The following is a 57,515-nucleotide window of genomic DNA, read 5'->3' on the forward strand; positions in this document are numbered from 1 at the left end:
ACTCTTCTGAGTACACCAGCCGCATTCTTATACTACCTTTTCTAAGAGCGACCGCCGCCTTCTTATACTATCTCTTCCAAGAGCGACAGCCACCTTCTTATACTACCTCTTCTAAGAGCACCAGCCGCCTTCTTATACTATTTCCTCTGAGAGCGACAACCGCATTCTTATACTACCTCCTCTAGAGCGACAGCCACCTTTTCTTATACTATCTCTTATGAGAGCGACAGCCGCCTTTCTTATACTACCTTTTCCGAGAGCGACAGCCGCCTTTTATACTATCACACCAGAGAACAATAGCCAGTCTCTTCTTATACTATCGCATCAGAGAAACCAGGGGAGGCCGTAGGAGGCAGGGGAGGGAGAGGGATTGGGGGGAGCGGCGTTTCACGGAGCGTCTGGGAGATCCACCTGCCCCAGTCACTTAATGAAGAAGCCACTGCTGATGAATTTAGTGAATGGGAGCAGGTTAGCTCCCTGACAAGCGCAGTGCGCCGCTCCCCCCAATCCCTCTCCCTCCCCTGCCTCCTACGGCCTCCCCGTCCGCCCTATACCCAAAAAACGTTCTCCCCGCCCACCCTATACCCCCAAAAACGTTCTCCCCATCCGCCCTAAATACAAAAAAGCAGAGACACGCCTCCCATCAGAAGCCCGCATCTCCACTCCAATTCCAATTCCGAAACTATTCCTACTTGTCTCTCCAGATAATCCTGCCCTTACTCAGATCATACGGTGACATCTCAATCGTAACCTTATCACCCGGAAGAATCCTAATAAAATTCATCCTCAGCTTCCCACTGATATGCGCCAAAATCACATGCTTATTCTCCAATTCCACCTTAAACATAGCATTCGGCAACTTTTCCAGCACTGTTCCTTCTACTTCAATTACATCTGCCTTTGACATAAATCAAACCTCCTGTTTACTCCTATATTCTTTGATCACTCTCTTGATAATTTCATTCTTCAACTCCCCAGTCTCACTGAGATTCCTCTCAATTTCCGGGGAAATCCTGCGGTTAATCCGGACATGCCTCAATTTCTTCTTCTTGGGATGCTCACAAGTCCTAAGCGTTCCGTCAGCCAGATAGACATATCCGTCCTCCGCCCTGACGATGATATAATATCTGCCGGTATCATGGCCAGCCATGGAAACGGCTGCCATTCCTGTTCTTACCTCGCTCATAGGGTCACCTACTCACTCAAGGTCAGTATTTCCGGCTCGCCGTCTGTGATGAGAATGGTATTTTCATAATGGGCTGACAGGGAACCATCCTCTGTCACCACAGTCCAGTCATCATCCAGCCAAACCACATCGGCTCTGCCTTCATTAATCATCGGTTCGATCGCAAGAGTCATACCTGCCTGAAGTCTCAGCCCTCTGCGCTTCTGACGGAAATTCGGTATCTGCGGGTCCTCGTGCAGGCTTGTGCCGATTCCATGTCCGACCAAATCCCTGACTACACCGTAACCGAATTTCTCCGCATATGCGCCGATGGCTGCGGAGATTTCATATAAATGCTGTCCTGCCCTGGCATACTTGATTCCTTCAAAGAAACTCTGTCTGGTCACATCTATGAGCTTCTGTGCCTCCGGTGCGATTTCACCCACCGCATGCGTACGCGCCGCATCTGAGTGATATCCTTTGTAGATCAATCCGGCGTCAAGGCTCACAATATCCCCATCCTGGAGAATATGGTCCTTGCGCGGGATCCCATGTACTACCTCATCATTGACAGAGACACAGATAGAAGCCGGATATCCGTTATAGTTGAGGAAATTCGGTATACAGCCCATCTCACGGATAAGCTTTTCTCCATACTGGTCAATGTCGAGTGTGGAAATACCCGGACGGATAAAATCCCTCAGCTCGTCGTGTACCTTTTCCAGAAGCCTTCCGGCCTCTCTCATAAGTTCAATTTCGTTGGCAGTTTTTATCGATACTGACATTTTTTACGCTCCTAATATTTTGACGATCGCCTGGAACACATCTTCCATATCAACGGTTCCGTCAACCTGTTTTAATACACCGGACTTGGTATAGTAGTCAATCAGGGGCTGTGTCTGGTCATGATATACTGTGAGACGTTTTAAAACAGTCTCCGGTTTATCATCATCCCTCAGGATCAGCTTCTCACCGCAGATATCACATACATCCTCTGTTTTCGGGGGATTGTACTTGATGTGGTAAGTAGCGCCGCATCCTACACACGCTCTTCTGCCTGACATACGGTTCACAATATTCTCATCCGGAACATCCACATCAATGGCATAATCCACCTTCTGGCCTACTTTAGCCAGTGCTGCGTCCAGACTCTCTGCCTGGGGAATGGTTCTGGGGAATCCATCCAGCACATAACCATTCTCACAGTCATCCTGTGCCACTCTGTCCACTACCAGGTCCACAACCAGTTCATCCGGAACCAGCAGTCCCTGATCCATAAAGGTTTTTGCCTTTTTACCCAGCTCTGTTCCGTTCTTGATATTTGCACGGAAGATATCTCCCGTGGAGATGTGCGGAACCTGGTATTTCTCGGCAATCTTTTTGGCCTGTGTTCCTTTTCCTGCGCCCGGCGCGCCTAACATAATAATCTTCATACTTTTTCCCCTTTCGTAAATACCCTGTATCCTTAAGAGTATACCGAAGAATCCCCGCACTGCTAAATCTGTACCACAGGCAAGATCTCCGGCATTTCTCTAAAAGGCTGGAATTTTACTGCTTTAAAAACCAGTCTGTCATAAACAAGCCCGTATTACAATGCCCCTGCCGCTCTGCGGCATATGCCCATGAGACACTGTGCAGACCCCCCGAAGGGTGATGTCCTTATATAGCATTTTAGTGCACCCACAAAAGTGGGTACACTTAAATCATATATGCTTATTCACTTAAAAATCCCTTGTAGTTACGAACCAGCATACGGGACTCAACCTGCTTGATCGTCTCCAGGACAACGCCCACCACAATGATGATGGATGTACCGCCGAAGGAAACATTTGCACCGAACACACCATTAAAGAAGAATGGGATGACGGCTACAATTACCAGGCCTGTGGCACCGATGAAGATAATGTAACTTAAAATCTTCTCCAGATACTCCTGTGTCGGCTTACCGGGACGGATACCCGGAATAAAACCGCCCTGTTTTTTCATGTTATCCGCAACTTCCATCGGGTTGAAGGTGATGGATGTATAGAAATAAGCAAAGAAAATAACAAGAACGATATAAACTACCAGACCAACGGAATAAACCGGCTCCTCTGGCTTGAACCAGTTGCTTGAAGTCAGACCTTTTAAAATCTTGCTTCCGATTCCCGTACCGCCGCCCTTACCCAGGAAGCTTGCGATGACTACCGGGAAAGACATAAGGGAGGATGCAAAGATAATGGGGATAACGCCGGCAGTGTTTACCTTTAAAGGAATCGCACTGGACTGTCCGCCCATCATTTTTCTTCCTACCATCTTCTTGGAATACTGGACCGGAATCTTCCGCTCTCCACCGTTCAGGATAAGTACCAGTACCACTACCACTACAATGATGGCCATGATAATGATAGCTGCCAGACCGCCTCTGGCGATGGTTTTCCCTTTTACGAACTTCTCGAACAGGGATGCCAGATCGCTGGGAATTCTGGATACAATGTTGATCATCAGGACAATAGAGATACCGTTGCCCACACCTTTTTCAGTGATCTGCTCACCAATCCACATCAGCATTGCGGAACCGCCGGTTAATGTTACCACTGCAACTACAATACTGGTGAAATTCATCTCTGTCAGCCAGCCGCGGTTACCGAATCCGATTACCATAGCAACAGACTGGAACAGAGCCAGACCTACAGTCAGATAACGGGTGATGGCAGTCATTTTCTTCCTACCCTCTTCTCCGTCACGCTGCATTTCTTCCAATTTCGGAATGGCAATTGTCAGAAGCTGAATAATGATAGATGATGTGATATATGGCGTAATACTCAACGCAAAGATAGACATCTGTTCAAATGAACCGCCTGTAAATGCATTGAAGAAATTGAACGCATCATTAGACTGGCTGGCAAACAGGTTCTTAAAAAAGTCCCTGTCTACGCCCGGAATTGGCAGCTGAGAGCCAATCCGGACAATAACCAGCATTAACAATACATAATAAATTCGACGTCTTACATCTTTTATTTTAAAAGCGTTCCTAAGAGTCTCAAGCATTAAATCACCTCGACTGTTCCACCTGCAGCTTCGATTTTAGTTTTAGCGGTTTCGCTTACAGCATTAACCTTTAAATTGATCTTCTTTGTGATCTCACCGTTTCCGAGAATCTTAACGCCGTCACCAAGACGGGAAATAGCTCCGGATGCCAGTAAAGCTGCCGGTGTTACTTCTGCTCCATCCTCGAATCTGTTTAACTCGCTGACATTGATCGCTACGATGTCTTTGGAGTTTCTGCATTTGAAGCCTCTCTTAGGAAGTCTTCTGTATAAAGGCATCTGACCGCCTTCAAATCCCGGTCTCTTAGCTCCGGAACGGGCTTTCTGTCCTTTATGGCCTTTACCTGCGGTCTTACCGTTTCCTGAACCGTGACCACGGCCTCTTCTGAAGTTGTCGCTCTGTCTGGAGCCTTCAGCTGGTTTTAAATTTGATAAATCCATGACTGCACCTCCTTCTTCAATGATTAGATCTCTTCTACTTTCACTAAGTGTCTTACCTGGCGAACCATACCGCGAACGGCTTCATTGTCAGGCATTTCCACTGTCTTGTTCAGTTTTCTTAAGCCTAAAGCTTCTACTGTTTTTCTGTTTTTCGGAACAGCACCGATTGTAGATTTCACCAGAGTGATTCTTAATTTATCTGCCATTTTTCAATCCTCCTACGCAAAAATCTCGTCAACAGATTTTCCACGAAGTTTTGCTACTTCTTCCGGAGTCTTTAACTGACTTAAACCTGCGATGGTAGCCAGAACTACGTTCTGTTTATTACGGGAACCCATACATTTGGTACGGATGTTTTTGATGCCTGCAAGCTCGATCACCGCACGGGCCGGGCCGCCGGCGATAACACCGGTACCTTCCGGAGCTTTCTTCAGCAGCATCTCAGCACTTCCGAATTTTCCGATGAAGTCATGTGTGATACTTCCGTTTTCGTCTCTTGCTACTGTTACAAGTTTCTTCATAGCATCCTCTTTTCCCTTGCGGATTGCTTCGGGAATTTCAGTTGCCTTACCTAAACCAGCGCCTACGTGACCATTACCGTCACCTACAACAACTAAAGCTGTGAATCGGAAGTTACGACCACCTTTAACAACCTTTGTTACACGCTTGATTGACACTACTTTTTCTTCTAATTCTAACTGACTAGCATCAATGATAGAACGTTTCATGTGTTCATTTCCTCCCTTATTAGAATTCTAACCCAGCTTCACGTGCTGCGTCTGCTAATGCCTGAATTTTTCCGTGATATATAAAGCCGCCTCTGTCAAAGACAACCTCTTTGATGCCTGCTTCGATAGCTTTCTTACCGATCACAGTTCCTAAATATGCTGCAGCATCAACGTTATTGGTTTTTTCCAATTCTGCTTTTACCTCTTTCTGAGTGGTAGAAGCGGAAACCAGAGTTTTTCCAACGGTATCGTCAATAATTTGAGCATACATATGATTATTGCTGCGGAAAACTGCTAAACGTGGAGTTGTAGCGGTGCCGCTCAGATGATTACGTAATCTTCTATGTTTTTTTGCGCGAACTTTCGCTCTTGATACTTTACTAACCATTTTTACACTCTCCTTAATTATTTCTTACCAGTTTTACCAACTTTACGTCTGATAACTTCATCAGCATACTTAATACCTTTACCTTTGTATGGCTCCGGTCTTCTCTTATCTCTGATTTCAGCAGCGTACTGGCCAACTTTTTCTTTATCAATTCCTTTTACGACGATCTTATTGCCGTCTACAGAAGATTCCAGTCCTTCTGGATCTTCCATCTCTACCGGATGTGAATATCCTAAGGAGAGAACCAGTTTTTTACCCTGTTTTGCAGCTTTATAACCTACACCGTTAACCTCCAGAGTTTTTTCATATCCCTGGCTTACACCGATCACCATGTTCTGGATCAGTGTTCTTGTTAAACCGTGTAAAGATTTCATTTTCTTTAAATCGTTTGGTCTTGTAACAACTACCTGACCATCCTCTAATTTGATTGACATCTCTGTTGGTAACGCTTTTTCAAGTGTTCCTTTTGCGCCTTTTACGGTCACAAAATTGTTCTCAGCAATTTTAACTTCTACGCCTGCCGGAACAGCTACTGGCTGTCTTCCAATACGTGACATACCTGTTGTCCTCCTTACTTAAATTTTCGGAAAGGCCTATTATGGTTCCTTTCTGTTTTCAGTATCTCTATCTACACAGTATCCCCGTTCCGTAAAGAAGGGGTATGTTCGCTCATCTAAACTCATCTGTCGCCTGCGGCTTGGATTCGTTAAGGTTCGCGAACGGCTTCGCACTAAGTTCAGTTTTCACCTGACGGCTCGACTTCACTAAGCTGCTTTCAGCCTACCATACGAATGCTAATACCTCGCCGCCAACGTGCAGCTTTCTTGCTTCTCTATCTGTGATAACACCCTGGTTTGTGGACAGGATCGCAATACCCAGTCCGCCCAGAACTCTCGGAATCTCCTGGCTGCCTGCGTATACACGTAAGCCCGGTTTGGAAATCCTTTTCAGACCTGTGATGATTTTTTCGCTCTTGTCCGCACCGTATTTTAAGGTGATACGGATTGTTTTGAATGCGCCGTCTTCCAGAACGTCGTATTTTGCAATATATCCCTCTTTAACCAGGATATCTGCAATAGCAAGTTTCATTTTAGATGCCGGAACATCTACTGTATCATGTTTTGCAGTATTAGCGTTACGGATTCTTGTAAGCATATCTGCAATTGGATCACTCATTGTCATTAGAGTTTCCTCCTTCTATTCTTTATCCCATATCCGCAATGGCGGATGAACTGATTAGATTCACTGCGCACAAAATAATGTGCGGGCTTTTTACCAGGATGCTTTCTTAACTCCCGGAATCTGGCCTTTGTATGCTAATTCACGGAAGCAGATTCTGCAGATTCCGTATTTTCTTAAGTAAGCATGTGGACGGCCACAAATTCTGCAACGATTATATTCTCTTGAAGAGAATTTCTGTTTGCGCTGCTGTTTTAATTTCATTGCTGTTTTAGCCATGAATTTTCCCTCCTATAATTACTTTGCAAATGGCATGTTAAATAATGTCAATAATTCGCGGGCTTCTTCGTCTGTCTTAGCAGTTGTAACGAAAATGATGTCCATACCTCTTACTTTATCGACTTTATCGTATTCCACTTCAGGGAAAATTAACTGCTCTTTGATACCGAGTGCATAGTTGCCTCTTCCATCGAATGCGTTAGGGTTAACGCCGCGGAAGTCACGTACTCGGGGCAGTGCTAAGTTGATAAGGCGATCAGCAAATTCATACATTTTTTCGCCTCTTAAGGTTACTTTACAACCGATCGGCATGCCTTCACGGAGTTTGAAGTTAGCAATGGAGTTTTTCGCTTTCGTTGTTACAGCTTTCTGACCTGTGACTAATTCCATGTCAGCAACAGCTGCATCTAACAGTTTTGCGTTTTCCTTTGCTTCGCCTACACCCATATTCACAACGATTTTGTCGAGTTTCGGCACTTCCATGATATTTTTATAACCAAACTTTTTGATCATACCATCTACGATCTCATTTTTGTATACTTCTCTCAGTCTGCTCACTTTAAAATGGCCTCCTCTCTTATTAATCGATTACTTTGCCTGTAGCTTTGGCGAAACGCACTTTCTTGTCGCCTTCCATCTTGAAGCCGACTCTGGTAGCTTTGCCTTCATGTACTAACATAACGTTAGATACATCCAGCCATGCTTCCTTCTCTACAATACCGCCCTGCTGATTAGCCATGGAAGGTTTTGTGTGCTTTGTTACCATATTTGCGCCTTCAACCAGAACAGCACCTTTTTTCGGATTAACAGAGATTACTTTTCCTTCTTTGTCTTTATCTTTACCGGCGATCACTTTAACAGTATCACCTTTTTTAATCTTAAATGTTGACATCAGGTTACCTCCTATAATACTTCGGGAGCTAAGGAAACAATTTTCATGAACTGTTTCTCACGAAGCTCTCTGGCTACTGGTCCAAAAATACGGGTTCCTCTCGGAGTCTTATCATCCTTGATGATGACTGCAGCGTTCTCATCGAATTTGATGTAGGAACCGTCTTTACGACGAGCGCCTTTTCTAGTACGAACAACAACGGCTTTCACAACATCACCTTTTTTAACAACACCACCTGGTGTTGCATCTTTAACAGTAGCAACGATTATATCACCGATGTTAGCATATCTTCTCGTAGAACCACCCATAACACGGATGCAGAGGATTTCTTTTGCACCTGTATTGTCAGCGACTCTAAGTCTACTTTCCTGTTGAATCATGCTTGGATTCCTCCTTACGAATTATTTGGCTCTTTCAACTACTTCAACAAGTCTCCATCTCTTGTCTTTTGACAGAGGTCTTGTTTCCATAACTTTTACAGTGTCACCGATATTGCATGTGTTTTCTTCATCATGCGCTTTTAATTTATATGTTCTCTTCACAATTTTTTTGTAAAGAGGATGTTTAACGTGATCTTCGATAGCTACAACGATGGTTTTGTCCATCTTATTACTTGTAACTTTACCAACACGTGTTTTTCTAAGATTTCTTTCCACGGTTATGCCTCCCTTATTACTCTGCTGCTTTTGCCTTGTTCTGGGCAATCAGTGTCTGAATTCTGGCAATATTTTTACGAACCTCTTTGATTCTGCTTGTATTGTCCAATTGATTGGTTGCATTCTGAAATCTCAAATTGAAGAGTTCCTTTTTAGCAGCTACTAATTCTTCCTGTAATTCTGCAGCTGATTTTGTTTTTAAATCTTCTACATAATTTTTAATTTTCACTGTTATCACCGCCTTCTAAGTCTGCACGAGAAACGATTTTACATTTACATGGTAACTTGTGCATAGCAAGACGCAGCGCTTCGCGTGCTGTCTCTTCTGGCACACCTGCGATTTCAAACATTACTCTGCCTGGCTTTACAACTGCTACCCAGTATTCTAAGGCACCTTTACCGGAACCCATACGTGTTTCTGCTGGTTTTGCTGTTACTGGTTTATCCGGGAAAATCTTGATCCAAACTTTACCACCACGTTTGATGTAACGGGTCATAGCAACACGGGCTGCCTCGATCTGGTTGGATTTGATCCAGCACGGCTCAGTTGATACTAAACCGTACTCACCATAATTGATCTTATTTCCTCTTAATGCTTTTCCTTTCATGGATCCGCGGAATTGTTTACGACGTTTAACTCTTTTAGGCATTAACATAATTATTTATCGCTCCCTTCCTTAGTTCCTTTAGTTGGAAGTACTTCGCCATTGTAGATCCATGCCTTAACGCCAACTTTGCCGTAGGTGGTATCTGCTTCAGCGAAACCGTAATCGATATCTGCTCTAAGTGTCTGCAGCGGAATATTTCCCTCGCTGTAGAATTCTGTACGTGCCATATCTGCACCGCCAAGACGTCCTGATACAGCAGTCTTGATTCCTTTTGCTCCGGCTCTCATGGTTCTCTGCATTGTAGATTTCATGGCGCGGCGGAAGGAAATACGGTTCTCTAACTGTAATGCGATGTTTTCAGCTACTAACTGAGCATCTTTGTCCGGTCTTTTTACTTCTTTGATATCAACGATCAGTTTTTTGTTTGTGTAGTTCTGTAATTCAGCTTTCACTTTTTCGATCTCGGAACCGCCTTTACCGATAACAACGCCCGGTTTTGCAGTATAGATGATCACTTTTACTCTGTCAGATGCTCTCTCGATCTCAATCTTAGAAACACCTGCACTATATAATTTCTTTTTCAGGAATGTCCTGATATTATAATCTTCCACTAAGTTATCAGCGAAGTCGCCTTCAGCGTACCATTTGGAATCCCAATCTTTGATAACGCCGACTCTCAGTCCATGTGGGTTAACTTTCTGTCCCATGATTGTCCTCCTTATCTCTCATCCAACACAACGGTAACATGGCAGTTTCTCTTTTCGATCCTGTAAGCTCTGCCCTGTGCTCTCGGTTTGATTCTCTTCATAGTCGGAGCTTTGTTTGCGTAGCACTCTGCGATATAAAGGTTTTCCGGGTTCATACCATTGTTGTTTTCAGCATTTGCGATTGCTGATTCCAGTAATTTTTTGATCACGCTTGAAGCGTATCTTGGGTTATATGTCAGGATACCAAGAGCAGTCTGAACGTCTTTCCCACGGATCACATCCAGTACATAGCATGCTTTCTGTACGGACATTCTAGCGTAGGATATCTTCGCAGACGGTCTTGTATCTTTATTAGCATTTCTTGCTCTTTTAATCTGACTTCTATGTCCTTTAGCCATGATAAAAGCCTCCTTCTAAAATATTAACGAACACCTGATTTTTTCTCGTCTTTGCCATGTCCTCTGTAGGTTCTGGTAGCAACGAACTCACCGAGTTTGTGTCCTACCATATCCTCTGTTACATATACCGGCACATGTTTTCTTCCGTCATGGACAGCGAATGTGTGTCCTACGAAGGACGGGAAGATTGTTGAACGACGTGACCAGGTTTTGATAACTGTTTTATTTCCAGCCGCATTCAGAGCGTCTACTTTTTTCAGTAAGCTTTCATCTGCGAACGGTCCTTTTTTTAATGAACGAGCCATTTAGCCTTACCTCCTTATTTCGCTAATGTTTTACCATCTCTTCTTCTTACGATATACTTGTTAGACTGTTTGTTTTTCTTTCTTGTCTTCAAGCCAAGAGCCGGTTTGCCCCATGGTGTACACGGACCCGGACGGCCGATACCGGTCTTACCTTCACCACCACCGTGCGGATGGTCATTCGGGTTCATAACAGAACCACGAACTGTAGGTCTGATACCCATGTGACGTTTACGTCCTGCTTTACCAATATTGATAAGGCTGTGCTCGCCGTTACCTACTACGCCGATAGAAGCGCGGCAGTTAATCGGAACCATTCTCATTTCACCTGACGGCAGACGAAGGGTTGCGTATTTGCCTTCTTTTGCCATTAACTGTGCACCGTTTCCAGCGGAACGAACTAACTGGCCGCCTTTGCCCGGGTACAGCTCAATGTTGTGGATCATAGTACCAACCGGGATCTCTGACAGAGGCAGGCAGTTGCCTACACGAACCTCGGCGTTTGCGCCGTTCTGAATCTTCATGCCAACCTTTAATCCTTCCGGAGCAAGGATGTATGCTTTTTCACCGTCTGCATATGCGATCAGCGCAATGTTTGCAGTTCTATTCGGATCGTACTCGATCGTTTTTACTGTTGCCGGAACATCATCTTTTCTTCTCTTGAAGTCGATGATCCTGTATTTTCTTCTGCTTCCGCCGCCGCGGTGCCTAACTGTAATTTTACCTTGGTTATTACGTCCAGCGTTTTTATTTAAGGACACTACCAGAGACTTCTCAGGTGTTGCAGTAGTGATCTCAGAGAAATCAGAACCTGTCATGTGTCTTCTGGAAGGTGTATATGGACTATAGGATTTAATTCCCATTTCTGTCTCTCCTTTCATTCTCCACGCCGCAAGCGTTGTGTTCACAACGCATCCTGGCGTTTTCATGCCGGCAGTCAAATATCGGATTAATTTTTCTTGACTGCGCTTAGTTACTATTGGTTAAGGGCTGATTAAAGTCCCTCGAAGATTTCGATATCTTTGCTGTCCTCAGTTAAAGTAACAACAGCTTTTTTGGTCTTTGCTGTTTTGCCGAAGGTCATTCCGCGTCTTTTTGTCTTGCCATCTAAATTCATGGTGTTGACGGTTTTCACTTTTGCTCCCTCGAACATTTTCTCAACAGCTTCTTTGATCATGGTCTTATTTGCTTCCGGATGAACTAAGAAAGTATATTTCTTCTCGCCCATAGCAGCCATGCTCTTCTCGGTAATAACCGGTTTCAGGATTACATCATAATACTGTACGTTTGCCATTATGCGTATACCTCCTCAATTGAAGCTACAGCAGATTTTGTCAGGATCACCGTATTGTATTTCAGAACATCATATACATTAATGGTGTTCGGTAATGCTGTGATCACATCCGGGATGTTTCTTGCGGATAATACTACATTCTGATCATTGTCAGCCAGCACTACCATTGCTTTGGAAACATTCAGATTCTTTAAAACTGCCTGCATTGCCTTGGTTTTTACTTCATCTAATTTCAGGTCATCAAGAACGATGAGCTTGTTCTCCTGTACTCTGCTTGTCAGAGCGGACTTAAGAGCAAGTCTTCTTTCTTTCTTGTTCATTTTGATCTCATAATCTCTTGGAACCGGAGCGAATACAACACCGCCGCCTGTCCACTGCGGAGATCTTGTTGAACCCTGTCTTGCATGACCGGTTCCTTTCTGTCTCCACGGTTTTCTTCCGCCGCCGCTTACTTCAGAACGGGTTTTTGCCTTCTGAGTTCCCTGACGTTTATTTGCAAGCTGACGAACAACAGCCAGGTGCACTAAATGGTCGTTGATCTCAACGCCAAACACTGCATCGTTTAATTCCATTGTTCCAACTTCTTTGCCTTCCATATTATAAACAGATACGTTTGCCATCTGTGTGGTCCTCCTTTCCCAGAAAAACTTTATTTCACGGTTTTAACAGATTCTTTAATTGTCACTAAGGATTTCTTCGGTCCCGGAACGCTGCCTTTTACTAAGAGCAGGTTGTTGTCAGTATCAACTTTAACAACTTCCAGGTTCTGAACTGTTACTTTTACATGTCCCATCTGGCCTGGCATCTTTTTGCCTTTGAATACCTTGCTCGGATCAGATGCTGCACCGTTGGAACCTGCATGACGATGGAATTTGGAACCGTGAGCCATAGGTCCTCTGGACTGTCCGTGTCTCTTGATCGCGCCCTGGAATCCTTTACCTTTGCTGATCGCAGTAGCGTCAATCTTATCGCCTGCTTCAAAAACATCGCATTTGATCTCCTGGCCCAGTGCCATTTCTTCTGCACTGTCTAATTTGAATTCTCTTACAAATCTCTTGCAGGAAACACCAGCTTTGTCAAAGTGTCCTTTCAGTGGTTTGTTGACAAGGCTTTCTCTCTTGTCTGCGAAACCAACCTGTACTGCACTGTAGCCGTCGTTATCCTGTGTCTTAACCTGTGTTACTACACAAGGACCAGCCTGCAGCACTGTTACGGGAGTTAAAACTCCGTCTTCATTGAAGATTTGAGTCATTCCGACTTTGGTAGCTAAAATCGCTTTCTTCATTTTTTCTTTACCTCCTGTGAATCTACAGCGGATTACACTGCGTTGTGCAATCATCCTAGACAGACAGTCAATATAGACTATATATCAACCTTGTAAGGATAATCTCATCTCTTACCGGGAAGCCCCCGTTAAGTAAGACTTATTTCTGTTTCATTTTGATATCAATGTAAACACCGGCCGGCATCTCTAAACGAGACAGGGCATCAACTGTTTTCTGAGTTGGTGTGATGATATCAATGAGTCTCTTATGAGTTCTCTGCTCGAACTGCTCTCTGGAGTCTTTGTATTTGTGTACCGCACGCAGGATAGTTACTACTTCCTTCTTAGTGGGAAGCGGCACCGGTCCGCTAACAGTTGCTCCATTCTTCTTTACAGTCTCGATGATCTTGCTTGCGGAAGCATCTACCAACTGATGATCGTAAGCTTTTAATGTGATTCTCATTACCTGACTTGCCATAAAAAAAGTCTCCTCCTTTTCGCACTTATAAGTAGTACGACAAGCGGCGACTGTACACATTCCCGTGTGTGTCATCTAACGTTTCACACACTCCCACATTCCCGTGGTAAGTCTTCAAGATTTTGTACAGTGACTTGTCGTCAGTTTCCTAACTTGACATTCGCTCCACGGAAAACCTGCCATTTCGGCAGCAACCTCACGCTTCACAGCTATCAATGTCACAGCACTAGTTAGTATACAGGATGTTTTTCCAGAATGCAAGGTATTTTTTTCTTTTTTTGAAAAAAGTTTGCATTTTTTCCCGTACACGTTTTTTTTCTCCTATAAATACCGGAATCAGCGGCACATTTCCGCTTTTTGGGAGAATGTGCCGCCATATTGCTGTCTGTCTTTACCGATATCTCTTACTTTTCCGCCGCTCCTGACGTTCTGGCCGCCTCTGTCACGGCTGCGGCAACTGCTTTTGCCACCCTGCTGTCAAAAGGGTTGGGGATAATATAATCAGGATTCAGATCCTTCCTGGCAAGGTCAGGCATGATTTCCGGCACCGGATTCGCCATGGGAAAGAGGATGGGGTAATTTCTTAATAGGAAAGTTCTCTGTCCTCTGCGATCTTCAGGCAGGGCTCTTCCACCCCGGGAGTCTAGGCAATTGATAAATCCTCCGGTGTCTCCAGCTTTGCCCTGCTCATCACTTCGATCTTTCCGTGCCATTCCTCATGCTGCCGCAGTGCCTGTTCTTTCTTATCCATTTCCCCGCCTCGCTTCTATCCGATCACCTGCTCCGTAAATTCTCTCAGAATGCCTACGGATTTATCCATGTCTGTCTTCTCTTTCTCGTTCATGGGAATACGCAGCGTCTGTTCGATCCCTTCCCATCCAATCCTGCACGGAAGAGAAACAGCCACTCCAGACCACGCGTCAAAGCTCTCATCCAGTACATGGGCAACCGGAAGTATGGCATCATCATTCTTCATAATAGTCTCCACAATGTTGGAAACCGCCATGGCGATCCCATAGAAAGTGGCACCCTTCAGCTTGATCACCTCCGCACCGCCGTCCTTTGTCCTGCGGGCGATCTCCTCCTCATCCAGAGTGATGCCCACCTGCTGTGCGTAATCATAAAGCGGAAATCCGCCAATATTGGCAGAACTGAAGATCGGCACCTGGCTGTCACCATGTTCTCCCAAAATATAGGCATTGATATCCTCAACATTAACATGCAGCTTCTCACTTAAAATATGGCGGAACCGTGCCGTATCCAGGGACGTACCGCTGCCGATCACCCGCCCGGAGGGAAGCCCCGACTCTTTATACACTGCCGCGGTTGTCACATCCGCAGGATTAGACACTACCAGGATCAGCGGATTCTTGGCATATTTCATAATATTCTGCGTAATACTCTTTACAATTGAAACATTTGTCTTTGCAAGGTCCAGCCGTGTCTGCCCCGGCTTCCTGGCAATTCCCGCTGTAATAATAATGATCTTCGCATCAGCGCACTCCTCATATCCGCCCTTTCTGACCCAAACCTGCTTAAAAAAGCTGGTTCCATGGGCAATATCAAGAGCCGCCCCCTGTGCCCGTTCCTCATTCAAGTCCACCAGCACAATATCATTTGCCTGCACACGCACCATCAAAGTATACGCAATAGCCTCACCTACATTACCTGCACCTATCACTACAATTTTGTCTCTATGGGATTCTTTCATCTTATTCTCCTGTCTGAAATGTTATATTCCGTATATGTTTTTTATGTTCTCTTAAAATTTCAGACAGACAACGGAGGCCCCCGCCTCTTCCAAAGGGCATATCTCCTCTCACAGCCATCCGCAGCTTCCCTGCAGACACTTTCCCTCTTAAAGTACAGCCCAAAAGCCACACAAACTGCAGACACAGGAAGCCCCCAGGACAACAACGATACCTTTCTTTTTTCCTGCCTGTGAAGGCTATCCCGGGAAGGTTCTTTCGTAATACAGTCATTTTTATAATGAAAAACCTGATGTTCAACAGAAACCCCAGTCTTCTCCTCCAGTGGATCCCACCGCACTTCCTGCTCTGCATATGTCCCCAGAATCCCAGAAAGGACCACAGCCAGAATCAGAAGCAGTTTCAGAACGGCACCTGTCTTCTTTTTTATTCTCTTCACCTATGTGTTTTCTCCGCTACCATATTTTCAAAATACAGTTCCATCATAATACAGACCCTTGATTTTTTCAACACTTTATTCGGACAGAGCGTACAAAAGATTTGTTGAAAGCGGACGGAAGAGAACGGGAACGGACCAGAGGAGGTGAAGACCCGCTCCGGCCCCCTTCCTATCCTACACTGTCCCACAATATTTAGTTGAAACTAACACCTTCCGTTCCAGATGCAACGATAAAGCATAAATAGCGAACATCTCTTTTTCTCCAAATAAAGTGGCGAGATCCTATCCTTACCTACCGGAGCGAAAACCAGGGATGGAGGGGGAGGCTGCAGTTCTCTTTTGGCAGACATTGCGATAGTGAGCCTGAAAATCCAGCCCTTACGGAGACTTAGGCGCGAAGTCTTTACTGAGCGTCTTAGTCGCAGTTAGGGCTTAGTTGAAGGGGAACGAAGCTGGCTGCCAAAAGAGAACTGCAGCCTCCCCCTCCATCCCGTCCGCATCGAAAAAAAAGGACAACGCCCAAACGCGTCATCCTTTCTCATCGCTATATCAACTTAGAATAATCCAGAAGTGTCACCTCATTATCCTTATCCTCGATCACTTCCGGCGTCTCCCCCGCTGCCTCTGCCTTAGAAAGCAGTTCAGTCACAGACGGGGCAGGAAGTACGGCTTCCTTATCCACTACAGGCACCTCCTCAGGTTCAGGTTCGATCTCCTCTTCCTGCTGTACCTCTTCTTCCGCAGCCGTTTCTTCCTGCGGCTGCATAGCTTCCTCATCTGCTGTCTCCAAAGCAGCGCTGTCATCAGATACCGCTTCCATTTCAGAAGCCTCCGAAACTCCCGCTTCTTCCGCCTCATCCATGTTCAGAAGGATTTCCGCAGTCTCCTGGGGCACTACAGTTTCCTGTACCTCCTCAGGTGCTTCGATCTCTCCGCTCTGTACCTTTGCAATACTCTCTGCAATAGATGCCATGGCATCTTTCATAGCGCTGTCATATTCATCAGGCTGCTTTTCCGGTATGGGAGCAGCTTTCAAAATGGGAGCTTCCTCCTCCTCTTCTGTCTCTTCCTCATCCAGAAGACCCTTCTTTTCAAGTTTTCTGCGGCGCTTCTCCTCTTTTTTGAGGCGCTTACGCTCTTTGCGGCTCAGCTTTTCTTCTTCGTCATCATCCTCGTCTTCCTCGCTGTCATCCTCATCCGAAGTGTCTTCATCCTCTTCGTCGTCATCATCATCTGCTTCATCCTTACGCCATAACTCGGCCAGGATAAAGAGAATGATCAGAAAGATCACACCAAGACCTACTACGATCAGCCCTTCTTTGCTCTGCAGGGCAATGGCCGCATATGCAATGTAGGGAACTACCACAACGACTTTCACCGCATTATTGATCAGCTGGACAGTCTCCTCTTTGGCATTCTTGTCGTACACGCTTTTTACTTTGTACGAACCGGCGGAGGAATCCATATCCGTAACTTTATAGACATATGCCTTATTGTTGCTGGTATAAATAATCTTATCGCCCTTTTTCAGACTCGCGGCTTCTATCTCTCTTCCGTAGGCAACAGAACCCACCGGAAGATTGGTCTCCTTACTGCTGTTGTCATTCATTACTGTGTTGACCCCTGCAAAGGGAGGAACGAGCAGGGCGGCTGCCACAAGTATTGCGCAGATCACAACCAGATTCACAATAAATTTCAAAAACTTAGACATGTGTGTATTCCTCATTTCGTAATCTCGTGCTAGAGTGTGATATACAGCTTGCCGAAAGCAATTTTCAAACACACTCTGATTTTTTGCTGAAGTCCATGCATATTTTATATTAACATTTTCCGGCTGAGATGTACATAGGAAATCGCAAAAATTTTAACCCGGTCAAGCAGGTCACTGTTCACTCCATGACCGGTAACCCGGACAGGAGCAAGTCTCAGGGTCCCCTGCGCCCAAGCACAGAATCCCGGATCCGCCCGCATTTCAGCAGTTTCTGAGGAATGCCAAATATCCCTGATAGGCCTCATAGATATCCACTTTGCTGGCTATTTCCCAGGGGGAATGCATATTCAGCACAGGCACGCCGCAGTCAATGACTTCCATATTATAGTTGGCCAGAATGTAGGCAATCGTTCCGCCGCCCCCTGCATCTACCTTACCCAGCTCTGCTGTCTGGAACGATACGTTGTTCTCATCCATAATATGGCGGAGCTGTGCTATATACTCGGGATTGGCATCGTTGGAACCGCTTTTTCCCCTGGAACCGGTATATTTGTTGAAGGTGATCCCATGTCCAAGATAGGCTGAATTCTTCTTCTCCATTACCTCCGGGTAATTCGGGTCAAAGGCTGCGCTCACATCTGAGGACAGCATCCTGGAATTCTTCAGCGCCCTGCGGACCAGCAGTTCGCTGTACTGCCCGCAGGCGTTCATGACCTCTGCCACTGTGTTCTCAAAGAAACGTGACTGCATCCCGGTTGCACCTACACTGCCAATCTCCTCTTTATCCACCAGCAGGCATACAGAGGTATACTTCACCTTCTCTGCAGCCGCGATCGCCTCAAAGGAGGGATAGGCGCACACCCTGTCATCATGCCCGTATGCCATAAGCATACTGCGGTCCAGGCCAAAGTCTCTTGCTGCCCCCGCAGGGACCACTTCCAGTTCGGCAGAGATAAAATCCTCCTCCTCCACCTGATACTTCTCCTTTAATATAGAAAGGATCTGTGCCTTTACCGCCTCAGTCTCCACTCCTTTAAGCGGAATACTGCCCACAAGTACATTCAGGCTCTCCCCTTCAATGACTTCCCTGGCATTCTTCTCCATCTGTTTTCCGGAAAGATGCACCAGCAGGTCTGAGATTCCCACAACCGGGTCCTCTGCATCTTCACCGATGACTATGGGAAGCACAGTACCGTCCTTTTTTACCACCACACCGTGCAGTGCCATGGGCAGTGTCACCCACTGGTATTTCTTCACGCCGCCATAGTAATGTGTGTCAAGGAGGGCCTGCTCTGCCTCCTCATAGAGGGGATTCTGTTTCAGGTCAAGCCTGGGGGAATCCACATGGGCTCCCAGGATGCGCATCCCTTTCTCCATGGGTTCTTCCCCGATCACAAAAAGGGCCAGGGCTTTTCCCATATTGTCAGCATATACCTTATCGCCGGCCTTCAGTTCTGTCCCGGCCTCCACAATATCGTCAAGATTTTTAAATCCTGCATTCCTGGCTTTCCGGACCATCCAGGCAACACATTCACGCTCTGTCTTGCAGTCAGATATAAATTTCCTGTAATCCTCACAGAAAGCGAAGATCTCACTTTTGTCCTCATATTTCTTCCAAGCATTTTCTGTCAATTGATTAACCACCTTTCCATACAGGCAACACAGCTGTTTCGTACCTTCACGGATACCGTGTCTCTGCCTTTCTCTTATTAAAGATTACTACACAAAGACCGGAAATGCAAGATTGTTTCGCTTCACAGGCAGTATAGGAATGTTCACAGGTTACCGTACGCAGGCCACTGTACCGGGAGGCGTTTTCATGCTGAAAGCATGAAAATCCCGAGGCAGCCTGCGCAATATGGGGTAGAATGCTCCATATCTGTGCATCGCGAAGCGTGTTACTGGTCACGGAGTGTACAGTAACTGTTCACAGTTACTGTACACAGGTCACTGTACCGGGAGGCGTTTTCATGCCAAAAGCATGAAAATCCCGAGGCAGCCTGCGCGATATGGGGCAGAATGCTCCATATCTGTGCATCGCGAAGCGTGTTACTGGACACGGAGTGTACAGTAACTGTTCACAGGTTACCGTACGCAGGCCACTGTACCGGGAGGCGTTTTCATGCCGGAAGCACGAAATTCCCGAGGCAGCCTGCGCGATATGGGGCAGAATGCTCCATATCTGTGCATCGCGAAGCGTGTTGCCGGTCACGGAGTGAACCGTAACGTTCATAGAGAAACAAACAGTATCAGGCCGGGAATCCGGCATGGCACCTGAAGAGGCGCTGTCTGCCAAAATCCCGGCCTGACTGTTTTTCTTCTTATTATAATAGCTTAAAATTTAAGTTTCAGGGTCTTGATCTCAAAGGGCCTCATCCGGAAGGACACTTTTCTTCCCTCAGGTCTCAGTTCCTCCATATCAGCTTCCAGCATATCACATTCGCAGACGGTCTTAATGTCCTCCGCAAATGTCAGGGTAACATCTGTCCTTCTGTTAAAGCATTCATAGAGTCTGACAATAACCGCATCCTCTTCCTCGGCCTTTTTCACCACCTCCACAACCACATTCTCCTGGCTGCAGGTGACAAAGGAGTAGGTATCCGGCAGAGTGCCGCCCTCATTCTCCTTCACAGACGCCTCCAGAGGATTGTTCAGCAGATATGCCTGTTCCACAGTTCCCGCTTCTTTCCAGCTTCCCCGGTGGGGATAGATGGAATAGGTAAAGCTATGGTGCTCTTTATCCGCGTCAGGATTTGGATAGACGGCAGATTTCAGCATGGAAATACCGATCACACCGTCCCGAACACTGCAGCCGTACTTGCAGTCATTTAAAACACTGACTCCATAGCCATCCTCCGATACATCCATCCACTTGTGCACGCATACCTCAAATTTCGCAAAATCCCATGAGGTATTGGCATGGGTGGGGCGCTTCACATTACCGTACTGGATCTCAAAAGATGCCTCACCGGTGTGAATGTCCACCGGAAACAGAGCCTTCACAAAAATCTGATGCTCTTTCCAGTCAATTTCATTCTTAATATCAATGCGGGCCGTATTTTGGTAAATACAGATATACTGGCTGATAACGGAATCCAGATAATTCCTGGTAATCTTCAGGCAGCCACGCACCGGACCGCACTCTTCTACCTGAATCTCTGCCACATCATCAATCTCCCAGGATTTTTCCGTATAATAATTGTTCAGATCCCAGGCATCATAGTTGTGTGGCCTGTCCTCATAACTCATAAGCACATTGGCTGCCTGGCCTTCGGGCAGAAGCTCACGGGCTGCCTTCTTGTCATATATGCTGATGAACTGTCCCTTTTCATTCAGGTCAATAGAGATAAATCCATTCTCCATATGGGTTTTTGTCACCCGGATCTCGGCTTCGCATTTCTCCTCATTGTCTTCCAGCAGGAAGGTCCGGTATCCCTTTGAGGGAACAGCCTTTGCGGTAAATATACAGGTACCGTCATCCTTTTTCTGTACAGGAAGGATCTCCTCCCCGGCCTTCACTGCAGGGTGCAGGAGGTCCTCCGGACACCGGAAACACACCACATCCTCAGCCTCCATGCTGTTCGGGTTGTAAACCACAACGGAATGTTTCGGCGCGTCGATCTGTTCTGCCAGGCTGCCCAGCCTCCTGTCCGTATAGGCCCTGTTTGCACAGAGGATCGCCTCGTATTCCTCCTTGGAGTCATCGTAAACCTCTTTGATGGATGACCCGGGCAGAATATCGTGGAACTGGTTCCTCAGGATCACTTCCCAGCCCTCATGTATCTCTTGGTCAGGATAGGATTCTTTAAGAAGCCGTTCTCCCAGGATGCCGTACAGCTCCATGTTCTGGTAAGCAAATTCGGACTTTCGATTGTACTTTTTATTTCTGGCCATGGAGGTATAAGTTCCTCTGTGGTACTCCAGATAGAGTTCTCCCACCCAGGAAGGCAGATATTTCTTTCCCCTCACGTTCTCATCCAGCACATGGAAGAACTCCCGGGAAGTGCTCATGACCGTTTTGGGGCAGCCAGGGATCCCCTTTGCCAGACGCCTCTGGTTTTCCAGCATGTCTTTTGTGGGACCGCCGCCGCCGTCCCCGTATCCAAAGCTGCACAGGACTTCATCGTTCAGATACTTTTGGCTGTAGCGTTTCCATGCACCCTTCATCTGGGACGGGTTGATATATCCGTTATAAGTGGTAAAATGTTCTGTCTCGAAACCGCCCTCCACTGCCCCTTTGTTGTAATCCCTGGTGGGCACAAAATGAGTCAGTATCCTGGTGCCGTCAATGCCTTCCCACTCAAACGTGTCGCAGGGCATTTTGTTAAATTCATTCCAGCTTATCTTTGTTGTCATGAAATAGCGGATACCGCATTTTTCCATGATCTGCGGCAGGGCTGCAGAGTAGCCGAACACATCCGGCAGCCACAGGATCTCATTGTCTTTCCCGAACTCGTCCCTGAAAAAACGTTTCCCGTGCACAAACTGGCGGACCAAAGCCTCACCGGAGGCAATATTACAGTCAGCCTCCACGAACATGCCGCCCTCCACTTCCCAGCGGCCTTCCTTCACACGTTCCTTGATCTCCTCATATACTTCCGGTGCATTTTTCTTTACATATTTGTAGAGCTGCGGCTGGCTGGACATGAAGATGTACTCCGGATACCTGCGCATAAGCTCCAGAACAGTGGAAAAGCTCCTCACAGCCTTATCCTCCGTGACCTTCAAAGTCCACAGCCAGGCACAGTCTATATGAGTATGGCCCACGCAGTAAATATAAGCGTCACTGTCCCCGCAGTGTTTTTCATAGAATTCCCGGGTAATATACTCCTGTGCTTTATCCAGGCTTTGATAGTATTCCTTTGACCCCTCTTTCCTGAGATCCAGCAGGTTCAGGGATTCATTCAGGCAGCCCAGGATGGTCAGGTATGCCTTGTCATCCTCAGGGAGAAGCCTTGCCACCTCAAAGGGAACCGATAGATCATAAAAATATTTCTCTGTCTTTCTGTCCAGCACCTTGATGGCGGAGCAGAGCCTGAGGGCAAAGTTCTGGTCCCCTGTGAAGGCTGACAGGATTATGCGGTACTCCCGGCCTGCGCAGGCTTTTTCCGTAAGGATGATCTCCCTGTGGTTCACGTCCAGCCCCTGGATCCTCTTTCCGTCTACAAAAACAGAAAACTGCGGGTTGGTAGCATCCCACTCCCCTTCTCTGCCGGTCATCAGCTCATAGACCACGCACTCCCCGTCAAAATCCGCAGGAATCGTAACCTTTGTCTCAAACCAGTAATACTCCCTGTGACCGCCCCAAAGCTGCTCTCTTGTCAGCATGTCCCAGCCGGAGGTATCCAGATCCTCTAAATCGGTGAACCTCTTTTCCGTCTTCGTCATCCTGTAGTCCTGGATCTGAAAGGACCTGGGATAAATCTGCTCCTGCAGGTATTCCAGCAGTTTGCCGATCCGTTCTCTCATTAACACCATGTAAAAATTCCTCCCGTTTTCACGTTATCCTTTTGCTGCACCTGCCATGGTAAATCCTTTTGACATATAGTTCTGTGAGAGAATATACAGAAGGATGGAAGGCAGTGCATAAATCGCGGAGTATGCGGCAAGAGGGCCGTACTGGATGGTTCCGTGCTGTCCGAAAAACTGGTACAGCATTACCGATGCCGGCATCTTCTCCGGTGAACTTAACAATATGTAGGGAATAAAGAAGTTCCCCCAGCTTCCGGAAAAGGTATAGATAAATACCACACAGATTCCCGGAAACATAAGCGGCGCCACGATCTTACGGATGGATTTCATGGTTGTGGCGCCATCCACCCAGGCAGCTTCCTCCAGTTCCACGGGCACTCCGTCCATAAAGTTCTTCATGAGCCAGATTCCATAGGGCAGGGATGATGCGGACAGAAACAGCACCAGTCCCGGAATGCTGTCCAGCAGCCCCACACTGAGAAAGATCTTATATACAGGTACCGTGACGGCGATCATCGGAAGCGCTGTCATAAACAGAATAACATACATGAAACCTTTTTTGTAGCTTAAATGATATCTGGATAAAGGATAAGCGGCAAGCCCTGAGATCAGTACCACGATCAGGGACTGGGCAAAGGAGATCACAAGCCCCACGCCAAAGCCTCTCAGGTTATCCGAGTTTGTCAGTACGTCACTGTAGTTGCTGAAGGTCCACTGTGTGGGCCACTTTAATGCCTCACCCGCATTTGTATCCAGAGATGCGATCACCACCCACAGAAGGGGAAGGATAAACACGATTCCCACGATCACCAGGAATACACAATGCAGGCTCTTTACCATTTTTTCACTCATTAGACTCCCTCCCTTACTGGTCCTTCAAAATTCTTGTATAGATCACACTGCACACAGCGCCTACGATCAATATCAGCATACCGATGGCGGTGCCGTATCCTAACTGCAGCCCTTTCAATCCCTGATTATACATGAATATAGGAAGGGTTGTGGTTGAGGAACCCGGCCCTCCTCCTGTCATAGCATAGATCAGACCGAAAACACCCAGTGTGGACAGCGTGTTCAGCATGGTATTGGTTGCAATGGTGTCCTTGATGCAGGGCACAATAATACGGATAAGTGTCTGGAAACGATTGGCACCGTCCACCCTGGCAGCCTCCTCAATATCCCCTGACACGTTGTCAAGAGCTGACTGGAAGTTCAGCATGGAAAACGCAGTTCCGTGCCATACGTTGGCGATCACCACGGTCATCATAGGATGCTTGAACAGCCAGGAAACTGCCGGAATATGTACAGCCCCCAGAATCATGTTCATGGTTCCATTGTCCTTAAAAAATGCCATACAGCACAGGGCAACCACAATCTCCGGCATAACCCATCCCGCCAGGATACAAGGCCCCACAAAGCTTCGCAGACCCTTGGGTTTTCCTTTCATGAAATAGGCGATCAAAAATCCCAGGACACTCTGCCCCAAAAGGCTGCCCACTAAAAAGAGCAGTGTGTTTTTGATACTAGTCATGGTACTGGGGTCTGTGAGCATTCTCTTATAATTTTCAAAACCGATAAATTCCACATTCTTGGCATTGGCACCGCTCAGGGCCAGATTGGTAAAGGAATAATATACGGTCAGTACGATCGGTATGATAAAAAAGCATAAAAGCAGCAGCACTGCCGGAAGCAGCAGGATAGATTTTTTGGCCTCATCTTTTATGACAGCCGCACGGCTTGGTCTTGCCATAAAGCACCCTCCCTTCAATCGTGAAAAAATATGGGCGGCGGCACTTTACGGTGCCAAAACCGCCCAGTTGCTGATCACGCCGGATTTTCTCCGGACAGCCTTTTATTTCTCAGTTACATTGTCATCCCCCACAGCACGTGCCACATCGGTAGCGTACTGTGTCATGGCATCTTCCGGAGACGTGCCGGATACCACGGATTCCACCATAGTCTGAATGCTTGTGGTGACAGTGGAGTATTTATCATTCTGCGGTCTGAAATCAGCGCTCTCCAGGAACTCTGTGGCAATCTGTTTGAAGGGCTGTGCGGAATAGGTTTCATCGGTGGCTACATCCTGTCTGGTGGCAATATTTCCCTGTGCAATGACAGCGTCTGTATAAACCTCAGGGTCCATAAGATGTTTGATGAACTCAAAAGTCTCATCTTTGGCATCTGCATTCTCCGGAATGGATAATGCCCAGCCCCCTGCAAGGGTAATGGTTCCCGGGTCCTGTCCCTCAGAGGTAGGCATAGCTGCGAATCCCAGCACGTCCTTCGCCTCCGGCCACGGTGCTGCACCTGTATCTGCCCAGTTTCCGGTCACCCAGCTTCCGTCAAGAGAGATAGCCAGTTTGCCTTCCGGCAGGTATTCTCTGGCGGATGTGTTGGAAGCCTGTCCGTTTAATACAAGGGAGAGGTCAGGTCCGTATCCGTTGGTGTAGATATCCTGCAGGAAATTCAGGGAATCCAGGATACCCTGGCTCTTTACGATCCATTTCCCGTCATCATCCAAAAGTCTCTCTCCGGTTCCGTAGAGCAGCATTTCATATGTCTGCATGGAAGTTGCCTCACCGGTTGCCACACCAGAGTTACACCAGAACGGCACTACATCCGGGCATTTTTCCTTCACAGCCTTGCAGGCGTCCAGAATGTCATTCCAGCTTTTCGGCTCCCAGTCCTGTCCTTCACTGATCACGCCGGCCTGTGCCAGAATGTCCCTGTTGTACCACAGGCCCCTTGTATCTGTACAGTACGGAATGCCGTATACAGAGCCGTCTGAGCCGGTCACGCCTTTTTTCATGGATTCATAGTAGGATGTGTTCCAGTCCTCATAATCCTTCACATAATCATCTAATTTTGTCAGATAGCCTGCGCTCACATCATTGGGAAGCTGGAAAGTATCCTCACAAACCAGGTCCGGGCATGTCTTTTTATCCGCAAGCTGGAGAGCCACCTTTGTGAAATAATCGCCCTCCTGCGCTACGATTGGGGCAATATTCAGTTCCACCGTATCTTTTTTGTCCCAGGTGTCATATCCGTCCTGTATCCATTTCCAGAGCGCACCGTCCTCGCCCTGACCGTCATCCCTGAAACAGAAGGTAATGGTTTTCTTTCCGCTGTCCGCTTCCTTTTTGCCGCCGCCGTCCGCCTGGGCTTCTTTGTCGTTTCCTCCTCCGCAGGCTGTCAGCCCTGCAACCATTACAGCTGCCAGAAACAGGCCCATCACTTTTTTCATCTTCATACTCGTTCTCTCCTTTTCGGTGTTATTTGATGAAATAAGAATATCATTTTTTCCCGGTTGGGTATATTCCACATATTTAAAAAAGGGGGGCATTTTTGACCACCCCTTAACGTTTTTTTATGATAATGAGTTTTACCGCATTCTGAAGTTCCTCCGCTGTATCTTCCGGCTTGGTCCCTCTGACCTCCAGCAGGTTATAGAGGCTCTCTGATACCTGCTGGGCAATCTCAAACCAGGAATTATTGGTCTCGGCACACCATCCCTCATTAATGTAACGGTTGAGAAACCCGGTGCCTTCATCCGGACCTATGCGTTTTGACTGGTAGGGCACTGCTGCTTTTACGGGCAGAGTGTCCATGGCGTTGCAGATCCTTTCCTGGATATCATCCTGGTAAAGGTAGGTGAGAAAACGATAGGCTTCTCGGTCCGCATACTCTGTCACGCCGATGTTCTCCCCTGACAGCATCAGGGATTCCCTTACATCCCCCGGCAGCGGTATGATGCCTGCTGAAAATTCCATTCTGGAGCTGCGCAGAATGGTGGAGGCACTGAGCCTGTTTGCCATCATCAGCACTTTTCCCTCGGCAAAAGAACGGGCTACATCCGCTTCCGTAAGGTTAATGGTCTGCTTTCCTATGTACCGGCTCCTTTTCAGTTCCTCCAGTATATGAGCTGCCTTAACCCCGCCCTCCTGGTCCATGGTATTAAGGCTCCCCCCGCAGGCGTACAGCAGTGCCCTGTAAAAGGCGTAAATCTCCTCCGGCCGCTTTGCCGCGAATCCAAACTTGTCCCCAACGCTGTCCTGCAGGGCACTGCAGGTATCTAAAAGCCCGTCCCAGTCTTCCGGAGCGGACAGGCCTTTCTCCGTAAAGACATCCCGGTTGTAAAACAGTACATAAGGATCGCAGGTAAAGGGAATCCCATAATATTTTCCGTCATCCATGGTTGTATTCCACAGCTTCTGGAAGTTCATGCTGTCCTGACAATGCTCCTCCACATACGCTGAGATATCCGCAAACACCCCCATGTCGATCAGGGCAGGCATCATCCCGTTGTCACAGATGATCAAATCCGCGGTTTTTCCGTTATCCATACGGAGGCAGATCTCTTTTTTAAAATTCTCCTTCGGGATGAATTCCATATGCACCTCAGCACATCCGGAGCGTTTTGAGTAATACTCTGCCACCTCATTTAGGATCTGCTGATGCAGCTTCGTCTCATAGGCACAGAGCACATAGATCTGTTTTTTCTGCTCTTCCTCTGTTTCCTGTACTTCCTTTCCCTCCTCCCCCTGCCCAAAGAGGAGCGCCGCTGCAAGGCCCACGCACAGAAAAAAGGCGGCAAAACACCATTTCTTTTTCATTTCGCATTCTCCCTTTTGTATTCAGAAGGTGTGACCCCGCAAAGCTTCTTAAATACCTTCACAAAATATTTCTGGTCATGGAATCCCACCATCTCCGCCACCTCATATACCTTATAATTTCCCGAGAGCAGCAGACGCTTGGCTGTGCTGACCCGGAAATTCTGCAGAAAGGAGGTAAAATTCACCCCGGTCTCCCTGCAGAAAATACGGCTTAAATATTCCGGCGTGACACAACACCCCTCAGCAGCCTCAGACAAGGTGATATCTCTCTGATAATTGCTGCGGATAAAATCGATCACATTCAGTATCATGCCGTTTTCTGTAATATCAAGGGTCTCCCTGCTGCTGGCAACCGCATTCATGATCTTTTCAAACTGATACCTCACCTCTCTTTTTGAAGTGCTTCTGGCTATATTTTCCATGATATACGAGGTATCCTCCCCCGCTTCCAGACTGCCCCTGGTCTCCCCTGCCACCCGAAGGATCCCCGCCGCAAACCTAAGGACATATTCCCGGATACAGGCAGGCCTTCCCTCACTGTCTATGACGGTTTTGGCAAACTGTTCCCCGATCATGCGCACTTTTTCATAGCGCCCGCTGCGTATTTCCCTGTAAATGCTCTGTTCCAGATAATCCGGGTATTCCAGTTCTTTGTATGTAACGGAATCCACAAGTTCCCGGCTCAGAATGGTTTCCTCCGGCAGGGAAAATGCGTACTGCATCATATCCTTAAGCTCTGCCAGCCTTTCGTTCAGCCCGGCAAATCCGTAAAGTATCCCGTAACTGCAGTGGCATTCCGTGATCTGGCAGAGAGAGTGGTAAATTCTGGTCTTGAAGATCTTGAACAGGTTTTTATTTCTCTCCGTGTCGGTGAGCATCACTAAAAACCCCTGCTGTCTGGGCAGAGACATGACGTAATAATTTTCCATGCACAGAGAATCCAGCAGTTCTGTGGTGTGCTTCTGCAGCTCGCTTCCCGTCTCATTGGCAAGACTGCACGGATAGATCAGGAAAAGAGAGATCTGCGTCCTGTCATCCACCTGCAGGGTCTCTCTGAGGATAGGATCTGTCTGCTGCCTGTCCATATCCGTACCTGTGAAGTACGTCCACAGAAGCTGTTCCGCAGATACTTTCTCCACCTTGTTTTTCTTAATGTTTCCCTCTGCCCTCTGCAGCACCTCCAGAAATCCTTCCACCTCCAGAGGCTTCAGCACATACTCCACCACCTGGAGTTTTAGCGCCCTTCTTGCATACTCAAATTCAGAATACCCTGTAAGAAGAATGGCCTGGACATTTATTCCCTCCTCCAGGATCTTTTCCAGCATTTCCAGGCCGCCCATGACCGGCATCTTGATGTCAGAGATGACCAGATCCGGCCTGTATTTTTTCACGGCCTCAAGCCCTTCTTTTCCGTTTCCGCAGACTGCTGCCACCTCATACTCTGTATTCCTGGCGAGTATATTTAAGATTCCTTCTCTGGATTTCGGTTCATCCTCTACTACTATTATCTTCATATTGTATTCCTCCTACTCATAGGGAATCAGAATGGTTATAACAGTCCCCTCCTGGCTTGTTTCCACATGGAAGCTTCCATGCTCCCCGTAATAAAGTTTGATCCTGGTTATGACATTGCGCACGCCGATACTGGATTCTATGCGCTCTTTCTTATAGTCAAAATGATTGAAATACTCCGCCTGCTCCTCCCTCATACCTTTTCCGTTATCTTTCACCACAATGGATATTTTGTGTTCCCCGGCTTTTGTCAGACAGATATTGATCTCATCCATGCCCGTATTTCCCGGAAAACCGTGGACTAAGGTGTTTTCCAGAAGGGGCTGTATCAGCAGCTTATGGATCCTGCACTTCATCAGATTCTCGTCAGCCTCCACTGTACAGATAAAAGAATATTCAAATCTCTGCTGCTGCAGATACACATATTTTTTCAGGTATTCCAGTTCATCCCGGATTTCCACGATCTCATTGCTTTTGTGGATGCTGTACCTGAGGATCAGGGCCAGGCTGGTGAGCATTTTACTGATGCTGTACTCTTTCCGGTCAATGGCGACCCAGTTGATGGCATCCAGAGTATTGTACAGAAAATGGGGGTTTATCTGCGCTTCCAGGGATTTTATCTCCGCATATTTTTCCCGTACAAGGGCTTCCTTTTCCTGCTCATTGGACGAGCGGATCTGCCGAAGCATACTGTTAAAGTGTCTGCCGATCCTTGCAAACTCATCCATGCCCTCCTCCGGGACCTGTACATCCATATCCCCATTGTTGGCCTTATCCATGGCATTCAGGATCGGTTTTACGGAACGGTCCATCTCTTTTGAGAAGGATACTGCTATCAGCACACAGATCACACCGGCCAGAAGGCCCACCAGCACAATGAGATATGCCAGGTTATGAAGGTCTTTCAGCACATAATTCAGATCCCGCACATTCACCACATAAAACTCCTGATCCTGTACCCCTTTGCTGCGCACGGACAGGCTTGCGCCCCCGGGATACCGGTTGTCCTCCACAAACTTCTGGGCTGCCTGCTCTATTTCCTTCTTCCCCCGCTCCTTCTTCTCCTCCCCGGCAAATATATTCCTCTCCCCGTAATTCCCCTCCGGGTAGGAGATAATATCCCCGTACCGGTTCACAACGAACGTAATGTTTGACTTTGTGCTGCCCTGCCTGTACACGTCGCACAGCGCCTTCTCATCCACACACAGCAGGATACATCCCACAGGTCCCTCTTCGTAATCATTAAAGTCTGTGAGCTGATGCGCTACATAAAAATAATCTTTCTCCCCATATCTGGTGTCCAGCTTATGATACGTCTTGGAATAGACCGTCTGTTTCTCGGCATAGGCCTGTTTGACCATCTCATTGTTTCTGATATCATCCAGGTCAAAACAGAAGCTCTCTGCACCGGACAAGGTCATGCTGTCATAAAAACATACATCCCCGTAAATGCCGGTGACGGCGATCCCCAGTATATCTTTATTTATGTATACGATATTCTGCAGATTTTCCTCTATCTTATGTTTTGCCAAGTAATATCTGCTGCTGTCCCAGATATTAATAGGCTTCAGGTTATCCACATATGTCTGGTCCGTATAGATATCCTGGATCAGATTCTCAAAGGTATCCAGAAAATTCTGTACGTTTCCGGAGGATTGTTCCAGGTTGGCTTCAATCAGCTCTCCGGTCTGCCTGGTTATGGTAGCTGCGCTCTGTTTGTAAGAGATCAGCAGGACAAATATGATCGGAACCAGGGAAACACCTAAAAGAAGCATAAGCATCCGCCTGCCAATCCCCAGTCTCTGCAGTCTTTTTTTCAAAATCTCTCTCTTCTCCTCCTTTGTCTTTGCTGTCAGGATCATATCTGTACATCATGGGTGATCCTCTCTGCCGGCTAAAAAAATGCAGATTTTCCCATAATGAGATACTTTATCATTTTACAGTATGTTTTATCCTGTGCCAAGGTGGAGATATTTGACTTTTGGGGAGTAATCTATATATAATGAGAGATATAAAATGACAGAGATGCCCCTTGTGGTATCTTTTGAAGATAAGGCGGAAACGCATATGAACAGCAAGATTAAAATTATCGAAGACCTTTCCCTGAATGCCTGGCCCTCACATCAGATGCAGATCTATGATGGATGGATCCTCCGGTTTTCTTATTTTTACACCCACAGGACCAACTGTGTGGAACAGATTGGGCCGTCTGCCATTCCACTCATGGATAAGATCGCATACTGCGAGGAGATTTATGCAAGATGGGGAACTCCCACCATCTTTAAGATCAATCCCCTGATGGACAGTTCCTTTGACCAAAAGCTCATGGAGCGCGGGTATCACATTGCCCACACTACAGAGGTCATGACCATGAACCTGGAGAAGTACATGGTGCAGAAACCATTAAGGCCCGTATTCTTAAGCCGGGAAATATCACCGGATTGGCTGAACGGACTGTTTTCTTTAAAGGGAACGGAAAATGAGATACATAAAAAGATCGTGCCCTCTATGTACAGGGCCATTCCGAAAGACACCATATTTGCGTCCATTTATGATGGGGGAAAGATCATAGGGACAGGACTGGGCATATTAGACAGGGATCACGTGGGGATATACGCCATACATGTGGCGGAAGAATACCGGCGGCAGCATTTAGGAGAGTCCATATGCAGGTCTATCTTAAATTCAGCCATCGACGAAGGGGCCACGGAAGCCTATCTCCAGGTTGTGGAAGGCAATGTGGGGGCGCGGAAACTTTATGAGCGGCTGGGATTTGCATATTTTTATACTTATTGGTTCCGGCAGGAAAGCTGCCGGCCTTTCTCCCAGGATAAATATCCCGACTCAGCTTCCCGGGGTTGACGCCGGACCCATTCTATGCAATAATTAATTAAATGATAAGTCAATTAATTACGGAAGGCGGTCCTATGGCAAGAAAAAAGATACCGGAGAATTACGAAAAAATGAGGCAGGGCATTATAACGGCTGCTATAGAGCTCATGGTAAAAGGCAGTATAACAGACTTCAGCCTGACAGATGTGGCAGAGAAGGTGGGTTTGTCCAAAGCTGCCCTCTACTGGTATTTTCCAAACAAAAACGCTTTGATTGACCAGGTTGTCCAAAACATTTACGACACCTATATCGGATACATAGAAAAAATAAGCAGCAGCGATCTGAGTTCCTATGAGAAACTCAGGCTGATAGTCCTGGGGGAGGAGGATACCCTTCAGGCTGCCCTGATGTGCGTGTTTCCCATCAAATTCTACCTGGACTCCTACTCAGAAAGCCATGCGGTAAAGACCCTCGTCAAAAACGGCTATGAAAGATACAATTCCCTCATCACAGCCCTGCTGGAAGAAGGCCTCCACAGCGGCGAGTTCCATTCCGACTTACCTGCCGGGGAGTTGTCCAAATTCATCACAGGAGCCATCGACGGCCTGGCCTTTCAGAATCTCCTGGTCTCCTCCGAAAAACCGGAAGTATCCAGGGCCATTATTTTTTCCGTATTAGACCAACTCCTAAAACCCCCATCAACCAGAAAAGAGGAACCAAATGACTAAAAAAAGAAACTTTTGGAGCATCATCCTTGCAATCCCATTTATCCTTGCAGTCTTAACCTGTTTCATCGTAAACTTCGCCCTGGAGCAGCAATTTAACTGGTCTCTGCTGGTAGCCGCAAGCTGTCTCTTCGGCTATCTGGCACTATACACCCTGATATTCGGCGGAAAACACCGCATCCTTCTCACCTACCTGGTCATCTGTATCCTGCTGATCCCCTTCCTGTACATCACAGAATACACAGCCAACCTCTACATCCCCCAGCCCATCTACTGGGTCACAAAATTAGGCATCCCCATAAGCCTTGCCTGGCTGGCCGCCCTTGCAGTCACCGCCCTTCTCAGAGCCCTGACACACGCCAACGCCTTCCTGACAACCGGCTGCTTTATCCTTGCCTTCTACTTTGCAGAACGTTACACCAACAACCAAATAGATGCCTTCACAGGTTTAAACGAGTCCTGGCGCCTCTCCGACCACTACCCCCTCCTCTACTTCTCCGCCGCCGCCCTCTTCCTCCTGATAGGCCTGATCACCACCGCCGCCAACCACTCCCACCCCCGCCAATAAACGCCCTCCATTAACCACCCGATATCCCCCAAAAAGAGATATAACATTTATCAGACAAATCCTTCCTAAGAAACAAAATCAGAACAATGAAACAAATTCTGATTGATGTGGTAATAAAGGAGTGAAATAAAATGATTTACGAACCCCAAAATCTAAAATATAAAAAAGCAATGTATGAAAAAAGAGATAAATGGCTCATTAGATTAGCATTTTTATTTTGGGCAGTGTTGTTATTCCTTTATGTGAACATAGTAATTCCCTATGTAAAATCAACAATTGGCTTTTTAGGTATTATTGTTGGTGGTATTGCCGTTATTACTATTATTTATTTCTTTACTGTATTCTTTGTTTTAATGCGGAGAGGACGTCAGTTCAGAAAAATGAACAACGATATTGTAAGAGAATATCACGAAAACAAAAATGGAGAACTCTTTTTAGAAAAACTACTTGCAATGGATATGAAACCAAAAGATATGAATGATGAAATGACATGGTATCTCAATATTGCAACTGCATTTAATGTATTAGGTAAACGAAATGAATGCATTGCTTTATTCAAACAATTAGAAGAAGTTGCAACAGAAAAAGACAAAAAATATATTCAAAATAGTATTAAATTTCTTCAAGAACAATCAGAAAAAGATAATACTAATTAAGTGGTAAGTAAAATTAAGAAAAACGGGAGATAGACAGATGTTTTGTGCTATCTCCCATATTGTTTTAGTGTCATATCAAGGATCATTCAATCGAAAGTATAGTATTTATGAGGATAATCAAAAATTAGATATAAAATTTAATTTTAATCTTTTAAATCTTTTTTCTCTTTAATCTTTTTTCTTTTAAGTCTTATTTTCTTCTAAGTCTTTTTTTCTTCTAAGTCTTTTTTTCTTTAACATTTTTTTCTTTAACATCTTTTTCATCCACAACCGCATTAGAACGTCAGGCGGAACAGTGGATGGGAAGGCGGGGGACCGGTTGGTGTGGAGCGATGTTCGTGGAGCGCCCGGGAGATCCACCTGCCCCAGACACTTAGTGAAGAGCGCACTCGCGATGAACTTAGTGACTGGGAGCAGGTTAGCTCCGGGGCAGCGGAACGCTTCGCTCCACACCAACCGGTCCCCCGCCTTCCCATCCACTGTTCCGCCGTCCCCCCTTCTAACTCACCCTACCGAAAAAACACCCCCCCTAACTGCAAATCCCTCTTAAACTCCCGAATCCGAGTATCCCCATCAATATAAACCGCCTCAATTCCCATAGCCGCAGCCCAGTCACCCATCTGTTCCGCCGTAATATCATAAGAAAACGCCGTATGATGCGCTCCTCCGGCCAGGATCCACGCTTCCGCACCGGTAGCCAGATCCGGCTTTGGTGTCCAGAACGCCGTAGCCACTGGCAGCTTAGGCATAGCCTTCTCCGTCTTCTTGCAGTCCACATCATTAATGATCAGACGGAACCGATTCCCCAGATCAATCAAAGAAGCTGCTATGGCAGGACCTGTCTTAGCCGTAAACACAAGACGAGCCGGGTCCTCCCTGTCACCCATACTCAGAGGGTTCACCTTAATACTGATCGGACCATCCGAAATGGTAGGGCATACCTCCAGCATATGCGCCTGCAGGATCCCTTCCTTACCCGGAACCAGGTTATAAGTATAATCCTCCATGAAAGAAGTACCCTTGGCGCCTTCCATCCCGGCTGTCATGATCTTCATCAGACGAACCATGGCAGCTGTCTTCCAGTCACCTTCCCCGCCGAATCCGTATCCTTTTTCCATCAATCTCTGGATTGCCAGTCCCGGAAGCTGTTTCAGTGAGCCTAAATCGCCAAAATGAGTGACAATGGCCTGATAATCCTTCTCCTCCAGGAACCTTTCAAATCCAATCTCAATCTGGGCCTGGACTGCCACATGACGTCTGAACTCCTCCGGGTCTCTTCCCTCCAGAAGGATCTCATATTTGTCATAATACTCTTCCACCAGCGCGTCTGTATCACCTTTTGACACAGCCTCCACTGCCTCTGCGATCTCATTCACCGGATAAGCGTCAATTTCCCAGCCGAATTTAATCTGGGCCTCTACCTTGTCCCCTTCTGTCACAGCTACGTTTCTCATGTTATCTGCAATTCTCATGACACGGATATGGCTGCTCTCCATAATACCCACTGCTGTGCGCATCCAGGACGCAATCTTGCCCTGTACCTTTTTGTCACTCCAATGGCCGACCACCACTTTCCGCTCAATTTCCATGCGGGACACAATATGGCCATACTCCCGGTCTCCGTGAGCAGACTGGTTTTCATTCATGAAATCCATATCAATGGTATCGTAAGGGATCTCCTGATTGAACTGTGTATGCAGATGCATCAGCGGTTTTCTGTACTCCTGCAGACCCAGGATCCAGGACTTAGCTGGTGAAAAGGTGTGCATCCATGTGATAACACCTGCGCATTCTTCATCTGCATTTGCCTCATTGAATGTTTTTCTGATAATTTCATTTGTGATCAAAGTCGGTTTCAGGATCACTTCATAAGGAAGCATCCCCGATTTATTTAATTCCTCTACGATGATCCTGGAATGTTCAGCCACTTTTCTGAGACATTCATCCCCGTACAGATCCTGAGACCCTGTGGCAAACCAAAATTTGTAATTTCTTCCTGTTTTCATTAATATCACCCTCCTGTTAATGTCTTCACTTGTTATTCTTCAAATGTATGATATTTTTCTTTTATCATAGAGCTTGTACGGTTATCTTTACAAGTTGTATTCACAGGAAGGGTACAAGTTTTTTAGTTGTACGCCTTTACTTGAACCAGTTTCCCGGGGAGGAAAAACCGTGGGCAAAATCCCCCGGCTCCTCATTTACATCAATAAGGGAACTGACATAACATTTGATCCTGTTGCTTCCGCCCCCTGCATCTTTGAACAGACGGCTGATACGTTCCGCCACGCGGAAACAGTTTTCCTGCGTAATGCCCGGAAGCATGACCAGAAACTGGCAGGAACTATACCGGGTATATAAGTCTCCCCGGCGCAGGGACAGTTTAATGGCAGTCTGAAATTTTTCCGCTGCCTTACTGATCTTCTCCTCATTTTCAATGGGAGTACCCGTGTTGTCTGTCAGTGTGCACAGCATGAGAAAAACCGACATCCCCGTTCGCTCTGTCATGCGCACAATGATCCTGTATGTATCAATAAAACTGGGCAGGGAACAGAAATAAGCCCCTTTCCCTTTTGTCTTTTCCTTTAATTCTCTGCGTATTTCCCACATATCAGAGGTAACGCCCCGGATCTGGCTGCTCATGGCATGAAAACGCTCCTGCATTTTATCCGATGGGGTCAGTCCAAACTCGTTATAATACAGGGACGCCGTCTCCTCATAGACCTTCAGCGCCTCCTTATGCCGGTATAGGGCCAGCAGGCTGTCGATCCGCCAAAGCTGCCACTCCTCATAGGGATAAATAGAAGCGGCCCGGGTACTGATATACAATATCTCCTCATATTCCCTCCGGTTTTTCAAAATAGAAAAAAGCTCCCGCAGGCAATTAAAATAAAAGTCCCTATACTTTACACCCGCGATCACTGCCCATGCCTCTGAGGTGACGGTGGATAAAAATTCCCCTTTATAGAGACTGCAGGCCTCCTTTAAAAGCTCCTCCTTCTTCTCACCGCTCGCGGTATGGGCCTCCTCGATCAATGCCTCCATCTGATGGACATCCACGACTGCCTTTATATGCTCATTCCACCTGCAGACGCCTCTCTGCACGGTGATGTAGGGATCATCAGGCATACCTGCTTTTTTGAGCTGTCTGCGGAGTCTGAAAATGGTGTTGTTGAGGCTGCTGTTTCCATTCTCCACACCATTTTTGCCATAAAGATTATCAATCAGTTCTGTCTTGCCTATTCCATCCTTCAGGTGCAGCATAAGAAGCTGAAACAACTGGACAAATTTTGCCGGGCTGCTCCTGTCGAAAACAACGGCAGCCCCCTCATAAGAAATAGAAAAACCACCCAGCATCCGGACCCTCATAATTCCGGTATTTCTTTCTCTCTCCATCTTTTATATCTCCTGCAATCTGTGTGCCGTAAAAAAGGCCGCCCCTCATCCAGGACGGCCTCTCTTTTTCATATCTGCTCTTTTTTCCTTAAATGTTCCATATTTATTTGTTGCTCAAATATTCCTCGATACTTTTCATAGCTTCGACTTCGTCTTCGCCTTCAACTGATACAGTCACGCTCTCACCAGCGTCTAATCCCAAACTCATCATACCCATGATGCTCTTTGCATTTACCTTCTTTTCCTGACTCTCCAGATAGATATTGCTGGCATACTGGCTAGCTACCTGCACGAGTAATGCAATCGGTCTTGCTTCCAAGCCGTTTGAAATACCGATGGTAATTGGTTTACTGATCATATCTGTTCCTCCTTGTTCCCTCTGAGCTCCTCTGCTATGCTGCCGATCTTCCGCAGTCTGTGATTGACTCCTGATTTTCCCACTGGCGGTGTTAATAACATGCCAAGTTCCTTCAAAGAAGCCTGTGGATATTCCAGCCTTATCTGTGCGATCTCTTCCAGATTATCCGGAAGCCGTTCCAACCCAATGGTGTCACGGATATAGGCTATATCCTCCATTTGTTTTACTGCAGCATTTACAGTCTTGTTAATATTCGCCGTTTCGCAGTTAACCTTACGGTTCACGCTGTTGCGCATTTCTTTCAGTATCCTGACATTCTCAAGATTCATCAAGGATACATTGGCCCCCATGAGGCCTAAAATTTCTACGATCTGTGCGCCTTCTTTTACATAAACAACTTCGTGCTTCTTGCGGCTTACAACTTTTGCATCCACTTCAAAGGATTGCACCAGTTCCTGAAGCTGCTGAGCTTTTGACAATGTGGAACATACGATTTCAAAGTGATAAAACTTCTCTGGGTCACTGATGGATCCGGCACATAAAAATGCCCCCCGCAAAAATGCTCTCCTGCAGCAGCTCTTCTGGACAACCAGAGGGTTCACAAGAGCGGCACAGGGCATTGGCTGCCTGTCTGCTGTCAGATACTTTGCTGCCTGCAAAATTCTCACGGTATCTTCCTGACCTCGTACTTCAATCACAAATCTGTTGTTTCTTTTTATTAAACGTTTATCTATAGAAATTTCTCTATCTATTTTAAATGTTTTTTGCAATAAAGTAAAGCACTTTCTTATAACACTTTCATTTTCTGTAGAAAAACAGAGAAACGCATCGCCTCTCTCTGTCCTCTGTATCTCACCGCAAAAGCTGAAAATGGCCGAAAGCTCTGCTATCTGGCAATGCCGCGCAGGGCTGACCAAGCGCTCCAGCTCACGTTTTACGCTTCCGGAGAATGACATTTCTTCGCATCCTTTTCTATATCTCTATGTTCGATCCGTATTCCGTATTCTTCTGACTTTTTAAGCCGTCTGTAAAGCTCATTGGCCAGAGTCACACTGCGGTGCTTACCACCGGTACATCCAATGGAGATCACAAGCTGAGATTTCCCTTCGGATATGTAATTGGGGATCAAAAAACGCAGCATATCCTCCAGTTTATCAGAAAACTCCTGTGCCAGTTCAAATCCCATCACATAGTCACTGACCGGCTTGTCGTTGCCGCTCAGAAAACGCATTCCTTCTATATAATAGGGGTTCGGCAGAAACCTCACATCAAACACCAAGTCAGAGTCCCCGGGGATCCCGTACTTAAAGCCAAAGGACAGGACTGTGATCATCAGGTTTCTGAATTTCTGGTTCTCCACAAAGATCTTCTCCAGCTCTTCCTTCAGCTCCCTGGTAAGGAGCTGGCTGGTATCCAGAATGTAATCTGCAAATTCCCGCAGAAATGCCAGCCTGGACCGCTCCAGCTTGATCCCTTCATCCACCCTGCCGTTGCCGGAAAGCGGATGGGAACGCCGCGTCTCTTTGTATCGTTTTACAAGAGTCTTGTCGTCCGCATCTAAAAAAAGGATTTCAGGCTGGAACCCCGGCAGCCGCAGCCGCTCCAAAACGTGTTCCAATTCCGATAAAGCTTTGCCGCTCCTGATATCCACACCCACGGCTACACGCTCGATCTCTCCTGAACTTCCGTCCTTTACAAGCTGCGCAAACTTTTCTATTAAGAGTATAGGCAGATTATCCACGCAAAAATATTCCATGTCTTCCAGCATCTTCAAGGCCGTACTCTTACCGGCACCTGACATTCCCGTCACAATTACAAAACGCATATAAGATCCTCTCTGGTAACCACTTTAAAACTCGCCCAGGAACTTCACTTCCGGCTCCAGGGTAACGCCGAACTTCTCCCGGACTCTCCTTTGTACTTCCTCTATCAGGTTCTTCACATCCTCGGCTGTGGCATCTCCGGTATTGACAACAAATCCGCAGTGCTTCTCAGAAATCTGTGCCCCGCCCACCTGAAAACCGCGAAGGCCTGTATCCATGATCAGTTTACCTGCAAAATACCCCTCGGGCCGCTTGAAGGTGCTCCCTGCACTTGGCATATCCAGCGGCTGTTTGCTGGTACGGCGCTCTTTGAAGTCATCCATCTGTTCCTTAATGTGGGTTGCCTCGCCTTTATTCAGCCTGAGCACTGCTTCCAGTACAATATATCCTTTTTCCTTTACGATACTTGTCCGGTACCCCAGATTCAGTTCTTCTCTCTTCAGGCATATCACACTGCCCTCTGCATCCATGACTGTGACTTCCTCCAGGACATCCTTCATCTCTCCGCCGTAAGCACCTGCATTCATAACAACAGCGCCTCCCAGGGTCCCCGGAATACCGCTTGCAAATGCAAACCCGGCCAGACTGTGGTCCAGAGCCACCGCTGCGATCTTGGAGAGGAGTGCCCCCGCCTTAGCCCGTATGACCTGCCCGCTGACTTCAATATCACTCATATTCTTCCAGAGCTGAATGACAACGCCCTTATACCCCTTGTCGCTCACAAGGAGATTGCTCCCATTTCCTAAAATGAAAAACGGCAGATCCTCCCTTTTACAGATATGTAAAATCTTCCGCAGTTCATCCACGCTGTGAGGACGAAGGTAATATTCCGCCGGTCCTCCAATACGAAATGTTGTATGTTTTTTCATTGGTTCATAGACATTGACATTGTCACTGCCCAGACACTGACAAAACTCATTTTCTATTTTTTTATTCACTCTCTTACCTCTTGCTCTGATAATATTATATAAATCCAAATGACACAGCAAAAACAGTTTCAGACAGAAATTTTATTTTCTGTCTGTCTTCTGTCGCATCCCAATTAAATCTTTTATCACCTCTCCGGCGATCATCAGTCCGGCAACTCCCGGAACAAAGGATATACTGGAGGGCACCGGCCTTCCCGTGGACGGCCTGGTCTCCTGTGTCTGTACCTTTTCCTCTTTTAGGCCCATCCGGCGTTTTTTTTCTTTCGGCGCAAGCTCTGTGGAAAAAAGCACCTTAACCTTCTTTATCTTTCTTTTTTTCAATTCTGTCCGCATGACCTTTGCCAGGGGACATACACTGGTCTTCGCAATATCCGCGATCTGAAAACAGGACGGATCCAGCTTGTTTCCAGTCCCCATACAGGATATGACCGGCTTATTGCAGGCCTTTGCCCTCTCTATGAGAAGGATCTTAGCAGAGACCGTGTCCACTGCGTCAACAATATAATCATAACTGGAAAAATCAAATAAACTGACTGTCTCAGCAGAAAAAAAAGTCTCATAGGTATGAACCACTGCGTCCTCATTGATATCAGCAATGCGCTCTTTCGCTACCTGTACTTTTTTTCTTCCGATCGTAGAACGAAGCGCTACCAGCTGTCTGTTCAGGTTTGTTACTGCAACTTCATCGTGGTCCACCAAGATCAGGTTCCCCACACCGGCTCTTGCCAGTGCCTCCACCACATAGGACCCCACACCGCCCAGGCCAAACACTGCGACCTTGGAATCGGCAAGGATCTCCAGTCCCTCTTTTCCTATTAATCCTTCTGAACGGGAAAATGCATGCAGCATACTTGCGGTTCCTCCTAAGTAAAAACTATTTTAATCGAATAACGGCTCGCTTCCCGGGCTCGCCGCTTCTTTCATGTACCGCCTTGACCTAGGTCAAGCCGTATCGAATAACGGCTCGCTTCGCGGGCTCGCCGCTTCTTTAATGTACCGCCTTGACCTAGGTCAAGCCGTATCGAATAACGGCTCGCTTCGCGGGCTCGCCGCTTCTTTAATGTACCGCCTTGACCTAGGTCAAGCCGTATCGAATAACGGCTCGCTTCGCGGGCTCGCCGCTTCTTTAATGTACCGCCTTGACCTAGGTCAAGCCGTATCGAATAACGGCTCGCTTCGCGGGCTCGCCGCTTCTTTAATGTACCGCCTTGACCTAGGTCAAGCCGTATCGAATAACGGCTCGCTTCGCGGGCTCGCCGTTATTCTTCATTATACTATTAAATCCCTTAATTGTATAGAACTAGTTTTTCATCTTTGGCTTAAAAATAAGGCTGGCCAGGTATGCGAATATGAGGGCTGCGGAGATTCCCACAGCGCTGGAAGTAAAGCCTCCCATGAAGATTCCGATGAATCCCTGCTCTCCGATGGCCTTTTTTACGCCTTTCCAGAGAAGATTTCCAAATCCGAGAAGGGGAACGCTGGCGCCTGCGCCGGCAAAATCCATGAGCTTGTCATAGATTCCCACTGACCCCAGAACAGCTCCTGTGCATACCAGAAGTACCATAACGCGGCCCGGCAGCAGCTTTGTCTTGTCTAAAAGTATCTGAACCAGGGCACAGATCAGCCCTCCGACCCAAAATGCATTGATATAATCCATATTAACTGCCTCCTGTTATCCTGCTTTAGCAATGCTCCACCACAACAGCCTGGGCGATTCCCGGCACACTTTTTCCCTCATTGTAACTGACTTTGGACAAAAGCGCTCCTGTGGGGACAAAAAGTACACGTTTCCATTCCCCCTTCTCGATCTTGGGGAGAATATAAGACGCAAAGGTTACGGCTGAACAGCCGCAGCCGCTTCCGCCTGCATGTGTGTCCTGGGATTCCTTGTCATAGATCTCTATGCCGCAGTCCATATGCTGCTTCTCAATGTCAAAGCCTTTTTCCTTCAGCATGTCAAAGAGGATATGCTGCCCCACTTCTCCCAGGTCACCTGTAATGATCCTGTCGTAATCCTCAGGCATACGGTTAAAGTCCATCAGGTTCTGGTAAATGGTGTCACAGGCAGCCGGGGCCATACAGGCTCCCATATTCAGGGAATCCTTGAGGCCGAAATCAATGATCTTTCCTGTGGTAATGCCGGTGATCCGGGCCTTTCCCCCTTTTGTTCCCAAGACACAGGCTCCGCTTCCCGTTACCGTCCAGGTAGCGGACAGGGGACGCTGGTTTCCGTATCCGAGAGGAAAACGGAATTCTTTCTCCGCACTGCCGAAATGGCTGGAGGTGACAGCCACCACATAGTCACCGTATCCTGCCGCCACAGCCATGGAGGACAGGGACAGTGCCTCCCCCATAGTGGCGCAGGCTCCATACAGCCCGTAAACGGGTGTGTCAAACCCTATAATACCAAAAGAGGAGGCAATGGTCTGGGCCAGAAGGTCCCCCACGTAAATGGTGCGTATCTGCCAGTTCTCCAGCTCTGCCTTCCCGATCGCCATGGTGACAGCCTCCTTCTGCAGGACACTCTCCGCTTCCTCCCAGGACTGGCATCCGAACATGCCGTCCTCGCCGCCTATGACGTCAAAGCATTTTCCCAGAGGGCCGTCCCCCTCCTTCTTCCCTACAATGGAGGCTCCGCTTAAAATATGAACCGCATGTTCAAACTGAATACTCTGTTTGCCGATTGTCTGTTTTCTCACTTCTGTCATCCCACGATCCCCCATAATTTAAGAACATAATAGACGGCTCCCAATACTGCTGAAGTCAGGATACCATAAAGGATCACCGGACCTGCAATAACGAAAATCTTACAGCCAATCCCGAATACCTGTCCCTCTTTCTGATACTCAATGGCCGGTGCTGCCACAGAATTGGCAAACCCGGTAATAGGCACCAGGGTTCCGGCACCGCCCCACTTTGCAATTTTGGGATAAATATTGAAACCGGTACAAAGTACGCTTAAAAGTACCAGAATCAGAGAGGTCCAGCCGCCGCTGATCTCTTTATCCAGTCCCTGGCTCATACAGAAATTCATGATCCCCTGACCCAGTACGCAGATTGCGCCGCCGCATAGAAAAGCACGGCACATGTTTTTAAACAGGTTGTGGGTGGGTGTCACCTGTTTTACATATTTTTCATATTCTTTGGCTTTTTTCTGTTTTTCCTGCTCCGCTGCAGTTGCCATAACTTTCACCATCCTTTTTTTCCTGCTTCATGATCATAGAAGCTGCTTGTAACCATCCAGCCGGTCCAGTGCTCCATCCGGCCCGAAACCGGACGAAACGGAACACCAGGCCTTTACTGAATGATTACGCTTTCAGATAGTATGAGAATGTTATGATAAAAATATGTGCGGGAAAAAATTATGATTAAGTTGTCAAAACGCATACTTCGATTTCGCAGAAAATTTTTCAGGACATCCGACCAATATATAGTAGGTGTGTTGGAGATATATTCGCTATATATTGATCGGATGTCCTGGAAAATTAACGAGTAAGCAGAGTATGCGTTTTGACACCTTAACCGATCATGAAAAAAGAAAGGCAAATCCGCGGATATGCAGATTTGCCTCAACACAGCGATCGTCAGTATTTCTTACGCAGTCAATGTTTCCAGGCAGTCAGCGCCTGTCATTGTACTGCTCAAATCCTTCTTCAATCTCTTTTAAAATTTTCGCGTATCTGAGAAGTTCTTTCTGGATCTCCTCTTTGTCATCACGCTCCTGCTTATAGCACACCCGGTGCTCCATGCTGGCCCAGAAATCCATACCAATAGTCCTGATCTGCACTTCCACCGGATAATATTCCGTGCTGTCAATGGTGCAGACCTGAATGCCCAGAACCATGTGATAGCTCCGGTAGCCGTTCTTTTTCGGATTGGCAATGTAGTCTTTTTCTTTGATCAATATAAGATCGTTCTGCTTTTTCAGCTGCTCGGCAAGCAGTTCCACATCTCTCTCAAAATAGCAGATAACCCTGGCACCTGCAATATCCTGAAGATTTTCCTTGGCATTTGTAAAGCTGGGGCTCAGTTCCATCCGCTCCAGTTTATCCTCAATACTTAGTTTCTGCTTGATTCTGGACTGGATATTGTGAATAGGATGGGATGCACTGCCATACATGGAATGGTTCAGCACATCCAGCCTGGCCTTTAGAAGGTTAAGCGCATCCTGATAGGGAACAATCAGATCATAATATTGTTCATTTGTCATATACCGTCCTCCTTTATGGGCAGACCATCCCCCTGTCTGCCCGCTCCCTCTACTATAACATAAACCGGCATATCCATAAATAAAGACGGGCTGAACTTTTTCTAAAAGGCTTATAAACTGTTACTGTACACAGGCCACTGTACCGGGAGGCGTTTTCATGCCGAAGGCATGAAAATCCCGAGGCAGCCCCGCACCCGGCAGCCATATCTGCTTTACTTTATGTCGTAAACGCTTCGCAGCCTGAGTGTATCAGCATTTCCGGAGATGATCTCCACCTCTTTTGTATCCCCGTTCAAGTCAAAATAATTGTCGGAAAGGACAAGGTCTTCCTCTTCATTGAGGATCTCTACACTTTTTGCATAGGATGACGCTGTGACCCTGATCTTATTTCCCTCTTTTTCCCAAGTCAGACAGGGGTCTTCATAGCGGAAATACTTCGGGTAGGAAAAAATGACCGTCCCCTCTGACAAAACCTGTGCCTTCTCCTCCCCATCTTTCACTTCTATGGCCTGGAAGCTGACGTACTGGGTAAATACATCCGCATGGGGAAGCTCTGTCTTCTCCATCCACACAGCCGAGAGGGCGGGTACTGTTATCTCCTGTTCCTCCAGGTGCAGGATTTCTGCCTTTTGGTTACGGAGCTGCCAGCAGACTTTGATCTTTTTATCCTCCAAAGTTTCATTGGCCACATTGAGGCGGATGGATTTTTCAAATGTAAAATGCTGGCGGTTCATGTTGGCCTCCTGGGTCATCCAGCCCTCCTCCCTGCAGGAGATCATCACCGGGGCAAAAAAGCGTTTCGCATAATAATGAAGCGCTTTCCACCTGCCGCCGTAGTCAATGGAGGACCAGGATACCACAGGCCAGCAGTCATTTAACTGCCAGTATACAGCACCCATGCATCTTCCCCGGTTCCTGCGGAAGTGCTCCACCCCATAGCGGATGGCATCTGCCTGGAGAAGCTGGGATGCGTATAAAAGGGTGGTAAACTCTGTTGGATACCGGTAAGTCTGCTGCAGATAATTCATGATCTTTCCGTTGGCTCCGTAATTCCTCTGGTGTTTTTCCATAACATAGGAGAAAATGTTAAAGTCCTCCGGGTCGTCCGTGATCTGCTCCAGGGTCTTTTTAAAGGGAAATGCCTGAAATCCGAATTCTGAGGCGTAGCGGAAAAAATGCTTTCTGTACTCAGAAAAAGGACGGTTGCCGTGCCATACTTTCCAATAGTGTACATCTCCCCTGTCAGGGTCATTGGGATCATCAAAGGAACCCCCTGAGGAGGGGCTGGCAGGCCAGTAAAAGGTCTGTGGGTCGTATTTTGACAAGACTTCGGGGAGGATACGCTCATACATGAACAGGTAATCCCTCACCTCTGACGGCTTTGTGACCCAGCATCCCTCATCCACGAACATTTCCATCTCATTATTGCCGCACCACAGGCCAAGGGAGGCATGATGCCGGATCCTCTTTATGTTGTCCGCAAACTCCCGGCGGATATTCTCCTCAAATTCCGGCGTCAGTTCATAGACAGAGCAGGCGAACATAAAGTCCTGCCAGACCAGGAATCCCATCTCGTCACACAGCTCATAGAACCAGTCCTCCGGATAGCAGCCTCCTCCCCAGACACGGATCACATTAAAATTAGCCTCCCTGCAGGCTTCCAGCAGTTTTCTCGTCTTCTCCCTGCCGGTCCTGCCCAGAAGATGGTCCTCCGGGATATAGTCTGCACCCATGGCAAATATGGATCTTCCGTTTAATTCATGGGCAAAGCTCTCCCCCCACCGGTCCTTTTCCCTGCGCATTGTGACCTGCCGCAGGCCGATCTTTCGCTCCCATGTATCGAGTATAGCACCCTGATAACAGAGTGTAACACAGATGTCATAGAGGGGCTGGCTGCCCAGGTTGTTGACCCACCACAGCTTAGGGTTTTCAATGGTCAGTTCCTCGGGGGAATCCTCCAGGACCCAGATTCTGCCCTCCGGTTCCTTAATGCGGACTGTGTAGGTAAAGGGGGACGGCAGGGACTTCACAGATTCCCGGACTTCCACCCGGAAAGCAAGGCTGACCCGGTCCTCCCCATGGCTCTGCTGTATATACACATTGTCAATTCTGGCTTCCTGAATGCCCAGAAGAGAGACCGGGCGGAAAATACCCGCATCCGGAAGATGTGCTCCCCAGTCCCAGCCAAACATATAGTGGGCTTTTCTCAGGTGCATAAACCCTTCGTATGTATCGTCATTTCCGATATTACCGTATTTTTTGTAAGCTTCGGCAATGTATTTCAGAGGGGAATGAAAGATGACCTGTAATTCATTTTCCCCTTCCTGCAGGAGGTCCTTCACGTCAAATTCCCAGATCCGATGCATATTAAAGGCTTTTCCTGCGTATGTTTGGTTTACATAAATTTCAGCCAAGGTGTCCAGACCTTCAAAATGAAGGACAACCCTGTGGTTTTTAAGCATCCCCGGAAGTAAGGTGAACCGGCATCGGTACTCATAGTCTTTTTCCATGAGGGCACAGATCTTGTCCTCATTGTCCTTCCAGAACGGGTCCTCCATCTTGCCGTTTCTAAGCAGATCCGTATAAACGGTACCCGGCACCACTGCCTCCTGCCAGGCTGTACTGCCCAGCTCCCTCATCTGCCAGACCGTACGGTCCTGTCTCCCTGTCCGGAGGGCGTTATCCTCTAACTTTGATATTGGTCCGGCAGTCCTGTATAATGCCTGCCTTTGTCCTTGTGTATTTAAACTTCGTATTTCCATGATCAGCTCCTTATAAATAAGCGCCCTGCTCAAGGTAAGCGGGCGCTTTTGTTCTTTTTATCCTATCCGGGAATCAATCAACTGCTTGGGGATATTCGGTGCAGAGCAGGCGGTACGGCGGTTCGTCCTCCTCAATCTCTGGAAATCTTCCGATCGGCTCATAGAACCGGTTGTCATTCTCATCATCATTGCACATGGAGACTTCGCCTAAAAGCACAGGACCTGTTCCCGGCTCCAGTTCAAAGTCATGATACATATAAGGATAGACCGTAATGCTCTCACCCGGCTGCAGCTTCACCTGGGTGCCTGCCGGAACTGTAAATTCTTTTCCGTCACAGTTTACAGTCACGTCCGTGTCCGCGAACTGCCCGTCTTCGGTGGAATTGTAGACGCGGATCAGCACATTGCCTCCGCCCCTGTTGATAATATCCTCCATCTTATCCCAATGGAAATGCATGGGCGCCATCTGGCCTTCTTTGATGTAGAGAAGTTTTTCCGCATAGGTCTTTGTATACTTCTCATTCTTCAGGTTGCCGTTGCGCAGCGTGATCAGGGAAAAACCAACCTCATCGAATCTGCCCAGTCCGTAATCTGTAATATCCCACCCCAGCATGTTGTCACGGATCTCATCATATGCATGGCCTTTGTGCTCCCAGTCTTTTGGTGTAAAACCGCAGAATGGAGGAAGGGCAAAACTATGTTTCCGGATCATGGCTTCCATTTCCTTTAATGCTGCGTTAATCTTGGATCTTTTCATTGCTCTATACTGTCCCTTTCCGATTCCCGCGCACCTGACAGCGCTCTCTCTTAACCAGGTGCTGCGGGGATATAAATGTCTTTTAGTCTGCAGCTTTCCACTCGTCAATCTGTTTCTGCATCTCGTCAATAACTTCCTGGATCCCTGTTGCCTCCAGTTTTTCCTGCAGCTTAGGCAGGTATTCGTCAGGGTCTACACTTCCTGTATACAGAGATTTTCCGAACTCATCCAGTACGTTTCTGAAGCCTGCCACCTGTGTGCTCACCGGTTCCAGGTTAAAATCGAATCCAAAGGACGGGGCTTCCTGGGAGGCATCATTGAATTCCTTGAAGGTATTCCATTTGTCAAGAGGCTCATTCTCCAGCACATAGGTGTTGAACAATCCGCCCTGTACCCAGTATGGTACCGCATAGTCTTTGTTTGCACCTGGTTCCAGTTTCACTTTTGTATCATAAATGTAATCTTTGCCTTCTGCCGCAGCTTTTTCCTCTTCCGTAGGCTCTGCCTTGGTCCAGTGAACACCTTCAATACCATAATTCAAGAGGTTTCTCAGATATTCATCTGTATTGACCAGATTTAAGAATTCCATGGCCTTTTCCGGATGTGCGGAGTTTTTATTGATAGCTGTCAGAGCGCCGCGGGCAGATGCGTTTGTAACCTGGGTATCCATGATGGGAGTGGAAACCACCTCATATCCCAGATCCTTGCCCCAAAGCAGTTCCGCATATGGCTGTCCGTCGCCTTTTGTCACAAAACGTTTGATGGATTTGTCATCCGTTGCTGTTGCTGCGTCTTTATTGATATACCCAGCCTCATAATATTTTCTCATGGTCTTCAGGGTGGATTTCATCCGGTCTGTCTCAAATACATTTTTCACAGTCAGTGTATCATCCCCGTATTCAATACCCACAGGATCCTGGATCTTATCCATATAAGTAGGTGCTGAGTAATCCTTGGTCAGATAGAAGGGAACGACTTCCGGCTCGTTTTCTTTGATCAATTTCAGCCATGGCTCCAAATCCTCCAGTGTCTCAATCTCTTCATACGGAATGTTGTATTTGTCCACATATTCTTTTGTGAATACCCACATAGGACAGTTGCCGATCTCTTTTTCACTGGGCACACCGTATGTTACGCCGCCTACTTTTGCGGCTTCCCAGAAGCGCTGGTCAATGGCGTCATACATCTCTTTTCCTTCCTCTTTCAGAAGGTCATCCAACTCCAGAAAAGCACCTTTTTGTGCATTCTGCAGATAATCATTTGCCCAGGAACAGGTAAAGCACATATCCCAATCATCGCCTGTGTTGATGACAACCTGCATTTTCTGGTTATAGTCGCCCCATGCAACATTGTTTACTTTGATCTTTACACCGATCTTTTCTTCTGTATATTCATTTACCTTTTCCAGAACCTTTGGTGCGTCTTTCTGCGCATCACCAACCTGGTACCAGACAAGTTCTACAACTTCTTCTCCCTTTTCATTGGTTTCTGTTTTCTTGCCGCAGCCGGACAGCATTCCTGCAGTCATCACTGCTGCCAGAGAAACTGCCAGGGCACGTTTTACCGTTCTATATTTCATTTTATTCTCCTCCTCAAATATGTCACTCTTTTTCAATTATTCTTTCACTGCGCCTATGGTCAGGCCATTTACGAAATACCTCTGGAAGAAGGGGTACGCAAAGATGATCGGCAGGGTTGAGATAACCACGATCGCCATCTTTATGGTCTCTTTCGGCATATTTTTAGCTATCTGCAGTCCATTGACACCCATCATGGCTTTATTGCTGGCCAGCCAGTCAATGGAACTTTCAATCTTGATCAGCAGGTACTGAAGGGGGATCAGGTCCTGGCTGTCTATATACATCATAGCATTAAACCAGTCATTCCAGTAGCCCAATGTCAGGAAAAGCCCGATTGTGGCCAGACCCGGCATAGCCATGGGAATGACGATCTTGAAAAACAGTCTCCACTCGGAAGCTCCGTCAATCTTGGCTGATTCTACAACGGAATCCGGTATGGTGGTCTTAAAGAAAGTCCGAAGCACAATAACATTGAACGTATTCAGACACAGGGGCAGAATCAGCGCCCATATGGAATCTTTCAGCATCAGCACCTTGGTCACGATCAGATAGTTGGCAACCATACCGCCGGAAAACAGCATGGGTATGGTGATAACTGTAGTGAAAAACTTTTTAAATGCGTATGTTTTTCTGGACAGCGCATAGGCATAAGTTCCGGTAAGGAACAGGCCCACGATAGTTCCCGCCACTGTGACCAAAATGGTGACACCGTAGCTGCGCAGGATGTTTTCTCCGGCGCTTATAATATAATGATAAGCATAAAGGCTGAGTTTTTCCGGTATGAACTGGTAACCGTTCATGGCTAGGGTCTGCTCATCTGTCAGTGAAATGATGATGACAAAGATAAAGGGCAGGATACTTACCAGTGACATGACTGTCAGTATCACATTCAGCACCACGTTGGTGGGCTTTTTGACCTTGTTGTATTCGCAAACCTCAGCCTCCATCTTTTCTATCATTTTGGCTTTTTTTCGTTCTTCTCTTCTTGAAGACATTCTCCTTACCTCCTTCCTAGAATAGTGCGTTTTCGCTGTCAACCTTAGATACCAGTTTGTTGGCGATCATGATCAATACAAATCCCACGGTTGACTGGAACAAGGCTGCTGCGGAACTCATTCCCAGCTCGCCGTTTGTCTTCAGTGCACGGAAGATATAGGTATCAAGTACATTGGTGACCGGATACAGAGGACCGGAATTCTGTGGAAGCTGATAAAACAGGCCGAAATCTGACTTGAAGATTCCGCCTACTGCCATGATCAGCAGTATGGTGATGACCGGTTTTAAAAGCGGCAGCGTAATGTATTTTATCTGCTGCCATTTGCTTGCGCCGTCGAGAACGGCTGCCTCATAGTATGTCTTGTTGATACCGCAGATGGACGCCAGATATACCACCGTATTGTAACCGATTCCTTTCCATTGGCTCATGAAAATAATGATAAAGGGCCACATGGATTTCTCCGTATACCAGGAGATCCCATCTACACCAAAATGTTCAAGTACGGAGTTAAAGTAACCGTTTTCCGGGTTTAAGAATGCGAAGACACAGTAGCTGACAACTACCCAGGATAGGAAGTAGGGCAGAAACATGGAGCTTTGATAGATTTTAGCCATGCCCTTATTGCGAAGTTCGTTTAACATTAATGCCACAATAACGGGGAGCACGACACCAAGGATGATGAATGCAGCATTATATAAAACCGTGTTTCTCAAAATAATCCATGCGTCACCGCTGGAGAACAGGAACTTAAAGTTGTCGAAGCCTACGAATTCACTGGATAAAAGACTGGTGAAAAAGTTGCTTCCGGTCAGACGGAATTTCTTAAAGGCTACCAGGATACCAAACAGTGGTAAATATGCAAACAGGAAAAACCACACGGTTCCCGGAAGGCTTAACAGCAATAGTTCTTTGTTGGTCTTGACACGGGTGAAGAAGCTTATCTTTTCTTTTTTCTTCTTCTGTTTCAATTGAATACCTCCCTCTCATCCCGTCAAAATCCCTGCCGGCATGGGGTTTTGGCGTTCTGTTTTGTATATATTTACTATACATGGGTAAGGGGAAAAATTATAGTTGAGAAATTGTAGGTTTTCTGTACGAATTCTAGACAGAGGAGTGGAAAAATTAGTGTCAACTGGAGAAATTCTAGCGTGTGTCTGAAAATTGCATAAAAATAGACAATCACCTTTGTGCGGTGATTGCCTATCTTACCGGATCAATGATAATCCACGGTTTTCGTTCTGTTATATCATGATCTTATTTCTTCAACTTCCTGTTTTCTTTCCATCCGGAAAGCATCACACAGGCTGCGCCGGACAGAAACAGAGCCAGAAACCATATAACGGAATCCGCGGTGTCCCCTGTTTTTGCGGCATTGCTTTTGGATGCGGTATTCTTATTGCTGCTGCCCAAACCCGATGCTTTTTCTTTTATAAAGGTAACCTTTAAGGTCAGACCATCTTCGTATATAGCCTCAGCGGTATAGGTGGAATCCTTCAGCTTAACGGTTTTACCATCATACAGAACCTTGTCTGCCTGATAACCGCTGTCCGGTTTCACCTGATATGTCTGGGCTTCTAACCGCCGGACCTTTATCTCCTGTTTTCCTGTATACTTTTTTCCGTCTACGATCACAGAACCGTGTTTGCCAATATCCAGATTTACCAGGTGTTCATCCGGTATCTGTGTTGTCAGTTCTGTACTTTTTTCCTCTGTGCCGGCTTGTACCGGCTCAGTTATCATAAAACACAGACACAGCATAACGACCGCTGCAAAGAACTTTCCTGTCCTCATGCATGTCCTCCTTTCCTTTGCCCTATATCTTCTCAAATCCGGTTATGGCTGAACATTCTCCAGTTCGGCAGTAAATGTGACTGTGCTTTTATAAGTACCGGCTTTTGCCTTATTCCATGTATCCTGAGGTATGTGGATCGCCAAAGGTATTTCCTTCGGCTGGCTGCTCCTCAGCTCCGCCTCATTCCAAACTCCCTTGGAGAATGGTATATCTTTTGACTTATCTAAAAGCATATAGGTAAATTCTGCTTGTCCGTCATCGTTCTTAAATTTCTCTGTCGTGGCGCTCACAGTAACCTGCTGGCTGCTTCTGACGTTTCCCGTGACTTTCAGTGCACCGCTCAGGTCTGTATCGACAGTCCCATAGGAAACCGGAGTATCCATGGGAATCGTCAGTACATAGGATGAGTCTATGGTTGCAGTCAATGTGGTCGTATCCTGCTGGCTGCTGGATGACCCATAAACCGGAAGCGCAAAACTCCCTGTTATGATCACACTCAGAATTCCTGCCATGATTTTTCTGTTCATTGTTTCTCCCCCTTTTAGTTAATATCGACAACTTCCATTTTGTAGGTCATGGTTCCGGAATAATCACCGGCCTTCACCTCACCTGCGTCCGCATAAACAGCTGAAAAAAAGATGCTTCCCCCGTACGTGGGCACGGTTTCCTCTGCCTGGTATTCAGCGATCACCGAATCCGTACTTACCTTGTTCTTACCCTCTTTGTCCATGCTGACATTTGTCTTTACTGCAGCCTTGTTATCTGTCCTGTTCAAGATCACAACACCATCGGTGATATTCTGTCCATTATTCTTCCCAATCTTAACCTGCAGCTTTTTGCCCGGCTCAATATTGATCTGGGTAACATCAAGTGATTTTTCTACATCCGTATCAGAATTGATCGTAGTCTGGGGGATGCTGACCATCCATGCATTTGGCTCCGTGTACCGGATCGTCATATCCTTGTCTGTAGCGGCTGCACTTACCGGCATAGCCGCTGCTGCGGTCATTGTCATGATCATGATTCCCACTGGTATTCTTTTCTTCATATTTGCCCTCCTCTTACTCTATGACATTTAAAGTCAGTTTTATTTCCGAACCGTTTAGCGGTGTCTGTTCTGCATCCATTGCAAAGCATTGGTATTTGAGAACTGCATTTTCGTATTCCCCTGCCTCCAACGCCTGATTTATGTTTATTTCATAGACCGCCTTGCCCGGTTCCAGCAGATCGGATTCCCATAATACAGTACCATCACTCAGCAGGATAGATACTTTGAAATAACAATTATTCTGTTCCGGATTAAAAAGATTCACAGACTGCCCGGTTGCCCCTGCTTTTAAATTCATAGCATCAAATCCCGGAATATCTATGGTGTCTGTGTTCTTTTCCCCTGAATATGTTTCCTTCTTTCCTGTCCAGTCCTCGGCACTGTTATCAACCTTTTCTATACTTTTTTCTTTTTCCGGATAAGGGTTCCATTTCATACCTACAGCAACCCCTATGCCCACTGCGGCTGCCAGCAGTATGACGGCTGCCGCGATCCATATTTTTTTGTTCTTCATTTCCCGCCTCCACTACTCTACGGATACCGCAAAAGTCAGTGTACCGCTGTAATTTCCGGCCGGAACTGTACCGCTGCCGTCGGATGTTGCCGGATCACCAAAATAAATTTTCCGGCTGTCGGAACCCAGGTCTGAAACAGACAAGATTTCTATGCCTGTGGTCAGCGGTCCGCTCTCATTTGAAACAGATGTGAAAACCTCTGCGCTTCCGCCCATTTGTGATAAAGCAAGCGCTCCTTCCTGGCTAATCTTTGTGGAGTCAGAGACTTTGACTTTCACTTGTTTTCCTATATCCGGAAATGTCATGTATACTCCGCTGACAGAAATATCGGCCTCATGCATGCTGCCTAATTCCAATGAAGTCGGAATCGTCAGTGTATACATATTTTCCAGAAGTTCTGAAATTGTGATCTTGGAGTTAGCAAATTCTCCTATGTATCTGTTCTGCGGAGTGGTTATCACATGGTCGCGGCCTGTCATGTAAAGATAATAAGAATCATCATTTTCATGATTGCCGGCCACTTTATAATCCATTCCGTCTACATTCACGGAAGGAATTCCGGGTTGGTTTTCCAGTATTGCCCTATATACATAATTCCCATTCCCATCTGTGGGACTTCCGCTTACAGGGCCTTTAATACTTCCGCCGGTGATCACAGTGTTTTTTGCTGAGCCATTAGAACCGCCGCCAATTCCGCTTCTTCCATACTTGTCTGACGCTTCTACAGTACCGCCGGTTATGGTAATGTGGTCTGCGCTTCCATTACTTCCACCTCCGATACCGGCACCATTGGTTCCTCCTTTCGCTGTGATAGTTCCCCCGTTTATGGTGATATTACCTGCCTTCCCATTGGATCCTCCTCCAATACCGGCACCATTGATTCCTCCTGTTGCTGTGATGGTTCCCCCGTTTATGGTGATGTTACCTGTATCCCCATTGGAACCACCTCCAACACCGGCACCATTGATCCCTCCTGTTGCTGTAAGACTTCCATCCGACATTCCATCTCCTGCAGCGGATGTTATGATCAAAGATCCTGAAGTGACATTCCTAAAGTCCAGTCCTGCATTACTGACATTGCTTGTCTTCAAAGTATTTATACCGCTCAGCTTCAGCGTAAGCCTGGCAGACGGGTCTACCAAAAGAGCTGCTCCTGAGGAAGTATTGATCGTTAAATTCTCAATTGTGATGCTCCCCTCAAAATCTGGTGCTACCACGATTCTGTCTCTTGTTGTATTGCCGGTGACTGTATAATCCCCACTGCTGCTAAACGTCAGAACGTTTTTGTCATATACCCATCCATCCTGCGGGGTAACGGTTAGATCGTTTAATGCAAATACCTGGGGATTTGGATTCTGCTGCCCCTCAGAAACATTCCCGTTATCCGGTGATAAAGCCTTATCCGTATCCTCGGTTACGTTTCCTGCTTCACCTGTAACGATTCCTGCTTCTTCTGTCACATCATCTTCCTTTTCTCCATTCTGATCCACGCTTTCCGGTTCTTTCTCTTCCGATGTCCCGATATTTTTCTCTTGTTCGGACGGATCTTCAACTGCCGGCGATTCGATGTTCCCCTGCTGCTCCTGCAAAACACCCGCGTTCGTGTTTGTTTCCTGCTCTGTCTCAGCTGCATAGACCGGATTTCCCATGGAAAAAGCCATAACAGATATCCCCAGCAATGTAGTCCGTATACAGGTCTTACAGCCGCGTCTTTTTTGCTTCATAAATATGCTGCGCCTCCCTTCAACTGTTTTCATGCATAATACATAGATCCAGCATAGCACAGCAAAGAATTCCGAAACAGTATTGGAAACCCAAACTCCTGCTTTTATACCGAAAGACAAAAAAGGCAGGGATAATCCCCGCCTTCCTTACACTTACTCTTTCCTTGTTCCTGCCTTTAACGATATCTCACCATTGACCCTCTTTCTCAGCCGGAATAAAAAATCATGCTCCCTTGGATATGCTTTGAATGTAAGGTCCATACCGGCCGTTTCACGGACAAGCTCTTCCACATATTCCCGGGACGTGTACTGTTCCAACGCCTCAAGCGCCCGCAGATCCTCCATGGCCTCTCTTAAAACCTCCAGCCTGATGGAGGAAAACGGCTGTCCCTCCGGCCCCGGATAGACAAGGAAGGCATCCCCTGAGGGGAAACTCTCTCCGCTGTCTGTCACGGCAAAAGGGTCGATGTGCTGCAGGGAAAACCTGGTATTGTAAAAATTATATCCCCACTGAAGAAATCCCTGCATCCGGTACAGATAGAGCTGCACACCTAAAATGCGGTTTCTGCGGGAAGGCATTGCAAAAAAACGATTGCTCACATCCACCCCCTGAACGCAGCAGTAATACGTCCACAGATTGGGAATCCCCGCCTCCAGAAACGGTTCCAGATGGTCAGAGGCGACCACCGGACATGAGGCCAGACCAAGACGGTAGAATTCAAAGTCACTCAAAGCATCCAGAATTCTGCAGTCACCCAGTCCCCGGCGCATACACAGAACCGCGCTGCGGTAACTGTCTATATCGTTCATCCCCGGCTCGTCGGATACATGAAACCAGGTATGCTCCAGCACACCATTGTCCTGCAGATACCCCTTTAGCTGCGGCAGAAACTCCATCAGGAAAGACCGGTATTCCTCTTGCTCCGCACAGGTATCCCATCCGAAGACCTGCTGCTGCCTGCCGTTTACCAGCGCCATGATCTTGGGCGCGGACCGGGCACCCCACTGGGTGAACAGCGGCGCCATCTCAATCCAGGCAATGCCGCACTCCCGGCACATGGCGATCCATCTTCCCAGCCTGGAAAACCCAAACTTCCAACCTTCCTTCGTCCGCTCTGCCTCTACCAGCTGGACTGTCGTCCGCTCCCCGCCCACAGCCGTATCCATGGGTGGTGTGAACAATGGTGTCAAAATCATATTTATTCCGCTCTCTGCTGCCAACGTGATAAACTTTCTCAGGATCTCCCAATGCTGTTCTGAAAAAACAGGTACCCTATAGTGATCCGCCAGACAGTCCGCATGAAGCCACTCCGTATGCAGCAGCCTTTGAGCCGGCAGTTTTCCACCGTGCACTTTGAAGACAACCGCCTCTTTCCACAATATTTCCCCGTTTTTCACACGGGCGGATACCTCTATCGTATGATCGCCGGGCTTCATATCCTGTCCGACACATACCCGGATCCAAAGCGCCCTCCACTGTCCCGGCACAGCCCGTACGGTCCCGTCCGGCAGAGGCTCCAGCACATCGGGGAACATGCCCGGTTCCCTGGTCAAATAATCATCATCAAAAGAACCGCTG

Annotated in this window: 65 protein-coding genes (1 of these 65 only partly in view); 5 read left to right on the forward strand and 60 right to left on the reverse strand. The window is 47.1% G+C overall.

Annotation, left to right across the window (positions count from 1 at the left end):
* Nucleotides 1-688: 688 nt before the first annotated feature.
* The 30 genes from infA to CI595_RS05315 all read right to left on the reverse strand — a co-directional run bounded on the left by infA (nt 689) and on the right by CI595_RS05315 (nt 17,667).
* Entirely contained in the window at nt 689-907 is a 219-nt protein-coding gene (infA, locus tag CI595_RS05170; protein WP_003022750.1) for a translation initiation factor IF-1, read from the reverse strand.
* A gap of 3 nt (nt 908-910) precedes the next feature.
* Nucleotides 911-1,186: a KOW domain-containing RNA-binding protein gene (locus CI595_RS05175; protein ID WP_095172194.1), complete on the reverse strand. Its 276-nt coding sequence runs from the start codon at nt 1,184-1,186 to the stop codon at nt 911-913.
* Between the two features lie 8 nt (nt 1,187-1,194).
* Nucleotides 1,195-1,950 (reverse strand): type I methionyl aminopeptidase, encoded by a 756-nt coding sequence (map, locus tag CI595_RS05180; protein ID WP_095172195.1) that lies wholly within the window; start codon nt 1,948-1,950, stop codon nt 1,195-1,197.
* 3 nt (nt 1,951-1,953) lie between these two features.
* Nucleotides 1,954-2,598 carry an adenylate kinase gene (locus CI595_RS05185; RefSeq protein ID WP_095172196.1) on the reverse strand — a complete coding sequence of 215 codons (645 nt, stop codon included), beginning with the start codon at nt 2,596-2,598 and terminating at the stop codon, nt 1,954-1,956.
* 280 nt (nt 2,599-2,878) lie between these two features.
* Nucleotides 2,879-4,195: a preprotein translocase subunit SecY gene (gene secY, locus CI595_RS05190; RefSeq protein WP_095172197.1), complete on the reverse strand. Its 1,317-nt coding sequence runs from the start codon at nt 4,193-4,195 to the stop codon at nt 2,879-2,881.
* Nucleotides 4,195-4,635: a 50S ribosomal protein L15 gene (rplO, locus tag CI595_RS05195; protein WP_018597912.1), complete on the reverse strand. Its 441-nt coding sequence runs from the start codon at nt 4,633-4,635 to the stop codon at nt 4,195-4,197. Before rplO ends, secY begins: the two co-directional genes overlap by 1 nt.
* Nucleotides 4,636-4,658: 23 nt before the next feature.
* A complete protein-coding gene (gene rpmD / locus CI595_RS05200) occupies nt 4,659-4,841 on the reverse strand; it encodes a 50S ribosomal protein L30 (protein ID WP_095172198.1) in 183 nt (60 codons plus the stop codon).
* A 12-nt stretch (nt 4,842-4,853) separates the two neighbouring features.
* Nucleotides 4,854-5,363 (reverse strand): 30S ribosomal protein S5, encoded by a 510-nt coding sequence (gene rpsE / locus CI595_RS05205; protein ID WP_065543182.1) that lies wholly within the window; start codon nt 5,361-5,363, stop codon nt 4,854-4,856.
* Nucleotides 5,364-5,382: 19 nt separating this feature from the next.
* The gene (gene rplR, locus CI595_RS05210) at nt 5,383-5,751 is read right to left on the reverse strand and encodes a 50S ribosomal protein L18 (RefSeq protein WP_033143872.1); all 369 of its coding nucleotides are present in this window, start codon (nt 5,749-5,751) and stop codon (nt 5,383-5,385) included.
* A gap of 17 nt (nt 5,752-5,768) precedes the next feature.
* The gene (gene rplF, locus CI595_RS05215; RefSeq protein WP_018597908.1) at nt 5,769-6,308 is read right to left on the reverse strand and encodes a 50S ribosomal protein L6; all 540 of its coding nucleotides are present in this window, start codon (nt 6,306-6,308) and stop codon (nt 5,769-5,771) included.
* A 223-nt stretch (nt 6,309-6,531) separates the two neighbouring features.
* Nucleotides 6,532-6,933 (reverse strand): 30S ribosomal protein S8, encoded by a 402-nt coding sequence (gene rpsH / locus CI595_RS05220; RefSeq protein WP_065543184.1) that lies wholly within the window; start codon nt 6,931-6,933, stop codon nt 6,532-6,534.
* A 90-nt stretch (nt 6,934-7,023) separates the two neighbouring features.
* Nucleotides 7,024-7,209, reverse strand: a complete 186-nt coding sequence (locus CI595_RS05225; protein ID WP_018597906.1) for a type Z 30S ribosomal protein S14 — start codon at nt 7,207-7,209, stop codon at nt 7,024-7,026.
* An 18-nt stretch (nt 7,210-7,227) separates the two neighbouring features.
* On the reverse strand, nt 7,228-7,767 hold the full coding sequence (rplE, locus tag CI595_RS05230; RefSeq protein WP_095172199.1) for a 50S ribosomal protein L5: 540 nt from the start codon (nt 7,765-7,767) through the stop codon (nt 7,228-7,230).
* 22 nt (nt 7,768-7,789) lie between these two features.
* Nucleotides 7,790-8,101, reverse strand: a complete 312-nt coding sequence (rplX, locus tag CI595_RS05235; RefSeq protein ID WP_018597904.1) for a 50S ribosomal protein L24 — start codon at nt 8,099-8,101, stop codon at nt 7,790-7,792.
* Between the two features lie 11 nt (nt 8,102-8,112).
* Nucleotides 8,113-8,481, reverse strand: a complete 369-nt coding sequence (gene rplN / locus CI595_RS05240) for a 50S ribosomal protein L14 (protein WP_018597903.1) — start codon at nt 8,479-8,481, stop codon at nt 8,113-8,115.
* 21 nt (nt 8,482-8,502) lie between these two features.
* A complete protein-coding gene (gene rpsQ, locus CI595_RS05245; protein ID WP_033143877.1) occupies nt 8,503-8,757 on the reverse strand; it encodes a 30S ribosomal protein S17 in 255 nt (84 codons plus the stop codon).
* Nucleotides 8,758-8,773: 16 nt separating this feature from the next.
* The gene (gene rpmC / locus CI595_RS05250; protein ID WP_033143878.1) at nt 8,774-8,986 is read right to left on the reverse strand and encodes a 50S ribosomal protein L29; all 213 of its coding nucleotides are present in this window, start codon (nt 8,984-8,986) and stop codon (nt 8,774-8,776) included.
* Entirely contained in the window at nt 8,976-9,413 is a 438-nt protein-coding gene (rplP, locus tag CI595_RS05255) for a 50S ribosomal protein L16 (RefSeq protein WP_018597900.1), read from the reverse strand. Before rplP ends, rpmC begins: the two co-directional genes overlap by 11 nt.
* A 2-nt stretch (nt 9,414-9,415) precedes the next feature.
* Nucleotides 9,416-10,072, reverse strand: a complete 657-nt coding sequence (rpsC, locus tag CI595_RS05260) for a 30S ribosomal protein S3 (protein WP_065543187.1) — start codon at nt 10,070-10,072, stop codon at nt 9,416-9,418.
* Between the two features lie 11 nt (nt 10,073-10,083).
* Nucleotides 10,084-10,470, reverse strand: coding sequence for a 50S ribosomal protein L22 (rplV, locus tag CI595_RS05265; protein ID WP_018597898.1), 387 nt, complete (start codon nt 10,468-10,470; stop codon nt 10,084-10,086).
* Nucleotides 10,471-10,493: 23 nt separating this feature from the next.
* Nucleotides 10,494-10,775: a 30S ribosomal protein S19 gene (rpsS, locus tag CI595_RS05270; RefSeq protein WP_018597897.1), complete on the reverse strand. Its 282-nt coding sequence runs from the start codon at nt 10,773-10,775 to the stop codon at nt 10,494-10,496.
* A gap of 14 nt (nt 10,776-10,789) precedes the next feature.
* A complete protein-coding gene (rplB, locus tag CI595_RS05275; RefSeq protein ID WP_018597896.1) occupies nt 10,790-11,635 on the reverse strand; it encodes a 50S ribosomal protein L2 in 846 nt (281 codons plus the stop codon).
* Nucleotides 11,636-11,766: 131 nt separating this feature from the next.
* Entirely contained in the window at nt 11,767-12,066 is a 300-nt protein-coding gene (rplW, locus tag CI595_RS05280; RefSeq protein ID WP_033143882.1) for a 50S ribosomal protein L23, read from the reverse strand.
* Nucleotides 12,066-12,686, reverse strand: a complete 621-nt coding sequence (gene rplD, locus CI595_RS05285; protein WP_095172200.1) for a 50S ribosomal protein L4 — start codon at nt 12,684-12,686, stop codon at nt 12,066-12,068. Before rplD ends, rplW begins: the two co-directional genes overlap by 1 nt.
* Before the next feature lie 29 nt (nt 12,687-12,715).
* Nucleotides 12,716-13,351 carry a 50S ribosomal protein L3 gene (rplC, locus tag CI595_RS05290; protein ID WP_095172201.1) on the reverse strand — a complete coding sequence of 212 codons (636 nt, stop codon included), beginning with the start codon at nt 13,349-13,351 and terminating at the stop codon, nt 12,716-12,718.
* 139 nt (nt 13,352-13,490) lie between these two features.
* Entirely contained in the window at nt 13,491-13,808 is a 318-nt protein-coding gene (gene rpsJ / locus CI595_RS05295; protein ID WP_018597892.1) for a 30S ribosomal protein S10, read from the reverse strand.
* A 404-nt stretch (nt 13,809-14,212) separates the two neighbouring features.
* Nucleotides 14,213-14,356, reverse strand: a complete 144-nt coding sequence (locus CI595_RS25980) for a hypothetical protein (RefSeq protein ID WP_156087456.1) — start codon at nt 14,354-14,356, stop codon at nt 14,213-14,215.
* A gap of 218 nt (nt 14,357-14,574) precedes the next feature.
* The gene (locus CI595_RS05305) at nt 14,575-15,519 is read right to left on the reverse strand and encodes an L-lactate dehydrogenase (protein WP_095172203.1); all 945 of its coding nucleotides are present in this window, start codon (nt 15,517-15,519) and stop codon (nt 14,575-14,577) included.
* A 59-nt stretch (nt 15,520-15,578) separates the two neighbouring features.
* Nucleotides 15,579-15,956 (reverse strand): hypothetical protein, encoded by a 378-nt coding sequence (locus CI595_RS05310; protein WP_095172204.1) that lies wholly within the window; start codon nt 15,954-15,956, stop codon nt 15,579-15,581.
* A 544-nt stretch (nt 15,957-16,500) separates the two neighbouring features.
* Entirely contained in the window at nt 16,501-17,667 is a 1,167-nt protein-coding gene (locus tag CI595_RS05315; RefSeq protein WP_095172205.1) for a sortase family protein, read from the reverse strand.
* A gap of 26 nt (nt 17,668-17,693) precedes the next feature.
* Between CI595_RS05315 and CI595_RS27305 the strand changes: the two genes are divergently transcribed.
* A complete protein-coding gene (locus CI595_RS27305; RefSeq protein WP_408608177.1) occupies nt 17,694-17,780 on the forward strand; it encodes a DUF6783 domain-containing protein in 87 nt (28 codons plus the stop codon).
* A gap of 148 nt (nt 17,781-17,928) precedes the next feature.
* On the opposite strand, the gene CI595_RS05320 is transcribed toward CI595_RS27305, so the two are convergent.
* From CI595_RS05320 to CI595_RS05355, 8 genes are all read right to left on the reverse strand, one after another.
* Nucleotides 17,929-19,299 (reverse strand): aminopeptidase, encoded by a 1,371-nt coding sequence (locus CI595_RS05320; protein WP_095172206.1) that lies wholly within the window; start codon nt 19,297-19,299, stop codon nt 17,929-17,931.
* A gap of 702 nt (nt 19,300-20,001) precedes the next feature.
* A complete protein-coding gene (locus CI595_RS05325; protein ID WP_095172207.1) occupies nt 20,002-23,145 on the reverse strand; it encodes an alpha-mannosidase in 3,144 nt (1,047 codons plus the stop codon).
* A 24-nt stretch (nt 23,146-23,169) separates the two neighbouring features.
* On the reverse strand, nt 23,170-23,991 hold the full coding sequence (locus CI595_RS05330; RefSeq protein WP_095172208.1) for a carbohydrate ABC transporter permease: 822 nt from the start codon (nt 23,989-23,991) through the stop codon (nt 23,170-23,172).
* 13 nt (nt 23,992-24,004) lie between these two features.
* Entirely contained in the window at nt 24,005-24,889 is an 885-nt protein-coding gene (locus CI595_RS05335) for a carbohydrate ABC transporter permease (RefSeq protein ID WP_095172209.1), read from the reverse strand.
* Between the two features lie 102 nt (nt 24,890-24,991).
* A complete protein-coding gene (locus CI595_RS05340) occupies nt 24,992-26,389 on the reverse strand; it encodes an extracellular solute-binding protein (protein WP_095172401.1) in 1,398 nt (465 codons plus the stop codon).
* 106 nt (nt 26,390-26,495) lie between these two features.
* Complete coding sequence (locus CI595_RS05345; RefSeq protein ID WP_095172210.1) at nt 26,496-27,752, reverse strand: ABC transporter substrate-binding protein; 1,257 nt, start codon at nt 27,750-27,752, stop codon at nt 26,496-26,498.
* The gene (locus tag CI595_RS05350) at nt 27,749-29,266 is read right to left on the reverse strand and encodes a response regulator transcription factor (RefSeq protein ID WP_095172211.1); all 1,518 of its coding nucleotides are present in this window, start codon (nt 29,264-29,266) and stop codon (nt 27,749-27,751) included. Before CI595_RS05350 ends, CI595_RS05345 begins: the two co-directional genes overlap by 4 nt.
* Before the next feature lie 12 nt (nt 29,267-29,278).
* Nucleotides 29,279-31,126, reverse strand: a complete 1,848-nt coding sequence (locus CI595_RS05355) for a cache domain-containing sensor histidine kinase (protein WP_243135103.1) — start codon at nt 31,124-31,126, stop codon at nt 29,279-29,281.
* Between the two features lie 154 nt (nt 31,127-31,280).
* Here CI595_RS05355 and CI595_RS05360 point away from each other — a divergent pair, with 154 nt between their 5' ends.
* From CI595_RS05360 to CI595_RS05375, 4 genes are all read left to right on the forward strand, one after another.
* A complete protein-coding gene (locus CI595_RS05360; RefSeq protein ID WP_330397249.1) occupies nt 31,281-32,126 on the forward strand; it encodes a GNAT family N-acetyltransferase in 846 nt (281 codons plus the stop codon).
* Nucleotides 32,127-32,191: 65 nt separating this feature from the next.
* Complete coding sequence (locus tag CI595_RS05365; RefSeq protein WP_104804153.1) at nt 32,192-32,824, forward strand: TetR/AcrR family transcriptional regulator; 633 nt, start codon at nt 32,192-32,194, stop codon at nt 32,822-32,824.
* On the forward strand, nt 32,817-33,389 hold the full coding sequence (locus CI595_RS05370) for a hypothetical protein (protein WP_095172213.1): 573 nt from the start codon (nt 32,817-32,819) through the stop codon (nt 33,387-33,389). Before CI595_RS05365 ends, CI595_RS05370 begins: the two co-directional genes overlap by 8 nt.
* 131 nt (nt 33,390-33,520) lie before the next feature.
* Complete coding sequence (locus CI595_RS05375; RefSeq protein WP_095172214.1) at nt 33,521-34,045, forward strand: hypothetical protein; 525 nt, start codon at nt 33,521-33,523, stop codon at nt 34,043-34,045.
* Between the two features lie 509 nt (nt 34,046-34,554).
* On the opposite strand, the gene araA is transcribed toward CI595_RS05375, so the two are convergent.
* The 22 genes from araA to CI595_RS05490 form a co-directional block, all read right to left on the reverse strand.
* Nucleotides 34,555-36,051 (reverse strand): L-arabinose isomerase, encoded by a 1,497-nt coding sequence (araA, locus tag CI595_RS05385; protein WP_095172216.1) that lies wholly within the window; start codon nt 36,049-36,051, stop codon nt 34,555-34,557.
* A gap of 136 nt (nt 36,052-36,187) precedes the next feature.
* Nucleotides 36,188-37,441 carry an AfsR/SARP family transcriptional regulator gene (locus tag CI595_RS05390; RefSeq protein WP_095172217.1) on the reverse strand — a complete coding sequence of 418 codons (1,254 nt, stop codon included), beginning with the start codon at nt 37,439-37,441 and terminating at the stop codon, nt 36,188-36,190.
* A 103-nt stretch (nt 37,442-37,544) separates the two neighbouring features.
* Complete coding sequence (locus CI595_RS05395; protein ID WP_018597868.1) at nt 37,545-37,799, reverse strand: HPr family phosphocarrier protein; 255 nt, start codon at nt 37,797-37,799, stop codon at nt 37,545-37,547.
* Nucleotides 37,796-38,755 (reverse strand): DNA-binding protein WhiA, encoded by a 960-nt coding sequence (gene whiA, locus CI595_RS05400; RefSeq protein ID WP_095172218.1) that lies wholly within the window; start codon nt 38,753-38,755, stop codon nt 37,796-37,798. Before whiA ends, CI595_RS05395 begins: the two co-directional genes overlap by 4 nt.
* Nucleotides 38,734-39,624 carry an RNase adapter RapZ gene (gene rapZ, locus CI595_RS05405; protein ID WP_095172219.1) on the reverse strand — a complete coding sequence of 297 codons (891 nt, stop codon included), beginning with the start codon at nt 39,622-39,624 and terminating at the stop codon, nt 38,734-38,736. Before rapZ ends, whiA begins: the two co-directional genes overlap by 22 nt.
* Nucleotides 39,625-39,648: 24 nt before the next feature.
* Nucleotides 39,649-40,560 carry a UDP-N-acetylmuramate dehydrogenase gene (murB, locus tag CI595_RS05410; protein ID WP_095172220.1) on the reverse strand — a complete coding sequence of 304 codons (912 nt, stop codon included), beginning with the start codon at nt 40,558-40,560 and terminating at the stop codon, nt 39,649-39,651.
* 72 nt (nt 40,561-40,632) lie between these two features.
* Nucleotides 40,633-41,400 carry a tRNA threonylcarbamoyladenosine dehydratase gene (locus tag CI595_RS05415; protein WP_095172221.1) on the reverse strand — a complete coding sequence of 256 codons (768 nt, stop codon included), beginning with the start codon at nt 41,398-41,400 and terminating at the stop codon, nt 40,633-40,635.
* A gap of 451 nt (nt 41,401-41,851) precedes the next feature.
* Nucleotides 41,852-42,208, reverse strand: a complete 357-nt coding sequence (gene spoVAE, locus CI595_RS05420; RefSeq protein ID WP_065543208.1) for a stage V sporulation protein AE — start codon at nt 42,206-42,208, stop codon at nt 41,852-41,854.
* Nucleotides 42,209-42,233: 25 nt separating this feature from the next.
* Complete coding sequence (locus CI595_RS05425) at nt 42,234-43,259, reverse strand: stage V sporulation protein AD (RefSeq protein WP_095172222.1); 1,026 nt, start codon at nt 43,257-43,259, stop codon at nt 42,234-42,236.
* Nucleotides 43,256-43,747 carry a SpoVA/SpoVAEb family sporulation membrane protein gene (locus CI595_RS05430; protein WP_243135104.1) on the reverse strand — a complete coding sequence of 164 codons (492 nt, stop codon included), beginning with the start codon at nt 43,745-43,747 and terminating at the stop codon, nt 43,256-43,258. Before CI595_RS05430 ends, CI595_RS05425 begins: the two co-directional genes overlap by 4 nt.
* A 423-nt stretch (nt 43,748-44,170) precedes the next feature.
* Nucleotides 44,171-44,761 carry a GTP pyrophosphokinase gene (locus CI595_RS05435; protein ID WP_095172223.1) on the reverse strand — a complete coding sequence of 197 codons (591 nt, stop codon included), beginning with the start codon at nt 44,759-44,761 and terminating at the stop codon, nt 44,171-44,173.
* A gap of 212 nt (nt 44,762-44,973) precedes the next feature.
* Nucleotides 44,974-47,400 (reverse strand): beta-mannosidase, encoded by a 2,427-nt coding sequence (locus tag CI595_RS05440; RefSeq protein ID WP_095172405.1) that lies wholly within the window; start codon nt 47,398-47,400, stop codon nt 44,974-44,976.
* Between the two features lie 196 nt (nt 47,401-47,596).
* Nucleotides 47,597-48,280, reverse strand: coding sequence for a D-lyxose/D-mannose family sugar isomerase (locus tag CI595_RS05445; protein WP_095172406.1), 684 nt, complete (start codon nt 48,278-48,280; stop codon nt 47,597-47,599).
* An 82-nt stretch (nt 48,281-48,362) separates the two neighbouring features.
* Nucleotides 48,363-49,859, reverse strand: coding sequence for an ABC transporter substrate-binding protein (locus CI595_RS05450; RefSeq protein WP_095172224.1), 1,497 nt, complete (start codon nt 49,857-49,859; stop codon nt 48,363-48,365).
* 36 nt (nt 49,860-49,895) lie between these two features.
* Nucleotides 49,896-50,855 (reverse strand): carbohydrate ABC transporter permease, encoded by a 960-nt coding sequence (locus CI595_RS05455; protein WP_095172225.1) that lies wholly within the window; start codon nt 50,853-50,855, stop codon nt 49,896-49,898.
* Between the two features lie 16 nt (nt 50,856-50,871).
* Nucleotides 50,872-51,825 (reverse strand): ABC transporter permease, encoded by a 954-nt coding sequence (locus CI595_RS05460; RefSeq protein ID WP_065543214.1) that lies wholly within the window; start codon nt 51,823-51,825, stop codon nt 50,872-50,874.
* A 286-nt stretch (nt 51,826-52,111) separates the two neighbouring features.
* Nucleotides 52,112-52,648, reverse strand: coding sequence for a hypothetical protein (locus CI595_RS05465; RefSeq protein ID WP_095172226.1), 537 nt, complete (start codon nt 52,646-52,648; stop codon nt 52,112-52,114).
* A 42-nt stretch (nt 52,649-52,690) separates the two neighbouring features.
* Nucleotides 52,691-53,176, reverse strand: a complete 486-nt coding sequence (locus CI595_RS05470; protein WP_095172227.1) for a hypothetical protein — start codon at nt 53,174-53,176, stop codon at nt 52,691-52,693.
* 14 nt (nt 53,177-53,190) lie between these two features.
* The gene (locus tag CI595_RS05475) at nt 53,191-53,697 is read right to left on the reverse strand and encodes a hypothetical protein (RefSeq protein WP_095172228.1); all 507 of its coding nucleotides are present in this window, start codon (nt 53,695-53,697) and stop codon (nt 53,191-53,193) included.
* A 13-nt stretch (nt 53,698-53,710) separates the two neighbouring features.
* Nucleotides 53,711-54,211, reverse strand: coding sequence for a tRNA (uracil-5-)-methyltransferase (locus tag CI595_RS05480; RefSeq protein ID WP_095172229.1), 501 nt, complete (start codon nt 54,209-54,211; stop codon nt 53,711-53,713).
* 12 nt (nt 54,212-54,223) lie between these two features.
* A complete protein-coding gene (locus CI595_RS05485; RefSeq protein WP_095172230.1) occupies nt 54,224-55,936 on the reverse strand; it encodes a hypothetical protein in 1,713 nt (570 codons plus the stop codon).
* Between the two features lie 153 nt (nt 55,937-56,089).
* Nucleotides 56,090-57,515 carry the 3' portion of a DUF4091 domain-containing protein gene (locus CI595_RS05490; protein WP_095172231.1) on the reverse strand. Its footprint extends 251 nt past the window's final position, so the window shows 1,426 of its 1,677 coding nt (coding positions 252-1,677); the start codon falls outside the window, past its right edge — the gene reads right to left on this strand; the stop codon is at nt 56,090-56,092.

The sequence above is a fragment of the Blautia hominis genome, assembly GCA_002270465.1.
GTDB classification, from domain to species: Bacteria; Bacillota; Clostridia; order Lachnospirales; family Lachnospiraceae; genus Blautia; species Blautia hominis.

Coding starts and splice junctions, on each gene's coding strand:
- infA (WP_003022750.1), bottom strand. CDS start 907: ATGTCAAAGGCAGATGTAATTGAAGTAGAAGGAACAGTGCTGGAAAAG.
- CI595_RS05175 (WP_095172194.1), bottom strand. CDS start 1,186: ATGAGCGAGGTAAGAACAGGAATGGCAGCCGTTTCCATGGCTGGCCAT.
- map (WP_095172195.1), bottom strand. CDS start 1,950: ATGTCAGTATCGATAAAAACTGCCAACGAAATTGAACTTATGAGAGAG.
- CI595_RS05185 (WP_095172196.1), bottom strand. CDS start 2,598: ATGAAGATTATTATGTTAGGCGCGCCGGGCGCAGGAAAAGGAACACAG.
- secY (WP_095172197.1), bottom strand. CDS start 4,195: ATGCTTGAGACTCTTAGGAACGCTTTTAAAATAAAAGATGTAAGACGT.
- rplO (WP_018597912.1), bottom strand. CDS start 4,635: ATGGATTTATCAAATTTAAAACCAGCTGAAGGCTCCAGACAGAGCGAC.
- rpmD (WP_095172198.1), bottom strand. CDS start 4,841: ATGGCAGATAAATTAAGAATCACTCTGGTGAAATCTACAATCGGTGCT.
- rpsE (WP_065543182.1), bottom strand. CDS start 5,363: ATGAAACGTTCTATCATTGATGCTAGTCAGTTAGAATTAGAAGAAAAA.
- rplR (WP_033143872.1), bottom strand. CDS start 5,751: ATGGTTAGTAAAGTATCAAGAGCGAAAGTTCGCGCAAAAAAACATAGA.
- rplF (WP_018597908.1), bottom strand. CDS start 6,308: ATGTCACGTATTGGAAGACAGCCAGTAGCTGTTCCGGCAGGCGTAGAA.
- rpsH (WP_065543184.1), bottom strand. CDS start 6,933: ATGACAATGAGTGATCCAATTGCAGATATGCTTACAAGAATCCGTAAC.
- CI595_RS05225 (WP_018597906.1), bottom strand. CDS start 7,209: ATGGCTAAAACAGCAATGAAATTAAAACAGCAGCGCAAACAGAAATTC.
- rplX (WP_018597904.1), bottom strand. CDS start 8,101: ATGTCAACATTTAAGATTAAAAAAGGTGATACTGTTAAAGTGATCGCC.
- rplN (WP_018597903.1), bottom strand. CDS start 8,481: ATGATTCAACAGGAAAGTAGACTTAGAGTCGCTGACAATACAGGTGCA.
- rplP (WP_018597900.1), bottom strand. CDS start 9,413: ATGTTAATGCCTAAAAGAGTTAAACGTCGTAAACAATTCCGCGGATCC.
- rpsC (WP_065543187.1), bottom strand. CDS start 10,072: ATGGGACAGAAAGTTAACCCACATGGACTGAGAGTCGGCGTTATCAAA.
- rplV (WP_018597898.1), bottom strand. CDS start 10,470: ATGGCTAAAGGACATAGAAGTCAGATTAAAAGAGCAAGAAATGCTAAT.
- rpsS (WP_018597897.1), bottom strand. CDS start 10,775: ATGGCTCGTTCATTAAAAAAAGGACCGTTCGCAGATGAAAGCTTACTG.
- rplB (WP_018597896.1), bottom strand. CDS start 11,635: ATGGGAATTAAATCCTATAGTCCATATACACCTTCCAGAAGACACATG.
- rplW (WP_033143882.1), bottom strand. CDS start 12,066: ATGGCAAACGTACAGTATTATGATGTAATCCTGAAACCGGTTATTACC.
- rplD (WP_095172200.1), bottom strand. CDS start 12,686: ATGGCAAACGTATCTGTTTATAATATGGAAGGCAAAGAAGTTGGAACA.
- rplC (WP_095172201.1), bottom strand. CDS start 13,351: ATGAAGAAAGCGATTTTAGCTACCAAAGTCGGAATGACTCAAATCTTC.
- rpsJ (WP_018597892.1), bottom strand. CDS start 13,808: ATGGCAAGTCAGGTAATGAGAATCACATTAAAAGCTTACGATCATCAG.
- CI595_RS05305 (WP_095172203.1), bottom strand. CDS start 15,519: ATGAAAGAATCCCATAGAGACAAAATTGTAGTGATAGGTGCAGGTAAT.
- CI595_RS05315 (WP_095172205.1), bottom strand. CDS start 17,667: ATGTCTAAGTTTTTGAAATTTATTGTGAATCTGGTTGTGATCTGCGCA.
- CI595_RS05325 (WP_095172207.1), bottom strand. CDS start 23,145: ATGGTGTTAATGAGAGAACGGATCGGCAAACTGCTGGAATACCTGCAG.
- CI595_RS05330 (WP_095172208.1), bottom strand. CDS start 23,991: ATGAGTGAAAAAATGGTAAAGAGCCTGCATTGTGTATTCCTGGTGATC.
- CI595_RS05335 (WP_095172209.1), bottom strand. CDS start 24,889: ATGGCAAGACCAAGCCGTGCGGCTGTCATAAAAGATGAGGCCAAAAAA.
- CI595_RS05340 (WP_095172401.1), bottom strand. CDS start 26,389: ATGAAGATGAAAAAAGTGATGGGCCTGTTTCTGGCAGCTGTAATGGTT.
- CI595_RS05345 (WP_095172210.1), bottom strand. CDS start 27,752: ATGAAAAAGAAATGGTGTTTTGCCGCCTTTTTTCTGTGCGTGGGCCTT.
- CI595_RS05350 (WP_095172211.1), bottom strand. CDS start 29,266: ATGAAGATAATAGTAGTAGAGGATGAACCGAAATCCAGAGAAGGAATC.
- CI595_RS05355 (WP_243135103.1), bottom strand. CDS start 31,126: ATGATCCTGACAGCAAAGACAAAGGAGGAGAAGAGAGAGATTTTGAAA.
- CI595_RS05360 (WP_330397249.1), top strand. CDS start 31,281: ATGACAGAGATGCCCCTTGTGGTATCTTTTGAAGATAAGGCGGAAACG.
- CI595_RS05365 (WP_104804153.1), top strand. CDS start 32,192: ATGGCAAGAAAAAAGATACCGGAGAATTACGAAAAAATGAGGCAGGGC.
- CI595_RS05370 (WP_095172213.1), top strand. CDS start 32,817: ATGACTAAAAAAAGAAACTTTTGGAGCATCATCCTTGCAATCCCATTT.
- CI595_RS05375 (WP_095172214.1), top strand. CDS start 33,521: ATGATTTACGAACCCCAAAATCTAAAATATAAAAAAGCAATGTATGAA.
- araA (WP_095172216.1), bottom strand. CDS start 36,051: ATGAAAACAGGAAGAAATTACAAATTTTGGTTTGCCACAGGGTCTCAG.
- CI595_RS05390 (WP_095172217.1), bottom strand. CDS start 37,441: ATGGAGAGAGAAAGAAATACCGGAATTATGAGGGTCCGGATGCTGGGT.
- CI595_RS05395 (WP_018597868.1), bottom strand. CDS start 37,799: ATGATCAGTAAACCAATTACCATCGGTATTTCAAACGGCTTGGAAGCA.
- whiA (WP_095172218.1), bottom strand. CDS start 38,755: ATGTCATTCTCCGGAAGCGTAAAACGTGAGCTGGAGCGCTTGGTCAGC.
- rapZ (WP_095172219.1), bottom strand. CDS start 39,624: ATGCGTTTTGTAATTGTGACGGGAATGTCAGGTGCCGGTAAGAGTACG.
- CI595_RS05415 (WP_095172221.1), bottom strand. CDS start 41,400: ATGCTGCATGCATTTTCCCGTTCAGAAGGATTAATAGGAAAAGAGGGA.
- spoVAE (WP_065543208.1), bottom strand. CDS start 42,208: ATGGATTATATCAATGCATTTTGGGTCGGAGGGCTGATCTGTGCCCTG.
- CI595_RS05425 (WP_095172222.1), bottom strand. CDS start 43,259: ATGACAGAAGTGAGAAAACAGACAATCGGCAAACAGAGTATTCAGTTT.
- CI595_RS05430 (WP_243135104.1), bottom strand. CDS start 43,747: ATGGTGAAAGTTATGGCAACTGCAGCGGAGCAGGAAAAACAGAAAAAA.
- CI595_RS05435 (WP_095172223.1), bottom strand. CDS start 44,761: ATGACAAATGAACAATATTATGATCTGATTGTTCCCTATCAGGATGCG.
- CI595_RS05440 (WP_095172405.1), bottom strand. CDS start 47,400: ATGAGGGAGCTGGGCAGTACAGCCTGGCAGGAGGCAGTGGTGCCGGGT.
- CI595_RS05445 (WP_095172406.1), bottom strand. CDS start 48,280: ATGAAAAGATCCAAGATTAACGCAGCATTAAAGGAAATGGAAGCCATG.
- CI595_RS05450 (WP_095172224.1), bottom strand. CDS start 49,859: ATGAAATATAGAACGGTAAAACGTGCCCTGGCAGTTTCTCTGGCAGCA.
- CI595_RS05455 (WP_095172225.1), bottom strand. CDS start 50,855: ATGTCTTCAAGAAGAGAAGAACGAAAAAAAGCCAAAATGATAGAAAAG.
- CI595_RS05465 (WP_095172226.1), bottom strand. CDS start 52,648: ATGAGGACAGGAAAGTTCTTTGCAGCGGTCGTTATGCTGTGTCTGTGT.
- CI595_RS05470 (WP_095172227.1), bottom strand. CDS start 53,176: ATGAACAGAAAAATCATGGCAGGAATTCTGAGTGTGATCATAACAGGG.
- CI595_RS05475 (WP_095172228.1), bottom strand. CDS start 53,697: ATGAAGAAAAGAATACCAGTGGGAATCATGATCATGACAATGACCGCA.
- CI595_RS05480 (WP_095172229.1), bottom strand. CDS start 54,211: ATGAAGAACAAAAAAATATGGATCGCGGCAGCCGTCATACTGCTGGCA.
- CI595_RS05485 (WP_095172230.1), bottom strand. CDS start 55,936: ATGAAGCAAAAAAGACGCGGCTGTAAGACCTGTATACGGACTACATTG.